The organism is Amycolatopsis sp. NPDC006125, assembly GCF_040614195.1.
Taxonomy (GTDB): Bacteria; Actinomycetota; Actinomycetes; order Mycobacteriales; family Pseudonocardiaceae; genus Amycolatopsis_E; species Amycolatopsis_E tucumanensis.
This window is the reverse complement of the sequence record NZ_JBEXTZ010000046.1, coordinates 1-56,223: the sequence shown is the minus strand read 5'-3', so window position 1 is coordinate 56,223 and position 56,223 is coordinate 1. Positions and strand designations below refer to the sequence as shown.

General features: G+C 71.9%; 51 protein-coding genes and 1 pseudogene (1 of these 52 only partly in view). 27 read left to right on the top strand and 25 right to left on the bottom strand.

The genetic code is table 11. The features are described from left to right. From ABZ193_RS23355 to ABZ193_RS23340, 4 genes and pseudogenes are all read left to right on the top strand, one after another. Positions 1-1,452 carry the 3' portion of a sugar ABC transporter ATP-binding protein gene (locus tag ABZ193_RS23355; protein ID WP_354711449.1) on the top strand. It extends 57 nt beyond the left edge of the window, so 1,452 of the gene's 1,509 nt are visible here — the last part of the coding sequence; the start codon falls outside the window, past its left edge; its stop codon occupies positions 1,450-1,452. Beyond that, positions 1,449-2,480: an ABC transporter permease gene (locus tag ABZ193_RS23350; RefSeq protein ID WP_020420564.1), complete on the top strand. Its 1,032-nt coding sequence runs from the start codon at positions 1,449-1,451 to the stop codon at positions 2,478-2,480. The genes ABZ193_RS23355 and ABZ193_RS23350 overlap by 4 nt, the downstream gene beginning before the upstream one ends. A gap of 46 nt (positions 2,481-2,526) precedes the next feature. Further along, the gene (locus ABZ193_RS23345) at positions 2,527-3,582 is read left to right on the top strand and encodes a substrate-binding domain-containing protein (protein WP_020420563.1); all 1,056 of its coding nucleotides are present in this window, start codon (positions 2,527-2,529) and stop codon (positions 3,580-3,582) included. 28 nt (positions 3,583-3,610) lie between these two features. Continuing rightward, a pseudogene (locus ABZ193_RS23340) lies at positions 3,611-3,838 on the top strand (Gfo/Idh/MocA family oxidoreductase); the annotation flags it as partial. 90 nt (positions 3,839-3,928) lie between these two features. Here ABZ193_RS23340 and ABZ193_RS23335 read toward each other — a convergent pair. Next, complete coding sequence (locus ABZ193_RS23335; RefSeq protein ID WP_354711447.1) at positions 3,929-5,524, bottom strand: ABC-F family ATP-binding cassette domain-containing protein; 1,596 nt, start codon at positions 5,522-5,524, stop codon at positions 3,929-3,931. Then, positions 5,524-7,131 carry a ribosomal protection-like ABC-F family protein gene (gene abc-f, locus ABZ193_RS23330; RefSeq protein ID WP_354711445.1) on the bottom strand — a complete coding sequence of 536 codons (1,608 nt, stop codon included), beginning with the start codon at positions 7,129-7,131 and terminating at the stop codon, positions 5,524-5,526. The genes ABZ193_RS23335 and abc-f overlap by 1 nt, the downstream gene beginning before the upstream one ends. A gap of 278 nt (positions 7,132-7,409) precedes the next feature. Between abc-f and ABZ193_RS23325 the strand changes: the two genes are divergently transcribed. The 3 genes from ABZ193_RS23325 to ABZ193_RS23315 are packed head-to-tail and all read left to right on the top strand — an operon-like array spanning position 7,410 to position 8,560. Next, positions 7,410-7,574 carry a hypothetical protein gene (locus tag ABZ193_RS23325; protein ID WP_237335482.1) on the top strand — a complete coding sequence of 55 codons (165 nt, stop codon included), beginning with the start codon at positions 7,410-7,412 and terminating at the stop codon, positions 7,572-7,574. Positions 7,575-7,584: 10 nt separating this feature from the next. Next, a complete protein-coding gene (locus tag ABZ193_RS23320) occupies positions 7,585-7,812 on the top strand; it encodes a hypothetical protein (protein ID WP_354711444.1) in 228 nt (75 codons plus the stop codon). Beyond that, positions 7,799-8,560 (top strand): alpha/beta hydrolase, encoded by a 762-nt coding sequence (locus ABZ193_RS23315; RefSeq protein WP_237335484.1) that lies wholly within the window; start codon positions 7,799-7,801, stop codon positions 8,558-8,560. Before ABZ193_RS23320 ends, ABZ193_RS23315 begins: the two co-directional genes overlap by 14 nt. A gap of 35 nt (positions 8,561-8,595) precedes the next feature. Here the strand turns inward: ABZ193_RS23315 and ABZ193_RS23310 are convergent, their stop codons facing one another. Further along, a complete protein-coding gene (locus tag ABZ193_RS23310; protein ID WP_354711442.1) occupies positions 8,596-9,336 on the bottom strand; it encodes a LuxR C-terminal-related transcriptional regulator in 741 nt (246 codons plus the stop codon). Between the two features lie 167 nt (positions 9,337-9,503). Here ABZ193_RS23310 and ABZ193_RS23305 point away from each other — a divergent pair, with 167 nt between their 5' ends. Continuing rightward, entirely contained in the window at positions 9,504-10,046 is a 543-nt protein-coding gene (locus ABZ193_RS23305) for a TetR/AcrR family transcriptional regulator (RefSeq protein WP_020419308.1), read from the top strand. 9 nt (positions 10,047-10,055) lie between these two features. On the opposite strand, the gene ABZ193_RS23300 is transcribed toward ABZ193_RS23305, so the two are convergent. The 4 genes from ABZ193_RS23300 to ABZ193_RS23285 form a co-directional block, all read right to left on the bottom strand. After that, on the bottom strand, positions 10,056-10,529 hold the full coding sequence (locus ABZ193_RS23300; protein WP_354711441.1) for a DUF6130 family protein: 474 nt from the start codon (positions 10,527-10,529) through the stop codon (positions 10,056-10,058). Between the two features lie 209 nt (positions 10,530-10,738). Next, complete coding sequence (locus tag ABZ193_RS23295) at positions 10,739-11,650, bottom strand: non-ribosomal peptide synthetase (RefSeq protein WP_354711452.1); 912 nt, start codon at positions 11,648-11,650, stop codon at positions 10,739-10,741. Positions 11,651-11,658: 8 nt separating this feature from the next. Beyond that, positions 11,659-13,632, bottom strand: a complete 1,974-nt coding sequence (locus ABZ193_RS23290; RefSeq protein WP_354711440.1) for an AMP-binding protein — start codon at positions 13,630-13,632, stop codon at positions 11,659-11,661. A 443-nt stretch (positions 13,633-14,075) separates the two neighbouring features. Beyond that, a complete protein-coding gene (locus tag ABZ193_RS23285) occupies positions 14,076-14,726 on the bottom strand; it encodes a TetR family transcriptional regulator (RefSeq protein ID WP_354711439.1) in 651 nt (216 codons plus the stop codon). A 60-nt stretch (positions 14,727-14,786) separates the two neighbouring features. On the opposite strand from ABZ193_RS23285, the gene ABZ193_RS23280 reads away from it, so the two are divergent. Beyond that, the gene (locus ABZ193_RS23280) at positions 14,787-15,644 is read left to right on the top strand and encodes an SDR family NAD(P)-dependent oxidoreductase (protein ID WP_354711438.1); all 858 of its coding nucleotides are present in this window, start codon (positions 14,787-14,789) and stop codon (positions 15,642-15,644) included. Here the strand turns inward: ABZ193_RS23280 and ABZ193_RS23275 are convergent. Next, complete coding sequence (locus ABZ193_RS23275) at positions 15,617-16,849, bottom strand: MFS transporter (RefSeq protein ID WP_354711437.1); 1,233 nt, start codon at positions 16,847-16,849, stop codon at positions 15,617-15,619. The two genes, ABZ193_RS23280 and ABZ193_RS23275, sit on opposite strands and share 28 nt — an antisense overlap. Positions 16,850-17,108: 259 nt before the next feature. On the opposite strand from ABZ193_RS23275, the gene ABZ193_RS23270 reads away from it, so the two are divergent. Next, the gene (locus tag ABZ193_RS23270) at positions 17,109-18,062 is read left to right on the top strand and encodes an alpha/beta hydrolase fold domain-containing protein (RefSeq protein ID WP_354711435.1); all 954 of its coding nucleotides are present in this window, start codon (positions 17,109-17,111) and stop codon (positions 18,060-18,062) included. Here ABZ193_RS23270 and ABZ193_RS23265 read toward each other — a convergent pair whose 3' ends face one another. Both ABZ193_RS23265 and ABZ193_RS23260 read right to left on the bottom strand, forming a co-directional pair. Next, positions 18,063-18,404 (bottom strand): hypothetical protein, encoded by a 342-nt coding sequence (locus ABZ193_RS23265; RefSeq protein ID WP_354711434.1) that lies wholly within the window; start codon positions 18,402-18,404, stop codon positions 18,063-18,065. A gap of 59 nt (positions 18,405-18,463) precedes the next feature. Continuing rightward, positions 18,464-19,318 (bottom strand): helix-turn-helix transcriptional regulator, encoded by an 855-nt coding sequence (locus ABZ193_RS23260; RefSeq protein ID WP_354711432.1) that lies wholly within the window; start codon positions 19,316-19,318, stop codon positions 18,464-18,466. A gap of 101 nt (positions 19,319-19,419) precedes the next feature. On the opposite strand from ABZ193_RS23260, the gene ABZ193_RS23255 reads away from it, so the two are divergent. Beyond that, a complete protein-coding gene (locus ABZ193_RS23255; protein ID WP_354711431.1) occupies positions 19,420-20,331 on the top strand; it encodes an alpha/beta hydrolase in 912 nt (303 codons plus the stop codon). Here ABZ193_RS23255 and ABZ193_RS23250 read toward each other — a convergent pair. Then, the gene (locus ABZ193_RS23250) at positions 20,279-20,782 is read right to left on the bottom strand and encodes a MarR family transcriptional regulator (protein WP_354711430.1); all 504 of its coding nucleotides are present in this window, start codon (positions 20,780-20,782) and stop codon (positions 20,279-20,281) included. The two genes, ABZ193_RS23255 and ABZ193_RS23250, sit on opposite strands and share 53 nt — an antisense overlap. Before the next feature lie 59 nt (positions 20,783-20,841). Between ABZ193_RS23250 and ABZ193_RS23245 the strand changes: the two genes are divergently transcribed. From ABZ193_RS23245 to ABZ193_RS23235, 3 genes are all read left to right on the top strand, one after another. Then, the gene (locus tag ABZ193_RS23245; RefSeq protein WP_237335498.1) at positions 20,842-21,417 is read left to right on the top strand and encodes a YceI family protein; all 576 of its coding nucleotides are present in this window, start codon (positions 20,842-20,844) and stop codon (positions 21,415-21,417) included. Between the two features lie 87 nt (positions 21,418-21,504). Then, entirely contained in the window at positions 21,505-22,032 is a 528-nt protein-coding gene (locus ABZ193_RS23240; RefSeq protein WP_354711429.1) for a hypothetical protein, read from the top strand. Between the two features lie 3 nt (positions 22,033-22,035). Then, positions 22,036-22,302 (top strand): hypothetical protein, encoded by a 267-nt coding sequence (locus ABZ193_RS23235; protein ID WP_354711428.1) that lies wholly within the window; start codon positions 22,036-22,038, stop codon positions 22,300-22,302. Between the two features lie 17 nt (positions 22,303-22,319). On the opposite strand, the gene ABZ193_RS23230 is transcribed toward ABZ193_RS23235, so the two are convergent. The 5 genes from ABZ193_RS23230 to fae are packed head-to-tail and all read right to left on the bottom strand — an operon-like array spanning position 22,320 to position 27,580. Further along, positions 22,320-23,462, bottom strand: coding sequence for an iron-containing alcohol dehydrogenase (locus ABZ193_RS23230; RefSeq protein ID WP_354711426.1), 1,143 nt, complete (start codon positions 23,460-23,462; stop codon positions 22,320-22,322). Then, entirely contained in the window at positions 23,459-24,370 is a 912-nt protein-coding gene (locus ABZ193_RS23225; protein ID WP_020419323.1) for an NAD(P)-dependent oxidoreductase, read from the bottom strand. The genes ABZ193_RS23230 and ABZ193_RS23225 overlap by 4 nt, the downstream gene beginning before the upstream one ends. A gap of 41 nt (positions 24,371-24,411) precedes the next feature. Next, positions 24,412-25,914, bottom strand: coding sequence for an aldehyde dehydrogenase (locus tag ABZ193_RS23220; protein WP_354711425.1), 1,503 nt, complete (start codon positions 25,912-25,914; stop codon positions 24,412-24,414). Further along, the gene (locus ABZ193_RS23215; RefSeq protein ID WP_354711424.1) at positions 25,911-27,023 is read right to left on the bottom strand and encodes a mandelate racemase/muconate lactonizing enzyme family protein; all 1,113 of its coding nucleotides are present in this window, start codon (positions 27,021-27,023) and stop codon (positions 25,911-25,913) included. The genes ABZ193_RS23220 and ABZ193_RS23215 overlap by 4 nt, the downstream gene beginning before the upstream one ends. Next, positions 27,020-27,580 (bottom strand): formaldehyde-activating enzyme, encoded by a 561-nt coding sequence (gene fae, locus ABZ193_RS23210; RefSeq protein WP_354711423.1) that lies wholly within the window; start codon positions 27,578-27,580, stop codon positions 27,020-27,022. Before fae ends, ABZ193_RS23215 begins: the two co-directional genes overlap by 4 nt. Before the next feature lie 155 nt (positions 27,581-27,735). Between fae and ABZ193_RS23205 the strand changes: the two genes are divergently transcribed. From ABZ193_RS23205 to ABZ193_RS23195, 3 genes are all read left to right on the top strand, one after another. After that, positions 27,736-28,572, top strand: coding sequence for an IclR family transcriptional regulator (locus tag ABZ193_RS23205; protein WP_354711422.1), 837 nt, complete (start codon positions 27,736-27,738; stop codon positions 28,570-28,572). A gap of 110 nt (positions 28,573-28,682) precedes the next feature. Continuing rightward, on the top strand, positions 28,683-30,149 hold the full coding sequence (locus tag ABZ193_RS23200) for an NAD-dependent succinate-semialdehyde dehydrogenase (protein WP_354711421.1): 1,467 nt from the start codon (positions 28,683-28,685) through the stop codon (positions 30,147-30,149). Positions 30,150-30,189: 40 nt separating this feature from the next. Beyond that, a complete protein-coding gene (locus tag ABZ193_RS23195; protein ID WP_354711420.1) occupies positions 30,190-31,536 on the top strand; it encodes an MFS transporter in 1,347 nt (448 codons plus the stop codon). A 112-nt stretch (positions 31,537-31,648) separates the two neighbouring features. Here the strand turns inward: ABZ193_RS23195 and ABZ193_RS23190 are convergent, their stop codons facing one another. Both ABZ193_RS23190 and ABZ193_RS23185 read right to left on the bottom strand, forming a co-directional pair. Then, on the bottom strand, positions 31,649-32,053 hold the full coding sequence (locus tag ABZ193_RS23190; RefSeq protein WP_237335508.1) for a GNAT family N-acetyltransferase: 405 nt from the start codon (positions 32,051-32,053) through the stop codon (positions 31,649-31,651). Further along, the gene (locus ABZ193_RS23185; protein ID WP_020419331.1) at positions 32,053-32,379 is read right to left on the bottom strand and encodes a helix-turn-helix transcriptional regulator; all 327 of its coding nucleotides are present in this window, start codon (positions 32,377-32,379) and stop codon (positions 32,053-32,055) included. The genes ABZ193_RS23190 and ABZ193_RS23185 overlap by 1 nt, the downstream gene beginning before the upstream one ends. A 105-nt stretch (positions 32,380-32,484) precedes the next feature. Here ABZ193_RS23185 and ABZ193_RS23180 point away from each other — a divergent pair, with 105 nt between their 5' ends. After that, positions 32,485-33,921, top strand: a complete 1,437-nt coding sequence (locus tag ABZ193_RS23180; RefSeq protein ID WP_237335509.1) for an MFS transporter — start codon at positions 32,485-32,487, stop codon at positions 33,919-33,921. 48 nt (positions 33,922-33,969) lie between these two features. Here ABZ193_RS23180 and ABZ193_RS23175 read toward each other — a convergent pair whose 3' ends face one another. The 6 genes from ABZ193_RS23175 to ABZ193_RS23150 form a co-directional block, all read right to left on the bottom strand. Further along, on the bottom strand, positions 33,970-34,830 hold the full coding sequence (locus tag ABZ193_RS23175; RefSeq protein WP_237335510.1) for a polysaccharide deacetylase family protein: 861 nt from the start codon (positions 34,828-34,830) through the stop codon (positions 33,970-33,972). Between the two features lie 91 nt (positions 34,831-34,921). Further along, a complete protein-coding gene (locus ABZ193_RS23170; protein WP_237335511.1) occupies positions 34,922-35,692 on the bottom strand; it encodes a GntR family transcriptional regulator in 771 nt (256 codons plus the stop codon). A gap of 93 nt (positions 35,693-35,785) precedes the next feature. Continuing rightward, on the bottom strand, positions 35,786-36,913 hold the full coding sequence (locus tag ABZ193_RS23165) for a 3-isopropylmalate dehydrogenase (protein WP_237335512.1): 1,128 nt from the start codon (positions 36,911-36,913) through the stop codon (positions 35,786-35,788). Between the two features lie 29 nt (positions 36,914-36,942). Further along, positions 36,943-39,093 (bottom strand): hydantoinase B/oxoprolinase family protein, encoded by a 2,151-nt coding sequence (locus ABZ193_RS23160; RefSeq protein WP_354711417.1) that lies wholly within the window; start codon positions 39,091-39,093, stop codon positions 36,943-36,945. 19 nt (positions 39,094-39,112) lie between these two features. Continuing rightward, the gene (locus tag ABZ193_RS23155; protein ID WP_237335514.1) at positions 39,113-41,215 is read right to left on the bottom strand and encodes a hydantoinase/oxoprolinase family protein; all 2,103 of its coding nucleotides are present in this window, start codon (positions 41,213-41,215) and stop codon (positions 39,113-39,115) included. A gap of 43 nt (positions 41,216-41,258) precedes the next feature. Continuing rightward, positions 41,259-41,903: a GntR family transcriptional regulator gene (locus ABZ193_RS23150; RefSeq protein ID WP_020419338.1), complete on the bottom strand. Its 645-nt coding sequence runs from the start codon at positions 41,901-41,903 to the stop codon at positions 41,259-41,261. 318 nt (positions 41,904-42,221) lie between these two features. Here ABZ193_RS23150 and ABZ193_RS23145 point away from each other — a divergent pair, with 318 nt between their 5' ends. From ABZ193_RS23145 to ABZ193_RS23125, 5 genes are all read left to right on the top strand, one after another. Next, positions 42,222-43,685 carry an aldehyde dehydrogenase family protein gene (locus ABZ193_RS23145; RefSeq protein WP_237335515.1) on the top strand — a complete coding sequence of 488 codons (1,464 nt, stop codon included), beginning with the start codon at positions 42,222-42,224 and terminating at the stop codon, positions 43,683-43,685. Further along, entirely contained in the window at positions 43,682-44,458 is a 777-nt protein-coding gene (locus tag ABZ193_RS23140; protein WP_354711416.1) for an SDR family NAD(P)-dependent oxidoreductase, read from the top strand. The genes ABZ193_RS23145 and ABZ193_RS23140 overlap by 4 nt, the downstream gene beginning before the upstream one ends. A 23-nt stretch (positions 44,459-44,481) precedes the next feature. Beyond that, positions 44,482-45,849 carry an MFS transporter gene (locus ABZ193_RS23135; protein ID WP_354711414.1) on the top strand — a complete coding sequence of 456 codons (1,368 nt, stop codon included), beginning with the start codon at positions 44,482-44,484 and terminating at the stop codon, positions 45,847-45,849. A 107-nt stretch (positions 45,850-45,956) separates the two neighbouring features. After that, positions 45,957-49,409, top strand: coding sequence for an indolepyruvate ferredoxin oxidoreductase family protein (locus tag ABZ193_RS23130; RefSeq protein ID WP_354711413.1), 3,453 nt, complete (start codon positions 45,957-45,959; stop codon positions 49,407-49,409). Next, entirely contained in the window at positions 49,397-49,954 is a 558-nt protein-coding gene (locus ABZ193_RS23125; RefSeq protein ID WP_235716174.1) for a hypothetical protein, read from the top strand. The genes ABZ193_RS23130 and ABZ193_RS23125 overlap by 13 nt, the downstream gene beginning before the upstream one ends. Here ABZ193_RS23125 and ABZ193_RS23120 read toward each other — a convergent pair. Beyond that, complete coding sequence (locus tag ABZ193_RS23120; protein ID WP_020419344.1) at positions 49,915-51,696, bottom strand: GAF domain-containing protein; 1,782 nt, start codon at positions 51,694-51,696, stop codon at positions 49,915-49,917. The two genes, ABZ193_RS23125 and ABZ193_RS23120, sit on opposite strands and share 40 nt — an antisense overlap. A gap of 185 nt (positions 51,697-51,881) precedes the next feature. On the opposite strand from ABZ193_RS23120, the gene ABZ193_RS23115 reads away from it, so the two are divergent. The 4 genes from ABZ193_RS23115 (at position 51,882) to mimD (ending at position 56,102) form a co-directional block, all read left to right on the top strand. After that, positions 51,882-53,519 carry a methane monooxygenase gene (locus ABZ193_RS23115; RefSeq protein WP_020419345.1) on the top strand — a complete coding sequence of 546 codons (1,638 nt, stop codon included), beginning with the start codon at positions 51,882-51,884 and terminating at the stop codon, positions 53,517-53,519. Between the two features lie 68 nt (positions 53,520-53,587). Further along, positions 53,588-54,634 carry a 2Fe-2S iron-sulfur cluster-binding protein gene (locus ABZ193_RS23110; protein WP_020419346.1) on the top strand — a complete coding sequence of 349 codons (1,047 nt, stop codon included), beginning with the start codon at positions 53,588-53,590 and terminating at the stop codon, positions 54,632-54,634. Between the two features lie 20 nt (positions 54,635-54,654). Beyond that, positions 54,655-55,755 (top strand): aromatic/alkene monooxygenase hydroxylase subunit beta, encoded by a 1,101-nt coding sequence (locus ABZ193_RS23105; RefSeq protein WP_020419347.1) that lies wholly within the window; start codon positions 54,655-54,657, stop codon positions 55,753-55,755. A gap of 8 nt (positions 55,756-55,763) precedes the next feature. After that, the gene (mimD, locus tag ABZ193_RS23100; RefSeq protein WP_037323764.1) at positions 55,764-56,102 is read left to right on the top strand and encodes a propane 2-monooxygenase effector subunit MimD; all 339 of its coding nucleotides are present in this window, start codon (positions 55,764-55,766) and stop codon (positions 56,100-56,102) included. The last annotated feature ends 121 nt before the right edge of the window (positions 56,103-56,223 follow it).

Genomic DNA, 56,223 nt, shown 5'->3' with positions numbered 1-56,223 from the left:
GCGCTGGACGGTGTCGAGCTGTCGGTGCGGGCGGGGGAGGTGCACTGCCTGCTCGGCCAGAACGGCGCCGGCAAATCGACCCTGATCAAGGTCCTCGCCGGCGCCCACCAGCCGGACGCGGGCGAGATCCGCTGGCAGGGCGAGCCCGTCACGCTGTCCTCGCCGGTCGCCGCGCTGCGCCGCGGCATCGCGACCATGTACCAGGAGCTCGACCTCATCCCCGCGCTGTCGGTGTCGGACAACATCTTCCTCGGCCACGAGCCGGCGCAGGCCGGCTTCACCCGCGACCGGCAGGCCCGCGTGCGGGCCGCCGAGCTGCTCGCGCGGCTCGGCCACCCGGAGATCCACCCCGACCGCGAGGTCGGCGATCTGTCCGCGGCCGGCCAGCAGCTGGTGTCGATGGCCCGCGCGCTGGCCCACGACGCCCGCCTGATCGTGATGGACGAGCCGACCGCCGCGCTCGCCTCCGACGAGGTGGACAACCTGTTCCGGATCGTCGCCGAGCTGACCGCCGATGGGGTCGCCGTCGTCTACATCTCGCACCGGCTGGAGGAGATCCGCCGCATCGGCAACCGCGTCACCGTCCTCAAGGACGGCGCCACCGTCGCCGCCGGGCTGGAGGTCGCCGACGTCACCACCGACCACCTGGTGTCGCTGATGTCCGGCCGCCGCGTCGAAACCGTCTACCCGGAACGCCTGGAATCCACAGTGGACAGCTCGACCGAGCTGCTGCGCGTGGAGAACCTGACCCGCCGCGGCGAATTCGAGAACGTCAGCTTCACGTTGCGGCGCGGGGAGATCCTCGGTGTGGCCGGCCTCGTCGGCGCCGGCCGCAGCGAACTGCTGGAGACCATCTTCGGCGGCCGCAAACCGGACGCGGGCAAGGTGTTCGTCGAGGGCAAGCGCCTCAAACCCGGCGACGTGCCCAGCGCGGTCAAGGCCGGGATCGGCCTCGCGCCGGAGGAACGCAAGAGCCAGGCGCTGCTGCTGGAGATGTCGGTCGCGCACAACGTGACCCTGGCCAGCCTGCCCGCCTACAGCCGCTTCGGCTTCACCGACCGCGCCCGCGAGATCGGGGACTCGGCCGAGCGCCTGCGGCAGCTGGACCTGCGCCCGGCCGACCCGCGCCGCCCGGTGGGCACGCTCTCCGGCGGCAACCAGCAGAAGGCGGTCGTGGCGCGCTGGCTCGTGCGCGGCTGCTCGATCCTGCTGCTCGACGAGCCCACCCGCGGCGTCGACGTGGGCGCGCGGGCCGAGCTCTACCGGCTGATCCGCGAGCTGGCCGCGGCCGGGGTCGGGCTCGTGCTGGTCTCCAGCGAGATGCCCGAGGTGCTCGGGCTCGCCGACCGCGTGCTCGTGATGCGGGAGGGCCACGTGGTCCGCGAGGCGCCCGCGAGCGAGCTGACCGAAGCAGACGTGCTGAATCTGGTGATGGAGGGAAGTGCGGCATGACGAAGGACTCCTCGTCGGTGTTGCCCGAGGCCACGCAGGCCCCGCCACCCCGGGCCGCGCCGCCGGCCCCGAAGGCCGCGCGCGGCCGGTTCCCGGTGGACGTCCGGCTGGCCGGGCTGTTCGGGGTGTTCGTCCTGCTGTGCCTGGTGGGCTGGCTGACCAGGCCGGACGCGTTCTTCACCGAGGGCAACCTGTCCACCATCCTGCGGCTCGCGGCCGCGATCGGCGTGGTCAGCGTCGGCATGACGTTCGTGATCATCAGCGGCGGCATCGACCTGTCCGTCGGCTCGATCGTGGCGCTGTCCAGCGTGTGGGCGACGACGCTGGCGACGCAGGCCTACGGCCCGGTGGTGATGGTGATCTGCGCGCTCGCGGTCGGGCTCGGCTGCGGGCTGATCAACGGTGTGCTGGTGTCCTACGGCAGAGTGGTGCCGTTCATCGCGACGCTGGCGATGTACGCCTCGGCACGGGGGCTCGCCGAGCGGATCAGCGGCCGCCAGACCCAGGTCGTGCGGGAGACCGGTTTCCTGAACTTCTTCCGCGGCGACTTCCTCGGCATCCCGGTGCTGATCTGGATGTTCGCCCTGGTGTTCGTGGTCGGGTGGGTCCTGCTCAACCGCACCACGTTCGGCCGCCGCACGTTCGCGGTCGGCGGCAACACCGAGGCCGCGCGCCTGGCAGGCATCAACGTCAAGCGGCACACCGCGCTCGTCTACGGCGTGGCCGGGCTGTGCTGCGGCATCGCGGCGCTCATGGTGGTGGCGCGCACCACCTCGGGCGCCTCCACCAACGGCCTCTACTACGAGCTGGACGCGATCGCCGCGGTCGTCATCGGCGGCACCCTGCTCACCGGCGGCCGCGGCACCCTCATCGGCACGCTCATCGGCGTCCTGATCTTCACGGTGCTGGGCAACATCTTCACGCTCAACAACCTCGACACCGACATCCAGAACATCGCCAAGGGCGCGATCATCGTCCTGGCCGTCCTGCTGCAGTTCCGCACCAACCGCGCCCGCAAGTCCACTTAGGAAAGACGAACCCCGAACACCCCGACGACGATCACTGGAGCTCGCCATGTCCGGACCATCCTCCCTCGCCCGCCGCCGCTTCCTCACCGGTGGCGCGGCCGTCGGCGCCGGCGCCCTGCTGGCCGCCTGCACCTCCAACGAGTCGCCGCAGTCGGCCCCGCAGGCCGTCGCGGGCAACGCGGGCCAGAACTCCCAGCCCGGCAAGCAGGTCACCATCGGCTTCTCCGCGCCCGCCGCCGACCACGGCTGGATGGCGGCGATGACCAAGAACGCCCGCGCGCAGGCCGGTCAGTTCTCCGACGTCACCTTCACCGCCACCGAGGGCACCAACGACGTCAACCAGCAGATCGCCCAGGTCGAGACGCTGATCAACCAGAAGGTCGGCGTCCTGGTGATCCTGCCCTTCGACGGCAAGGCGCTGACCCAGGTCGGTCAGCAGGCCATGGACGCCGGCATCCCGGTGGTCAACGTGGACCGCGTGTTCGACACGCCGCTGGCCTACCGCACCTGGATCGGCGGCGACAACTACCGGATGGGCGTCAACGCGGGCAACTACATCGCGGGCGAGCTGAAGAAGAAGGGCGTGGCCAGCCCGGTGATCGGCGAGGTCGCCGGCATCGACTCGCTGCCGCTCACCCAGGAGCGCAGCCAGGGCTTCCGGGACGCGCTGGCCAAGCACGGCTTCGCCGTCGGCCCGCGGGTGTCGGCGCAGTTCACGCCGGAGAGCGGCGAGCAGATGACGTCGAACCTGCTGCAGTCGGCGAGCAAGCTCGACGCGCTGTGGAACCACGACGACGACCAGGGCATCGGCGTGCTGGCGGCGATCGACAACGCGCGCCGCAACGAGTTCTTCATGGTCGGCGGCGCGGGCTCGCGCAACATGATGGACCTGATCAAGGCCGACAGCAGCGTCATCAAGGCGACCGTGCTCTACAGCCCGTCGATGGCGTCGTCGGCGATCGCCCTGGCCCGGCTGCTCGGCCAGGCCAAGGGCATCGGCGACCTCGCCGAGCACGAGATCCCCGCGAACGTCACGACCTACTCGGCCGTGGTGACCAAGGAGAACGTCGATTCCTATGCCGATGTCGCCTTCGACTCCTGATCCCGTGGGCGCCTCCATCGGGGTGGGCATGGTCGGGCACGCCTTCATGGGCGCCGTCCACGCCCACGCCTGGCGCTCGGTCCACCGGTTCTTCGACGTGCCACTGGTGCCGCGGCTGGCCGTCCTCGGCGGCCGCGACCCGGAGCGCACGAAGGCCGCCGCCGCCAAGCAGGGCTGGCCGGACGTCGAGACCGACTGGGCCACCCTGGTCGCGCGTGACGACGTCGGCATCGTCGACATCTGCACGCCGCCCGAGCCCACGTTGACGACCAGATCGACCTCGCCGACCCGAGTCGTTCTTGACGATCACCTCGTCCGGAATCTTCTGCCAGTCACCGGTCACCGCTCAACCCGGATCGATGCGTCCGTTGTGGACGCGCACCTCGACGCCCTCCCAGTGTTCGCGCAGGCGGCGGTCGTGCGCGGCCACCACGATCGCGCCCGGGCCGGGGCCCAGCGCGTCCTCCAGTTCGTCGCAGAGGGCGGGGGAGAGGTGGTTCGTCGGCTCGTCCAGCAGGAGCAGCTGCGGTGGGTTCGCGACCAGGATCGCCAGCGCCAGCCGTCGTCGCTGGCCCACCGACAGCTCGCCGACCGGCTTGCCGGCGTCCCACTTTCCCAGCAGTCCCAACGACTCCAGCGGCACCGCGTCGACACCGGCGGCCGCCACATAGGTCTCGCGTGCCGTTCGCGAAGGCACGGCGAACTCGGTGTCCTGGCTCAGCATCCCGACCCGCAGCTCCGGCAGCCGCCGCACGCCGGGCACTTCCAGCCGCCCGGCCAGCACGTGCAACAGCGTCGACTTGCCCGCCCCGTTCGGGCCGGTCACCAGGAGCCGTGCGGTGGCACCGATGTCCAGGTGCTCGACCGTGAGCCGTCCGGGCACGTGCACGTCCCGCAGCGACATCAGCACCTCGTCGGGCGCCTGACCGGTGAGCGCGTCCGGGCGGAACCGCAGCGGCGGCGGGGGAGCGGGCACCTGCGTGCGTTCCAGCTCCTCCAGCCGTCGCGCGGCGTTGCGGACCCGGCGCGAGATCGAGTTCTGCACCCGTCCCGCCCGGTGCCCGTACCCCATCTTCTCGCTGTCCCGCGGCGCCCGGTCCGGCGCGACCCGGTGCGTGGTCACGCCCAGCGAATCCCGCAGCGCCGCGATCTCCTCCTGCTCCTCGGCGTGACGCCGCTCCCACCGCTCCCGGTCCGCCCGCTTCTGCGCCAGGTAACCGGTGTAGTTCCCGCCGAACCGCACCGGCCCGCCGACCGCCGGGTCCAGGTCGACGATGTCGGTGCACACGGCGTCCAGGAACGCGCGGTCGTGGCTGGCCACCACGACCGTGCCGGGCAGGCCGCGCACCTGCTCTTCGAGGAACGCGGCGGCGCCGTCGTCGAGGTGGTTCGTCGGCTCGTCCAGCAGCACCGCGGACGGCCGCCGCACCAGCAGCGCGGCCAGCGCGAGCCGCCCCCGCTGCCCGCCGGACAGCTCACCGAGCCGCCTCTCCGGCGCGACTCCGCCCAGCCCCAGCCCGTCGAGGACCATCTTCGCGCGCCGGTCGGCGTCCCACGCGTCGTGCAGCTCGGCGAGCGCCAGCCGCTCGGAGTAGGAGTCGAACAGCCCCTCGTCCTCGGCGAGCAGCGCGCCCAGCCGGTCCAGTTCCGCCAGGTCCTCGCGCGCGCCCGCGAGCGCGTCGTCGACCACGTCCGCCACCGTCGCCGCCGGGTCGAACGGTATTTCCTGGTGCAGGTAGCCAAGATCCGCCGGGCGCTCGACGCTGCCGCGGTCCGGCCGGTCCACCCCGGCCAGCACGCGCAGCAACGTCGACTTGCCCGCGCCGTTCTCCCCGATCAACCCGATCCGGTGCCCGGGCGCCGCGGTGAGCGACACCCCGTCCAGCACCCGGCGGTCACCGAGGACGCGCACGAGGTCGTGCGCGACGAGAGCCGCCGACATCAGCGGGACTCGGCCAGCTTGCCGCCGTCGAGCCGCAGCCGTCGGTCGATGCGGATCTCACCCAGGAACCGCTCGTCGTGGCTCACCACCACGAACGCGCCCTGGTAGGCATTGAGCGCGCTCTCCAGCTGCCCCGCGCTGACCAGGTCCAGGTTGTTCGTCGGCTCGTCCAGCAAGAGCAGTTGTGGCGCGGGTTCGGCGAACAGGATGCACGCCAGCGTCGCGCGCAACCGTTCCCCGCCGGACAGGACGGAAACGGGCAGGTGCGCCCGGTCGCCGCGGAACAGGAAGCGCGCCAGCAGGTTCATCCGCTGCGCGGGCAGCATCGCGGGCGCGAACGCCGCCAGGTTCTCCGCGACCGTGCGCGTGTCGTCGAGCAGGTCCAGGCGCTGGGACAGGTAGGCGATCCGTCCGTCGGCGCGCTTGATCTCGCCGCCGTCCGGGTCGAGATCGCCGGTGATCATACGCAGCAGAGTGGACTTGCCGGACCCGTTCGCGCCGGACAGCGCGATGCGCTCCGGGCCGCGGATCGTCAGGTCCACGCCGTCGCCGAAGAGGTCCCGCTTGCGCAGGCCCTCGCCGAGGAACAGCGTCCGGCCCGCAGGCACCGCGGTCTGGGGGAGTTCCAGGGTGATCTTCTGGTCCTCCCGCAGCGACCGCTCCGCCTCGTCCAGCTTGGCTTTCGCCGCGCTGACGCGGGCCGCGTGTGTGCCGTCGGCCTTGCCTGCGGACTCCTGCGCGTTGCGCTTGCGGGCGCCGGCGAGGATCTTCGGCAGACCGGCGTTGGAGAGGTTGCGCTGCGCGTTGCTGGCTCGCTTCGCCGCCCGCTCCCGCGCCTGCTGCATCTCCCGCTTCTCGCGCTTGACCTCCTGCTCGGCGCTGCGGATGTTCTTCTCCGCCACCTCGCGCTCGGCCTGCACCGCCTGCTCGTACTCGGTGAAGTTGCCGCCGTAGTACCGGATCTCGCCGCCGCCGAGCTCGGCGATGCGGTCCATCCGGTCCAGCAGCGCGCGGTCGTGGCTGACCACCAGCAGGCAGCCGGACCAGTCCTCGAGCACGGCGTAGAGCTGGTGCCGGGCCTGCTGGTCGAGGTTGTTGGTGGGTTCGTCGAGCAGCAGTACGTCGGGCCGCTTGAGCAGCTGGGCGGCCAGGCCGAGTGACACGATCTGGCCGCCGGACAGGGTGCCCAGGGTGCGGTCCAGAGTGATGTCCTCCAGGCCGAGCCGGTCCAGCTGGGCGCGGGTGCGTTCCTCGATGTCCCAGTCCTCGCCGATGGTGGTGAAGTGCTCCTCGGCGACGTCGCCGGACTCGACGGCCGCCAGCGCGCGCAGCACCGGCTCGATGCCCAGCACTTCGGCGACGGTCGGTTCACCGGTCAGCGGGAGGTCCTGGGGCAGGTAGCCGAGCAGGCCGTCGACGGACACGCCGCCGTCGGAGGGCGTGAGCTCGCCCGCGATCAGCTTGAGCAGGGTGGACTTGCCTGCCCCGTTCGGGGCGACGAGACCGGTGCGCCCGTCGGGAACGCTGAACGACAGCTGGTCGAAGACGGGGGTGTCGTCCGGCCAGGAAAAGGACAGACCGGACACGACGATGCGGGATTCGGACATGGGAACGAGACCTCGGAAAGGGAGTGGCGCGGACCAGCGGACCGCGGATACGGGTGGACGACGACATGGCCACCACGGCACTGCTTCGAACTGAAGCGTGGGGGGCCTTGCTCACTCCGGGGGATCACCCGGAGATGTCGTCTTCACCTGCCACGTCGAGTCTCCTCAGAACGGTTCCCTTGCCCATCCACCATACCAGCCTCGGCGATCACCGGTCGGGTGACCGTGCCCGGCGCTAGCCGAAGGTGAAGTCGTAGGCCCGCACCCGGGCCGACGGCATGGCCTACGGCACGACCACCGCCTGCCAGACAGCGGTCTACATCGCACTGACCGCGTTCGTGCTGAACCTCGCAATCGCCGCGGTGCTGACGCCGCTGTTCGAGCGTGGTGACGTACAGGGTCGGCGTCGGATGACGGGCGCGGGGCGGGCCGGCGCGGCCTAGCGTCCGGTGCATGCTTCCTGACACCGAGGTTCGCTGGAACCACCTGACGGCGGCGGACCTGCGTGGCCTGGCCGCGCGGGACGCCGTGCCCTTCGACGAGATCACCACCTCGGGCGTCGCCGGTGACGCGCGCTCGGCGTCCGCGGACAAGGGGACCAAGCTGCTCGACGGCTGCGCCCAGGCGCTGGCGGACCTCCTCGACGAGGGACTGTGGAAGGAAACCCATGCGACTCGGTGAACTGGACGGGGACGTCACCGGCACGGACGACGGCCGCCCGCCCGTCGTCCTGCTGCACGGCCTGACCTTCGACCGCGCCATGTGGGGGCCGCTGGTCCGCGCGCTGCGCGGCCGCCGGGTGGTGGCGCTCGACCTGCCCGGGCACGGCGCGTCGCCCCGGCGGGAGTCCTACGACCCGGCCGAGGTCGCCGACGTCCTGCACGGCGCGGTCACCGCCGCCGGCCTGCGCAGGCCGGTGCTGGTGGGCCATTCCGTCGGGGCCGTCGTCGCCGCGGTGTACGCGGCGAAGTACCCGGCGCGGGCCGTGCTGGACATCGACCAGCCGCTCCTGGCCGGCCCCTTCGGCGAGATGCTGCGCTCGGCCGAGCCCGTGCTGCGCGGGCCGGAGTACCTGAGCGTGTGGAACAAACTGCTCGCCGGGATGGGCGTCGACGAGCTCGCCCCGCAGCGGCGCGACCTGCTGCGGTCCACGCCACTGCAGGACCTGCTCCTCGGTTACTGGCGCGAGATTTTGGAGGTCCCGGCGGACGAGCTGCGGGAGAACCGGATCCGGCAGCTGCTTGCCCTGGGCGCCGGGGAAAGCGCATTCCACCACGTCAGCCGCTCGCCGGTGAACCCCGGTTATGCCACGTGGCTGACGTCCGTCCTACCGGACGCGCGGTTCACCGTTCTGCCGGGAAGCGGGCACTTCCCCCACATCGGACAGCCCGTCGCGGTGGCGAGAATCGTGGCGACACTGTCCGAATAGGACACTGTGTGCCGGCCGCCGGTGCCGGCCGCGGGTCAGATGGCGCCGGCGCGCAACGCGTAGGTCACCGCGTGGGTGCGGTTGCGCAGGCCGAACCGTCCCGTCAGATTCTGGATGATCTTCTTGATCGTGCGCTCCGAGAAGTTCAGCTCAGCGGCCACGTGACCGGTGTCGTGCCCCTCGGCGAGCAGCCGGAGCACGTCGACCTCCCGGTCGGTTAGGCCGCCCGTGTTCAGCCCCTGCCCGGCGAGGATCGTCTGCTGGAAGGCGCGTGCCTCGTCGAGCAACCAGCGCGTCACGGCCTCGGGGACGACCGCCCCGCCGGTGCCGCTCGCGAGCACGGCCCGAAGCATCACTCGCGGGGTGATGCCGGCCCGCGGCAGGATGCTCACCACGCCGCACCCCACGACCCGTGCCAGTTGCGGCCCGCGCAGGGGGCCCGACACCAGCACCATCCGCTGGCGCGGGTTCTCCGCCCGCGCGGAGATCTCCTCCATCGAGTCCAGCAGCGTCCCGGTGACCGAGGCCGCGACCACCACCACGACGTCGGCCTCGGTGTGCCTGCCCGCGGGGAGCACCCGCACGTCGGGCGCGGCGTTGAGCGGCATCAGCATCGACTCGCCGTCCAGCAGGTCGTCGGCGAACACGCAGGCGGTCACCGCCTCCGTGCGCCGCGCGTCACGGGAGGCGTCCCGGCCCGTGGTCGGGTCCTCGCGCGGCAACAGCCCGACAACCAGCTCCGATCCCTCCGGTTCGGTGCGCACGTCGACGCTCACAGGTGCCCCTCCTCGTCCTGGCCCTTCCACTCCAGTCGACCACCGCGACGCCTACAACTCGCCGACAGAACGACGACGACCGGTCGAAGGGCCGGAACCCACGTGGAACGCCTCAGCGCTGTAGCGGTACTCCGTCCCGAGTGCGACACCGAGAGTATGTTGGGGACGTGAGAGCCGACGCCGCGCGCAACCTCGAGCTCGTGCTGACCACGGGTGCCCGCATGCTCGCCGACGACCCCGGCACCAGCATCGCCGCGATCGCGGCGGAGGCCGGCGTCGACCGCCGCACCGTCTACCGGCGTTTCGCCGGCCGGGAAGAACTGCTGACGGCGGTGTACGAGGCCCGCCTCGACGCGATCGAGCAGGCGACCGAGGCCGCCCGGCTGCGGGAGGCGCCGGTGCCGGTGGCCCTGCACCGCTACGTCGAGCTGATCGTCGGCGTGAACCGCAAGTGGCCGACCGAAGTCAGCCGGATGCGCTCGGACCCGGAGATCTGGGCGCGGCGCCAGCGTTCGGTCGACGAGATCGAGCTGTTCCTCCAGAGGGCCACCGACGAAGGCTTCTTGCGGCCCGGCCTGCCCGCCGGGTGGGCGGGCCGCGTGCTCGGGCAGCTGCTGCACCTCGCCACCCGGGAACTGCCCGGACTCAGCGACGCCCAGGCCGCCGACGTCCTCGTGGAGACGTTCCTGCGGGGTTTCGGGGCGAGCTGACGCCGGCGCTCACCGCGCGGGTATGACGAAGTCCAGGGTCTTGCTGTCCAGGATCATGTGCGTCGGGTCGGCCAGGCCGATCCACACACGGTGCGGACCGGGCGGCAGGCCCTGGATGATCAGCGGCTCGCCGCTCGCGTCGGCCCAGTGCCACGGCGCGTCGTCGACCGTGACGTGGATGTGCCCGATCCGCGGCGACACGTCGAGCGCGTTCGGCCCGTACACCGGCACGATCCGCAGGTTCTCCGCGCGGTAGCGGATGACCACCAGCCCCTTCGCGAGCTGGTCCGGCAACGGCTGGTCCACGACGAGCGCGGGCGGCGGCTGCGACGCGAGCGGGACGACGGGCGCGGGCGACCAGCTCGGATCCACGGCCGCCACCGGTGAGGGCTGTTCGGCGGGCGGCGGGGTGCCCGCCGAACAGGCGGTCAGGAGAGCGGCGGCGACGGCGGCGACGGTGGTGACGAGAACTGCACGGATCATGCACCGAACGTAAGCAACCGGCCACCGCCGTCGCGCCCGTCGCGCGACGTCACCGCTGTACGTCACGCGCCGGACCGGCATGGCCTGCATCGGAAGGCAACGGGCCGCCGCCGCGCGAGGTCACCGCTGTGCGTCACGCACCGGGGCAGCGGCATCTGCGCCGCGGGGTGCGCGCACCGGAAGCAGCCGACGGGCCGCCGCCGCAGGGGTCACCTTTGTGGGTCAGGCACCAGATCGGCCACCGTCGCCGGTGTCGGAGCTGCGACGATCGCCGCCAGGTGGTCCGCCAGCGCCACGCCGGGCAGCTCCCGGTCCACCGCCGCGATCATCGCCAGCAGGTCGATCGACGTGCCGCCGAGCCGGTGGAAGTCGCTGTCCGCGGCGATCGTGCGCGCGGGCAGGCCGAGCGTCCGCGCCCAGATGCCCAGCACGGCCGCCAGAACCTCGTCGACGGGATCGCCGACGGCCGCCGCGACGGGGGAGGGCCCGGGCAGCGCACGCAGGTCCACCTTGCCGTTCGCGGTGCGCGGGAACTCCTCCAGCACCACGAACGACACCGGCACGGCGTAAGGCGGCAGCACCTCCGCGGCGTGCGCCGCGAGGTCCTTTTCGGACACCTCGGCCGAAGCGGTCAGGTAGGCGTGCAGAACCTGACCGCGCGCGATCACCACCGCGCGCTCGACCGCCGGATGCCGTGCCAGCGCGTGCTCGATCTCCGCCGGCTCCACGCGGTGACCGAGGATCTTCAGCTGCGCGTCCGCCCGGCCCAGGCATTCCAGCTCACCACTGGGCAGCCGCCGCGCCAGGTCGCCGGTGCGGTAGACACGGGTGCCGTCCGCGAGCCGGGTGAAGGACCAGCCGGGATGGCCCCGGTAGCCGCGGGCCACCTGCTCGCCCGCCAGGTGGATCTCACCCGTCTCACCCGCGGCCACGTGGGCGCCCTGGTCGTCCAGCAGGTGCACCGACGTGGTGCCCGCGGGCCGTCCGATCGGGACGGTCGCGCCGGTGTCGGCCGCCGGATCGTAGGTGTGCACGACACAGCCGACGGTCGCCTCGGTCGGCCCGTACTCGTTGACGATCCGGCAGTCCGGCCCGAACAGCTCCCGCGCGGTCGCCGCCAGCGACCCGGTCAGCGCCTCGCCACCGACGACCGCGAGCCGGATGCCCGACGGGCTGATCCCGAGGCGGTGGAACAGATCGAGGTGCGAAGCGTGATCTTGAGCGCGGTGACCCCGCTCCCGGTCAGCACGCGCTCCAGGTTGACGTGGTTGGGGGCCTCCGGCACCAGCACGACCCGGCCACCCGCGAGCAGCGGCAGCAGCGTGGTCACGGCGAGGTCGAACGCGAGCGAGGTGAACAGCGGGAAACAGGTCGCGCTGTCCACTTCGTACTCCTGGAGCGCGAAACCCAGGTAGGCGGCCAGGTTGCGGTGCGTGACCTCGACGCCCTTCGGCTCGCCGGACGTGCCGGAGGTGTAGATCACGTAGGCGAGGTCCTCGCCGGTGACCGCGGCGGGCGTCGCCGCGGCCGGCGGCACGTCGTCGAGAACCACGGTGGCACAGCCGAGAGGCCGCTGGTCGTGGGGCCGCGGCGCCAGCAGCACCCGCACGCCCGCGTCGCCGAGGATCCCGCGCAGCCGCTCGTCCGGATCGCCGGGGTCGAGCGGCAGGTAGGCCGCCCCGGCCATGAGCACGCCCAGGAGCGCGGCGACGCCCGCGACCGACCGTTCCGCCACCACTCCCACCAGGTCGCCGCGTCCGATGCCGCGATCCGTGAGCTGCCGCGCGACGCCCCCGGCGAGCCCGAACAGCTCGGCATAGGTGACCTCCCGCCCGGGCTCGGTCAGCGCCACGCGGTCCGGCGAGGCCGTGGCCACCTCGGCGAACCGGGGGACCAGGTACACCTCCGGCGAGGTGCCGCGGCCACGCAGGACCGCCTCGGGTGGCGCCAGCGCGTCGCCGATCGCGTCGAGGAAACGCCGGGCCGACGCGGTGTGGGCGTCGTCGCCGCACAGCACGACCTCCGTGCGCGCGCCGGTTTCCACGACCGTGACCATCGGGATCATGCAGACGCCCCAGGTCGGCAGCGAGTAGATCGTGCGCGGGGTGAACCCGGCGCCGCCGAAGTCCGCGAGGTCGAGCCGCCCCAGGTGCGACACCTGGAACGCGGCGTACGCCTTGCCCTGGCCGAACCGGGCGTCGATGCCGCGGTACAGCGCCCGGGTCACCGGCGCGGGCAGCGCGCCGAGCATCCGGATCACCGGCAGCGGCGGGGTTTCCCGCAGCTCGTCGCGCACGGCCAGGCTTTCCAGCATCCGCTGTTGCACGTCGCGCCACGTGTCGTCCGCGCGGACCGGCAGGCTGAGCGCGTAGGACAGGCTCGCGGTGGTCCGGGCCTCCGGCACGTGGCGGCGCAGATCGACGGTGACCGAAACGTCGAGGTCGCCCCCGGCGCACCGGGCGAGCGCGTGCGCGATCTTCGCGGTCACGGCCGACGGGCGCCCGTCGACGGTGCGCCGCAGGAACGCGGGACGGCGTTGTTCCGGCGGTCCGGCCGCACGCAACGGCGGCTGGGAGTTCTGCGGGATCGTCTTGTGTGGCCCGGCTCCGGCGCGGCGCAGCAGCTCGACGGCGTCCAGGTCGTCCGCGGCCGTCTCCGGGGTTTCGCCGCGCAGGGCCTGGAAGACCGCGCGGGCGAACGTCAGCAGGCCCTGCGCGTCCATCACGGCGTGGTGGGCGCGGAAGACCAGGGCCGGCCGCGCTCCGGTCAGCACCACGACCTCGCAGGTGGGGCCGCCGCGGTCGCCGGCGAGCGGCCGGTACAGCGCGGGCAGCCCGGTCAGCGTCTCCCGGTCGAAGGCGTCCCCGTCGAGTTCGCGGACTTCGGGTGTGCGACCGGTGTCGACCCAGCGGTGCCCGCGGCGCGTCAGCCGCGCCCCCGGGCACGCCTCGGCCGCGGTGCCCACCGCCACGGCGAGGGCGGCCCGGTCCGGCAGTCCCGTCCCTTCGACGACGATCTGGACGCAGATCGGCCACGCCGGATCGCTGGCCAGCCGCAACCAGTCATCGGCGACGACCCGGCGGCTGTAGCGCGCTGCACTCATGCGCCGATGCCACCACAGGGCGATATACACGCCATGGACGGCGGACAGGACCACGGCTGCGGTGAGGAACTGGCCGCGGATATGCCGCGGGTGAGCGTGTCCGTGCCGGAGTGGCTGGAGCCGATGACCGCCCGGCGCGGCGGCGGCGGGATCGCGGTCGAGGTGGCCGCCACCGGGACCGGCCTCAGCGCTGAGGAGGCTGGCACTAGCTTGGAACGGCTGCCACCGTGCCGAGGTCCGCACTGTCGAAATCGAGTGGGGAGTGTCCCTTCAGGTTGGTTACGTCGGGTGGAGCGGGCTGCCGGTTCCGCCGCCGAGGAAGTTGCCCGTTGGGCGCGCAGAGGCGACCGAAGTAGGGCGCGTGACAGCAGGCCGCCTCGGGGGATCATGTGTCGAGCCGCGCCGGTCCGCAAGGGGAGATGCGTGCCTTCGCCCCTCGGCGCCTACTCGCCGGACATTCCGGTCAGCAGGGCGGTGAGGATCGCGGTCAGGCGGGGTTCCACGTCGACCAGGGCGTGGGTCAGTTCGGGGTGCGTTTCGTACAGGGTGCGCAGCGTGGTGCCCGGTGCGGCCATCTGCCACAGCGCACCGGCCATGGCTGTCGCGGTCGCGACGGCGTCGGCGGCGGCCGGTTCGGGGAGGGCGAGCAGGCGCCGCAGTTCGCCGGCCACCGAGGCCACGTCGCGCAGGACGCTTCTCTTGAACGCGACGACCGTGTCGAGGGAGACGTTGCGTTCCAGGTTCATCGGGGCGTGCGCGAGCAGGTCGCAGAACAGCGGCCGCGCCACGAGCGACCGCGCGAGAACGGATGCGAGCTCCGCCGGTGACGCGGATTCGAGCGGCCGCAGCTCCGCGCACACGGCGGCCGTCCACTCCTGCCAGCATTCGGCGGTGAGGGTCAGGAAGATCTGCTCCCGCGTCTCGAAGTAACGCAGCATCGCGGACTTGTGCATGCCCACCTCGGCGGCGATGTCGGTGAGCGTGACCGCGCGGACGGTGCGCTCGCTGCCCAGCGCACGGGCCGCGTCGAGGATGTCCCGCTCCCGCTGGTGCTTCGCCTCCGCGCTGCGGGCCCGTTGCGGAGTGTGACCCATGACTCGAAACTTTAGCACAACCGGGTTGCGCAATTAACACAACAGAGTTTTACTAGAGGTATGACTCAAACGTGGTTCATCACCGGCTCGTCCCGCGGCTTCGGGCGAGCCCTCACCGAAGCGTCACTGGAGGCCGGCGATCAGGTCGTCGCGACGGCGCGCAAGCCGGAACAGCTCGACGCCCTCGTGCGGAAGTACGGCGACGCGGTGTTGCCGGTCGCCCTCGACGTCACCGACCGCGCGGCCGCGGCCGCCGCTGTGGAGGCCGCGGTCACGCGGTTCGGGCGGCTCGACGTGGTGGTCAACAACGCCGGGTACGCGAACGTCGCGCCCGTGGAGACCGCGGACGAAGAGGACTTCCGTCGGCAGTTCGAGACGAACTTCTGGGGCGTCTACAACGTGTCGACGGCCGCGCTGCCCGTGCTCAAGGCGCAGGGGGCGGGCACGATGGTGCAGTTCTCCTCGATCGGCGGCCGGGTCGGCGGCACGCCGGGCCTGGGTTCCTACCAGGCGGCGAAGTTCGCGGTCGACGGCTTCACCCGGGTGCTGGAGGCCGAGACGGCGCCGCTGGGAATGCGTTACCTGGTGGTCGAACCGGCCGGTTTCGCCACCGACTGGGCGGGTTCGTCGATGGAGATCGCCGACATCCCGGCGGAGTACAGCGCGACGGTCGGCGAACTGGTGCGCAACTTCGAACAGATGGGTTCCGCCGCGGGCGATCCGCAACGCGCCGCGGAGATCCTGGTCCGCGTCGTCAAGCGCGAAAACCTCCCGTCCCACCTGCTCCTCGGCGCGCTCGCGGTCGAGATGGCGCAGAACTACTCGCGCGCCCAGCTGGAGGAGGCCGCGACCTGGCAGGAAGTCAGCGCCTCCGCCGACTTCGGCCGCGCCTACCCCGTCGAGCTGCCGGTCGACTGACGTGCGGGGAGGTCCCGCAGACGGCGCAGCGGCGCGAGGACCGGGAGCGCGGCGATCAGCAGCCCGGCGGCGGCCCACAGCGCTTCGCGGACGCCGATCGCCTCGCCCAGTGCTCCGCCGAGGAGGGCGGCGAGCGGGATGGTGCCGTAGTTGACCACCATCGCGCTGGAGGCGACCCGCCCGAGCAGCTCCGGTGGGCAGTACGACTGCCGGAACGCCGTGGCCAGCACCTGCGACGCCGCGAGCCCGGCGGCCAGCCCGGACTGCCCGAGCACGAACAGCACCAGGCCCCTCCCCGGCAGGCTGAACGTGCCGAGCAGCATCATCGCCGCCGCGAAGCCTTGGCAGAGCAGGAAAGTGCGCGCTGTGCCGAAGCGGGTGCTCAGCCGTCCGGCCGCGGCGGCGCCGGCCAGGCCACCCGCCGCCGCGAGCGCGAGGACCAGTCCCACCAGGCCCGGCGCGGTGCCCAGCGTGCGGGAGAGGAACACGATCTCCAGCGAGGCGTACACGGTGAGCGCGACGTTCGACGCGGCCCCGAAGAGCATCAGGGTCCGCAGGTAGCGGTCGCGCGCGACGAAGCGCAGCCCTTCGCCGATCTGGGCCCGCAGGGACGGCCGCGCGGCGGGCGCGACCGTTTCCCGCACCCGGATCGCCCGCAGGCACAGCGCGGAGACGGCGAACGTGGCGGCGTCGACGAGGATTCCGCTCACCGGCCCGGAGATCTGGGCGAGCAGGCCGGCCAGCCCCGGGCCGCCGGTGTCGGCCGCGGCGGATCCGGCCTGCAGCTTCGCGTTGGCGCCGATCAGTTCTTCCCGGCTCGCCACGGCAGGCAGGAACGCGCGGTAGGCGACGGAGAAGAACACCTTGGTGAATCCGCCGACCAGCGCGGCGGCGATCAGGTACGGCACGGTCAGCGCACCGAGCGCGGCCAGGAGCGGAACGGCGCCGAACACGGCGAAGGCGACCACGTCGCAGGCCAGCATCACCGGTCGCTTGGGCAGCCGGTCGATCCACGCGCCCGCGGGCAGGCCGATCAGCAGCCAGGGCAGCCACGCGGCCGCCGTCAGCAGGCCGGTCTCGAAGGTCGTCGCACCGAGGGTGACCACCGCGGCCAGCGGCAGCGCGGTCGTGGTGATCGCGCTGCCGACCATGCTGGTGGTCTGGCCGGTCCACAACAGACGGAACTCGCGGTTGGCCAGGGCCATCGGCGTGGCACTCCTCGCTTCGGGAAGAACGCGCCCCGGGCCACGCGGGCCCGGGGCGCCGGCCGATCATCGGGATCAGTAGTCGGGGGGCCAGCTGCCGATCATCGTCCCTCCCTTCGCCGTCGGTGACGAGGAACCCTGTCAGGCTAAGGATTTCCGGGCCCGGCGCGGCGGCGACGGGCATCAAGAGGAGCGACGCCGTGCCTGATCAGGCACCGCCGGCCGCGGATGTCGATCACCTTGTGGTGGAATGCGCCGGATGACGAAGAAACTCCCGTTGGACCCCGAACTCGCCGCGCTGCTGCCCGCTCTGGAGGGCCGGGTGCCGGTCGGCATGACGGCGGATCGTCTGGACCACTTCCGCGCCCTGCCGTTCCCGGCGATCGAGGAGCAGATCGGTGGCCGCCCGGTCACCTGGGCCGACCACACGATCCCCGGGTACCGCGGCGCGGAGATCACGGTCTCGGTCATCGCGCGCGAGGACCACCGCGAGCGGGGGCCGGGGATCTTCCACATCCACGGCGGCGGGATGGTCATGGGGGACCGGTTCGCCTCCGTGCACCCGTTGATCGACTGGGCGATGAAGTACGACGCGGTGTCCGTCACCGTCGAGTACCGGCGCGCGCCGGAGCACCCGCACCCGGTGCCGGTCGAGGACTGCTACGCCGCTCTGCGCTGGATGGCCGGGCACGCGGACGAGCTCGGGTTCGACCCGGCGCGGCTGGTCATTTTCGGCGGCAGCGGCGGGGGTGGGCTGGCCGCGGGGACGACCCTGCTGGCGCGCGACCGGGGCGGCCCGGCGTTGTCCGGTCAGCTGCTGCAGTGCCCCATGATCGACGACCGCGGCGAGACCGTGTCCGCGCGTGAGTACGACGGCGTCGGGGTGTGGGACCGGACCAGCAACCTGACCGCGTGGACGATGGTCCTGGGTGAGCGGCGTGGCACCGCCGACGTGTCGCCCTACGCGGCCCCGGCGCGCGCCACGGACCTCAGCGGGCTGCCGCCGACGTTCGTCGACGCCGGTGCGGTCGAGGTCTTCCGCGACGAGGCGGTGGCGTTCGCGAGCGCCATCTGGGCCGCCGGGGGCGAAGCCGAGCTGCACGTGTGGGGCGGGGCCTTCCACGGCTTCTACGACATCGCCCCCGGCTCGGCGGTGGCCAGGGCGTGCGTGGCCGCGCGGGAGTCGTGGCTGGAGCGGTTGCTCAGCCGCTGATCACAACGCGGCGTCGACGGCGCGCTTGACTTCGTCCAGGTTGTCGGTGGCCGGGATGAGGACGAGGTCGGTGGCGCCCAGGTCGCCGAACGCTGTGATGGCGTCGGTGATCGCGCCGGGTGCAGTGGCCACAGTGGACGATGTGAGCTGCGCGTAGTCCGCGCCCGCGGCGCCCCAGTGGGCCATCCGCTTCATCGGGACCGGGCTGAACCCGCCGAAGAGCAGCATGCCGTAGCCCTCGGCGACGGAGTCATCGGGGCGGCCGCCGACGCCGACGGTGAGCCGCCCGCCGGACGCGTCGACATCGCGGACCTGGTTGGGCAGGGCGATACCGATCCGCATGGCCCGAGCCTGGATCGCGGACCAGTGGCGGGCCGGGAAGGGCACTGAGCACGGCGGTGCTACGAGCCCGCCGTCTCGGCCACGGCCGGGCTCATGGCGAGCAGGAAGTCCAGCGCCTCCTGCGACGGCGAGCCGGGCTCGGCGGTGTAGGCGACGAGTTGCTGGTCCGGCTGGGTGTCGACGGAGAACTGCTGCACGTCGAGCGTGATCGGGCCGGCGACCGGGTGCAGGTAGGTCTTCACCAGCTGCCGCGGCCCGCGCACCTGGTGGCTCGCCCACCAGGTGCGGAAGTCCGGGTCGCGGACGCTGAGCTCGCCGATGAGCGCGGCCAGTGCCTTGTCGCCGGGGTGGCGGCCGGCTTCCATGCGCAGGACGGCGACGCATTCGCGGGCCGCGCGCGGCCAGTCCGCGTACAGGGCGCGGTAGGCGTCGTCGAGGAAGGTGAGCCGGATCAGGTTCCGCTCGGCGGCGGGCAGCGCGCCGAAGTCGGTCAGGAGCGCGGCCGCGCCGCGGTTCCAGGCCAGCACGTCCATGCGCCGGTTGAGGATCATGGCCGGGACGTCGCGCATGCCGTCGAGCAGTTGCCGCAGCTGCCGGTCGACCTTGGGCCTGCCCGGCTGCCGAGCTGGCGCGGCCGGCGCGACCTCGGCGACGGTGAACAGGTAGTCGCGCTCGTCCGGGGCGAGCTGCAGCGCGTCGGCGAGCGCGTCGAGGACCGGGCGGGAGACCCGCCGCGTGCGGCCCTGTTCGAGCCGGACGATGTAGTCGACGCTGATGTGCGCGAGCTGCGCCAGCTCCTCACGGCGCAGGCCCGGCACGCGGCGCAGCCTGCCGTCGTCGGGGAAGCCCGCGCGGGCCGGGTCGAGTGCGGCGCGGCGGGCGCGCAGGAACTCGCCCAGCTCGTTGGTCTCCATGACTCCAGTGTCCACATCGCGGGGACGACGTGCCTGGTACTGGGTTGCATAGGCAGTTCCTTCCCTGGTACGGGCCTTCGGCGCGGACGAATCTGGGATGCATGAGAACGAACGTCACCTTCCCCAGCAACGGACTCCAGCTCGCCGCCGACCTGTACACCCCGGACACCGGAACCGGCCCGTGGCCCGCGCTCGTGGTCGGCCACCCCGGCACCAGCGTCAAGGAGCAGACCTCCGGCCTGTACGCGCGGCGAATGGCCGAGCAGGGCTTCGTCGCCCTCGCCTACGACGCCGCCTACCAGGGCGCGAGCGAGGGCGAGCCGCGTGGCCTGGAGGACCCGGCGCAGCGCGTCGAGGACTTCAAGGCCGCGGTCTCCTACCTCACCACCCGGCCCGAGGTCGACCCCGAGCGGATCGGCACGCTGGGCATCTGCGCCTCCGGCGGCTACTCGATGGCCGCGGCCGCGGGGGACCACCGCGTCAAGGCCGTCGGCACCGTCAGCCCCGTCGACGTCGCCCGCCAGTTCCGCCTCGGCGCCGACGGCACGCAGGACCCGGCCGTGTTCCAGGGCATGCTCGACGCGGCGGCCGCCGCCCGCACCGCCGAGGCGCGCGGCGAGGGTGTGCAGACCTTCCAGCTCTTCCCGGACACCGTCGAGCAGGCCCGCGAGCTGGGCGGCAAGCACGGGGTCGAGGGGTTCGAGTACTACTGCACGGACCGCGCCCAGCACCCGCGCTCGGCGAAGCTGCTGCCGTGGATCAGCGTGGACCGCCTGGCGCTGTTCGACGCCTTCCGCTTCGTGAGCCTCATCGCGCCGCGCCCGCTGCTGCTGATCGCCGGCCGCGAGGCGGTGACGTCGTGGATGGCGGTGGAGGCCTTCCAGGAGGCGCGCGGGCCGAAGGAACTGCACTGGATCGAGGGCGCCACGCACGTCGACCTGTACGACCGGGAGCCGCACGTCACCGCGGCGGTCGAGAAGCTGACCGGCTTTTACCGGACGCACCTGGCCTGACCTCGGGAACCGTGTGGGCGTCGCGGACCTTCGTCAGCGCGGCCGCCATGACCCGCTTCTCCTCGGCCGTCAGGTGCCGGGAGAAGTGCTCCTCGATGCCGCGCAGGTACTGCGGCGCGGTGGTGCGGAAGGCGCGTTCGCCGGACCGGGTCATGGCGGCCCACACCACCCGCCGGTCCTCTTCGTCGCGGATCTTCTCGACCAGCCCGGCGCTCACCATCTCGTCCACCAGGCGGCTGACGCGGGTCCGGCTGAGCACGACCCGTTCGGCCAGGTCGTTCATGCGCAGCCGCCGCCCCGGGCCCGCGTTCAGTTCCAGCAGGACGTCGTACCAGGTGAGGGGAATGGTGCCGGACCTGGTCAGGTCGGAGTCGATGGCCCGCAGCGCGGCGTTGTACGCCAGCAGCATCGCTCGCCAGGCAACCAGGCCCTTGTCGTCGGACGCGCTCATGGGGTAAGGATAGTAGATATGTGCGTGTGCACGCATCTACTATCAGGAAGGAACTCCCGATGACCGGATCAACGACGCCCACCCGCAGGCTGGGCGAGGTGGAGCTGCCTGCCGCCGGCACGTGGCGGATCGACCCGGGGCACGCCGAGGTCGCCTTCGTCGGACGGCACTTCATGCTGACGAAGGTGCGCGGACGGTTCACCGGCGTGGACGGAGTGGTGGAGATCGCCGAGAACCCCGCGGACAGCAAGGTTTCGGTGACCATCGACATGGCCTCGGTGCACAGCGGGGACCAGGCCCGCGACGACCACCTCAGGTCGGCCGACTTCTTCGACGTGGCCGCGCACCCCACGGCCACCTTCACCTCCGCCGAGGTGCGGTGGGCGGGTACCGGTGGCTCGATGACCGGCGAGCTGACGATCAAGGGCGTGACCAGGCCGGTCACCCTGACCGTGGACTACCTCGGCTACGCCCAGGACCCGTGGGACAACCACCGCGCGGTGTTCTCCGCCCGGGGCCGCATCGACCGGGAAGACTGGGGGCTGACCTGGAACATGCCGCTGGCCAAGGGTGGACTGCTGGTGTCGAAGGAGATCGATCTGGAGCTGGAGATCGAACTGATCCACGCCGGCTGACCACGGACCGCCGGGGCGGGCGCGGCGCCCCGGCAGCTTCCGGCCACCCGGGCCGGAGGGCGGTCCGGAGTCCTTAGCGTGGACGGCATGGCAGATCTCGGCCCACTCGTGCAGTCCTACCCCAGCGACAACGCCCGCCGGCTGCGGCAGGCGGTGCTGTGCCTGGTCGCGACCGCCGGCCTCGTCCCGCTCGGCCTGCTCATGGTGAAGCTCGACGAATACCTCTACGGCAACACGCCCGCCGAGACGTCGATGACGGCGCCGGTCTGGATCGGCAGCGCGTGCTTCGGACTCAGCGTGCTGCTCCTGCCCTACGGGCTGCGACGGCTGGTCCAGGGGTTGCGGCACCGCGGCGAACGGATCAACCTGCACGCCGGCGGTTTCGTCCACCACCGCAACGCCGGGGACCGGACGGAGTTCCCGTGGAGCGACGTCGCGGTGGTCGACGCGCGGGGGAACTGGCAGCCCGGCAAGCTCGGCCACCGCATCGGCATCGACTGGCGCTGCGTCGTCAAGCGCGCCGACGGGCGGAAGGTGGTCGTGAACGCCTTTTTCCCCGGAGCGCGAGAACTCGCCGACCGGATCGCCCGCGCGGCGGCGCCACGCCCGCGCTGAGCGATGCACCGGCGGGACAAGGCGGTGCTCGCGGCCGCGGCGGTCGTGGGGGTGGGCGCCGTCGCCACGGGGGTGGCGATCATCTGGCTGACCCTCGCCGGGGTCGATCTCCTGGCCGCGCTGCACGGCGAAGACGCGCAGCGCGTGCGACGCGGGAACACCGTCGTGGAGTCGGTGTTCCTGATCGCTCTCGGCGCGGGTGCCATCCTGTCGGTCCTGGTGCCCCTGAGGAAGATCGTGACCCGCCGGCGGTCCGGGCCGGACGGCTGACCGCCCGGCCCGGATCCTCAGTACACCTCGGCGAGCAGCTCGCGCACTTCGGTTTCGGACGGGGTGCGCGGGTTGTTCCGGGTGACCGGGTCCGCCACCGCGGCGCGGGCCAGCTCCGGCAGCAGGTTCCGCTCGACGCCGAGCTGCCGCAAGGGCTTCTTCACGTCGAGCGGGCCGGAGAGCTCACGCACCGCGGCGATGGTCGCGGCCGTCCCGTCGCCCTCGGACGCGCCCAGCGCCCGCGCCGCCTGTTCGTGCGCCGCGGCCGCGGCCGGGGCGTTGAACGCGATCACCTCCTCCAGCACGGCGGCCAGCGCGACCCCGTGCGGGGTGCCGGTGCGGGCGGTGATCGCGTGCCCGATCCCGTGCACCAGGCCCAGCCCGGACAACGTCAGCGCCTGCCCGGCCAGGTGGGCGCCGAACATCAGCTGGGCCCTGGCCTCCAGATTTGAGCCGTCCCGGTGGGCCACCGGCAGCCACTGCCCGATCAACGTCACCGCGTGCCGGGCGAACGCGGCCGACATCGGGTTCGCTCCGCGGGAGGCCAGCGACTCGATCCCGTGGACGAGTGCGTCGACGCCGGTCGCCGCGGTGACCCGGGACGGCAGCCCGAGGGTCAGCTCCGGGTCCAGGACCGCGATCCGCGGCCGCACCGACGGGTGTCCGATGTAGACCTTGCGTTTGGCGCAGGTGTCTTCGATGACGCCGAACCCGTTGGTCTCCGCACCGGTGCCCGAGGTGGTGGGCACCGCGATCACCGGCAGCCCGTCCGCGGCGTCCCACAGCCGGTCGGCGTCGGCCGCGGCGGCGTCCGGGTTGCCGGCCAGCAGCGCGATGCCCTTGGCCGCGTCGAGCGGCGAACCGCCGCCGAGCGCGATCACCACCGCCCGGCCGAACGCCCGGGCACGGGCGGCCCCGCGATCGATCTCCGCCGTCGACGGGTTGGCGCTGATGTCGTCGTGGATCTCGTGCTCGATCCCGGCGGCGTGCAGGATCTTGCCGACCCGCGGCGCGATGCCCGCGGCCTGCAGCCCGCGGTCGGTGACCACCAAGGCGCGCTGGTGCCCCAGCTCGGTCACGAACCGCGGCAGGTCGTCCACGGCGCCGGCGCCGAACTCGACGCGGCAGGTGGGTTCGATCGTCAGGCGCCCCGCGGTCACCGCGCACCCGCCGGAGTCAGGCGGAACGGACGGCCGGCCAGCCCCTCGTACAGCCGCACCGGGCTCATCTCGCCTGCCAGGTCGCCGAACTGCGCCTTGGCCCGCCGGTAGATCTGCTCGACGAGCGCGGACACCTCGGTGGACACGCCCAGCTCGCGGCCGAGGTCGACGGCCAGGCCGAGGTCCTTGCAGGCCAGCGCCATCGCGAACGAGTCGTCGTAGTCGCCGTCGGCCAGCACCGACTCGATGTCGCGTTCCAGGAAGTTCGACGCGGCCGGGCTGGCCAGCAGCGACGCACGCAGCACGCCGAGGTCCACACCGGCCTTCACGCCCATCGCCAGCACCTCCGAGGTGGCCACGACGTGGCAGAACCACAGCAGGTTGATCATGAGCTTGGCGGTGTAGCCGGATCCGGCGGCGCCGATGTGCAGGATCCGGGCGGGGTCGCCCATCGCGGTGAACAGCGGCATGGCGCGCTGGAACTGGGTGGCGTCCCCGCCGGCGAAGATCTGCAGCGTGCCCGCTTCCGCGCCGCGCGCCATCCCGCTGACCGGCGCGTCCAGCCGGTGCACGCCGCGGGAGTCGAGCACCTCCTGGGCGACGCGCTCGGCGGCCGCCGGGGTGGAGGTGGACATGTCGACCCACAGCGCGCCCGGGTCGAGCGCGGCGGCCGCGCCGCCCCGCAACAGGACGTCCTCGACGATGCGCGGGGTGGGCAGCATGGTGATCAGGACCTCGGCGCCCGCCGCGCACTCGGCGGGGCTGCCGGCCCAGGTCGCGCCCAGTGCCAGGTGCTCGGCCGCCGCTTCGGGGCGGGCGTCGTGCACGGTGACCTGGTGACCGGCGTTGATCAGGTGGCGGGCCATGTGCCTGCCCATGTTGCCCAGTCCGATGAAACCGACTCGCATGGTTGTTCTCGCAATCCGGAAGCTGTCCGAAGAGCCGACCGTCAGGACAGGTCGACCCAGGTGGTCTTGAGCGCGGAGTAGGCGTCGAGCGCGTGCAGGGACTTGTCCCGGCCCGCCCCGGTCGCCTTGAAACCGCCGAAGGGGGTGATCACGTCGCTGGCGTCGAAGGTGTTGATCCAGACCGTGCCTGCCCGCAGGCGCCGCGCCACGCGGTGCGCGGTGGTCACGTCCCGGGTCCACACCGAGGCGACCAGGCCGAAGTCGGTGTCGTTCGCCAGCCGGGCACCCTCTTCGGCGTCGCCGTCGAAGGTGATCACCGACAGCACCGGGCCGAACACCTCCTCGCGGGCGATGGTCATGTCGTTCGACACACCGTCCACAATGGTCGGTTCGAGGAAGGTGCCGCCGGTCCCGTCGAGGATCCGCTGCCCGCCGAGCACCGTCGCGGCACCTTCGGCCCTGGCGGTGTCCAGGTGACCGAGGACGCGCCGCAGCTGCGTCTCGTCCACGATCGGTCCCATCACGGTGGCCGGGTCCAGCGGGTCGCCCACCCGGAAGGTCTCCCGTGTGATCTTGACGATCTCCGCCAGCAGCCGGTCCTTCACCGCGCTGTGCACGATGAGGCGGGAGCCGGCGTTGCAGGTCTGGCCCGCGTTGTAGAAGATGCCCCACGCCACGGCGGACGCGGCGGCCGGGATGTCGGCGTCCGGCAGCACCAGCTGCGGTGACTTGCCACCCGCTTCGACGGCGACCTGCTTGCCGTTGGACTCCCCGGCGTACACCTGGAAGCGCCGCGCGACCTCGGCCGAACCGGTGAAGGCGATCTTGTCCACGTCCGGGTGCCTGCCGAGCGCCTGTCCGGCGACCTCACCCCGTCCCGGCACGACGTTGAGCACCCCGGCGGGCAGGCCGGCCTCGTGCCCGAGCCGCGCCAGCAGCAGGGCGGCCAGCGACGTCTGCTCGGCCGGTTTGAGCACCACCGAGTTCCCGGTCGCCAGCGCCGGCCCGAGCTTCCAGGAGGCGATCAGCAGGGCGTAGTTCCACGGCACGACCGCGCCGATCACGCCCAGCGGCTCGCGGGTGATGAACGCCAGCGCGTCGCCGGGCGCGGGCGCGACCTCGCCGTAGGTCTTGTCGATCGTCTCGGCGTACCAGGCGATGGTCTCCGCGGCCTTGGCCACGTCGACCCGCAGGGCCTCGGTCACTGGTTTGCCCATTTCGAGCGTGTCGAGCAGGGCGAGCTCCTCGGCGTGCGCGGTGATGGACTCCGCCCACCGCAGCATGATCCGCTTGCGGTCCTTGGGCGGCAGGTCGCGCCATCGGCCGTCGTCGAAGGCGGCCCGCGCCGCGCGCACCGCACGGTCGACGTCCTCCGCGCCGCCGGCCTGGACCTCGGTGAGGACCCTGCCGTCGCGCGGCGAGGTCGAGGTGAACACCTCACCGGACAGGGCGTCGGTGAAGGCGCCGTCGATGAACGGCCGGGTTTCGAAGGTGATCCGTTCGGCGGCGGCCAGCCACGCCGCGTGGTCCCGCTGCACGGTCATCGGATCCTCCACCGCCGCACGGCGTCCTCGTCGAGGTCGGCGCCGAGCCCCGGCGCCTGCGGGACTTCCAGCTCACCCGCCGCGTTGATCATCACCGGTTCGGCGAGCATGAAGTCGCGCCGCTCCGGCGTCCAGCCCGGCGGGTCGAACGGGAACTCGAAGTACGGGCCGCCCCCGACCCCGGCGGCGACGTGCAGGTTCGCCAGCACGCCGATGCCGTTGGTCCAGCTGTGCGGCGTGAACTGCCGGTGCTTGAGCCGCGCCAGCTCGGCGAGGGTGCGGGCGCGGTGCATGCCGACCGCCAGCACGACGTCCATCTGGTAGACGTCGAGCACGTCGTGTTCCAGGTACCGCAACAACTCCGGCACCGAATGGTGCATCTCACCCGCGGCGATCCGCACCCCCGGGTTGTCCGCCCGCAGCACCCGGAAGCCCTCCAGATCGGCGTAGGGCAGCGGTTCCTCGACCCAGAACACGTCCAGCTCGGCCAGCCTGCGCACGATCCGCCGCGTCTTGACCAGGTCCGAGGCGTCCGCGGTGTCCCCGGCCATGCGCCAGGACTGGTTGAGGTCGACCATGATCTCGAAGTCCGGGCCGAGCTCGGTGCGCACCGCCTCCACCGCGGCGATGCCCTCGGCCACCCGGTCGCGGTCGATGCGGATCTTGAGCGCCCGGAACCCGGCCGCGCGAGCCCGCAGCGCGGTCTCCACCCGCTCGTCCGGCGATTTGAGTTCGGCACTGGAGGCGTAGGCGGGCAGGGACCGGGCCGCGTTGCCGAACAGCGCGGCCACCGGCAGGCCCGCGGTCTTGCCGATGATGTCCCAGAGCGCGACCTCCAGCGGCCAGTAGTGGCCGCCGTGGAAGTTGGCGGTCTCGATGGCCTTCACGTGCCGCACGATGTCGAGCGGGTCGGCGCCCAGGAACAGGTCCTGGAACGCCTCGAACCCGTCCATGGTGTCGCCCGAGCCGATGCCGGTGATCCCCTCGTCGGTGTGGACCCGGACGATCGTGGCGTCGAAGTGCCGCCGCGGCTCGGGATCCCACGCGGCGTGCAGCGGCGGGTCGAGCTCGAGCCGCAGCCGGTCGAGCGTGATGTCGGTGATCTTCATCGGGCGGCCTCCGGGGCGGGCGCGGACTCGGCGAGCAGGGCGGCACCCGGCTCGTAGAACGGGTTGGCCGCGCCGGCCCGCGCCGCCGCCCGGACGTCGTCGGCGGTCGGCGTGCCTGCCACCGCGGCGCGGATCGCGCCGAACGCGGCCGCCCGCTGGTTGCGGAAGGACTCGTCGAGGTCGGCCACGCCGGGGTTGACCCAGATCGCGGCGATGATCAGCAGGTCGTCCGCCTCGGCGGCGGGGATCAGCCCGTGCTCGACCGCGTCCGCGACGCCCTGCGCCAGCCCGGCCTGGGCCGAGCCCCAGGTGGCCCGTTCGTGCAGGTCGCCGGACGCGGCCGCCTTGGTGACGAACAACGTCAGCGGCTTGACCGGCACACCGGGCCGCACGACGGTCACGAACGGCACGTGCCCGGCGCTCGGGGTGGCCAGCGCGGTCGCCCAGGCGGTCTCCACGGGGCCGCCCTTGCGCCCCACCACGATGTTGGTGTGCGCGGCGTTGACCCCCGTGCCGACGAACGACTCGCCGACCAGCGCTGCAGGCGCGAAAGTCATGGAATCTCCAGAAGTGGCGGATGGTGTTGACGCAGCCGAACGGTAAGGAGCCGGGGGAGGGCGCGGCAAGGAGTTCCGGCCGATCGCAACGTCGGTTGCGATGGCGGCAACCGCGGTCCTGACCAGCGCCGTTACCCCTGGTTTACGCTACGGCCGTGAGTTCGGACGGTCGGCGCGCCACCGCGGGTGCGCGCAACCAGGGCCACGGCCTGCGCCGGGACATCGATCTGCTGGAGGCGCTGGCGTCGGAGGAGGCCCAGCACGCCGGCGGTCTGGGCGTGGTCCGCCTGGCGCACCTGGTCGGCCGCGAGAAGAGCCAGGTGTCCCGTGCGCTGAAGGCGCTCGCCGAGGAGGGCATCGTCGAGCGCGACCCGGACACCCTGGAGTACCGGCTGGGCTGGCGGCTGTTCTCCCTGGTCGCACGCACGGTCGAAGACCGGCTGCTGCGTGCCGCGGAACCGGCCATGCGCTCGCTGTCCGGCGAGCTGGAGGAGACCGTCCACCTGTGCGTGCTCCGCGACAACCAGGTGCTCACCCTGCTGTCGGTGTCCGGGCACTCCTTCCGCGTGCAGGGCTGGGAAGGCCGGGGCGTGCCCGCGCCGTGCACGTCCGCGGGCCGGGTCCTGTTGCAGGACGCCACACCGGACGATCTGTATGTCCGGTTCGGACTGCGGGCCGACCTCGGCGACGGGTGCCCGCGCTCGGAGGTGCGCACGCTGCCCGACCTGTGGTCGCGAATCCAGCGGGGCAAGCGCGACGGCTACGCCGCCGTCCGCGAGGAGTTCGAAGAGGACCTCGTCGGGGTTTCCGCGCCGGTGCGGGACTTCCGCGGCCGTGTGGTCGCGGCGTTGAACGTTTCCGCGCCCAAGGACCGGTTCGGCGCGCGGCTGGACGAGGCCGGCCGGATCACGGCACGGGCGGCCGGGGCGGTCTCGGAGCAACTGGGCTGGCGGACGCGCCCCGTCCCGCCCGCGTCCCGGCGCTTCACCTGAGGCGGTTGTCCTCACCGCAACTCAGGTTGCGAAACACCGGGATCTCTTGCCCCGCAACACGTCCGGCTCATACGTTGCCTCGCGCCAGGTCAGGGTGTGAGGAGAACAGAATGGACATCGACGCGATCGCCAAGACCGCGGCGGGGGAGGGCGACCTGTTCGTCGGCGGGCACTGGCGGTCCGCGGCCGGCGGCCGCACCTTCCCGGTCTTCGACCCGGCCACCACCGAGCCGGTCCGCGAGGTGTCGGCGGCCTCCGCCGAGGACGCCCGGGCCGCGCTGGGCGTGGCGCAGGACGGGTTCGAGCGGTGGCGGGAGGTGGCGCCGCGGCGGCGGTCCGAGGTGCTGCACGCCGCCTTCGCCGCGATGCACGAGCACGCCCCGGCGCTCGCCCGGTTGATCACCCTGGAGAACGGCAAGGCCTACCGGGACGCGCTCGCCGAGGTCTCCTACGCCGCGGAGTTCTTCCGCTGGTTCGCCGAGGAGGCGGTCCGGATCGGGTCCGGGTTCGCCGACGCGCCCGGCGGCGGATTCCGGCACGTGGTGCGCAAGCAGGCGGCCGGGGTCGCGGCGTTCGTGACCCCGTGGAACTTCCCGGCCGCGATGGCCACGCGCAAGATCGCGCCCGCGCTGGCCGCCGGCTGCTCGGTCGTGCTCAAACCCGCGCCGGAAACGCCGCTCACCGCGCTGGCGATCGCCGGGTTGCTCGCCGAAGCCGGACTGCCCGCCGGGGTGTGCAACGTGCTGCCCACCGACCGGGCCGCCGACGTCGCCGGCGTCTGGCTGCGCGACGAGCGGGTGCGGAAGTTCTCGTTCACCGGATCCACCGCCACCGGCCGGATCCTGCTCCGGCAGGCCGCCGACAACATCGTCAACGTCACCATGGAGCTCGGCGGGAACGCCCCGTTCATCGTGTGCGCCGACGCCGACGTGGACGCCGCTGTGCGCGGCGCGATGGACGCCAAGATGCGTGGCGGTGGCGAGGTGTGCATCGCCGCCAACCGGTTCTACGTGCACGCCGATGTCGCCAAGGAGTTCACCGCCAAGCTCGGCGAGGCGATGGCCGCGGTCCCGATCGGACCCGGGCTCGACGACGGGGTCGGCCTCGGGCCGATGATCAACCAGGACGCGGTGGACAAGATCGCCGGTCTGGTCGCCGACGCCGTCGCCCGTGGCGCCACGATCGCGGCGCAGGGCCCGCGGCCGGACGGGCCCGGGTGGTACCACCCCGCGACCGTGCTGGCCGGCGTGCCGGACGACGCGGAGATCATGCGCACCGAGGTGTTCGGCCCGGTCGCGCCGATCACCACCTTCACCGGCGAGGCCGGCCTGCTCGCCCGCGCCAACGACACCGTGCACGGTCTCGCCGCCTACGTCTACTCGGCCGACCTGGGCCGTGCCCTGCGGATCGCCGACCGCCTGGAGACCGGGATGGTCGGCGTCAACCGGGGCCTGATCTCCGACCCGGCCGCGCCGTTCGGTGGCGTGAAGCAGTCCGGACTCGGCCGCGAGGGCGGCCGCGAGGGGATCGACGCCTTCCTGGAGACCAGGTACCTGGCCGTGGACTGGTCGGCCTAGCCCCGCATTTCCCCCATCCCCCACGAGAACAGGACGGATCATGGCAGCGTTGCCCGATACCGACACCGGCGGCTCCGTCACCGACGAGCGCGGCCGGCGGCGACTGCGCACCAAACTGATGCTCGCCACGCAGGTGGGCCAGGGCATCGACGGCTACATCCTCGGCGGGATCGGGGCCGCGATGCCCGCGATCGTCGCCGACATGCACATGTCGGACTGGACCGCCGGGCTGATCGGCGCGTCCGCGCTGGTCGGCATCTTCGTCGGCGGGCCGCTGTTCGGCTGGTTCGCCGACCGCTTCGGCAGGCGGATCGTGTTCCTCACCGACATGATGATCTTCCTGATCGGCTCGATCGCGCAGTTCTTCGTGGACAACGCGTGGCAGCTGTTCGTCATCCGGCTGGTGATGGGCATCGCGATCGGCGGCGAGTACGCGATCGGCGCGCCCCTGCTGTCGGAGTACGCGCCGCGGCACAACCGCGGGCGGCTGCTGGCCAGTCTCGAGGTCAGCTGGTACGTCGGGTTCATGCTGGCCTTCGCGGTCGGCTACGCCCTGTCCGATGTGGACGACGGCTGGCGCTGGACGCTGGGCAGCAGCACGCTGATCGCGCTGGTGTGCGTAGCGCTGCGCGGCGGCATCCCGGAATCCGCGCGGTGGCTGCTGAGCAAGGGCAGGCGCGCCGAGGCCGAGGAGCTGATCCGCCGTTACGGCATGGACGTCGACGTGGACACCGAACTGGCCGACGGTGAGCGGCGCAACAGCCTGCGCCTGCTGTTCACCCGGCGGCACCTGCGCAGCACCGTGTTCGCGAGCACGTTCTGGGCGGCGCTGGTGCTGCCGTACTTCGCCATCGGCACGTTCTCCCCGCAGGTGCTCCAGGCACTCGGCCTCGGCGACGCGCTCGCCGGTTCGCTGGCCAGCAACGCGCTCGCGGTCCTGGGTGTGACCGCGGGGTGCCTGCTGGTCGAGCGCATCGGCCGCCGCAAGCTGCTGATCCCGCCGTTCTGGATCACGGCGGCGGCGCTGGCGCTGATCGGGTTCTGGCCCACCGCGCCGATCGCCGTGGTCGTCGTGTGCTTCCTCGTGTTCGCGTTCCTGAACGCGGCGTCCAGCGCGCTGACGGCGGTGTACCCGCTGGAGGTGTTCCCGACCGCGATCCGCACGACCGGGGTCGGGTTCGCGACCGCGATGAGCCGGGTCGGAGCCGCGATCGGCACCTTCCTGCTCCCGGTGACGCTCACCCACCTCGGCGTGGGCCCCACGATGCTGATCGGCGCGGGAGTGCTCGCCGCGGGCGGCCTGCTGTCGCACTTCCTCGCCCCGGAGACCGCCGGGCTCGAACTGAGCCACGCCGCACGCGCGGCGACCGAGGCGAGCAACCGGTAGGCGCGCTCACGCCTCTCGGGTTGCAGTGCCCGGCGCGGGGCGCCGCCGATCACCTCGGCGGCGCCCCTGCCGCGCGAGAACATGCCGCTCGCCAGGGGCGGCGCCGGCGCGGTCAGAGCCGCAGCGCCATCCCGACCGATGCCGGCGCCGTCTCCTCGAAGCCGTACTTGGCGTAGAGGTGCCGAGCGTCGCCGTCGGCGATGAGCGAGACGTAGGCCGTGCGCGGCGCCCGCTCGCGCAGGTGGTCCACCAGCGCCGCCATGATCTTCTTGCCGACGCCCCGCCCCTGGTGCTCGGGCAGTACGCACATGTCGACGATCTGGAATGCGGTGCCACCGTCGCCGATGACGCGGCCCATCCCGATCGGACGGTCACCGTGGTAGGCGACGACCGCGAACCACGATCCGGCCAGGCCCGCCGTCGCCGCCACCGTCGACTTCGGACTCAGCCCGGCGCCGACGCGCAGGCGCTGGTACAGCTCGACCGCGGGCGTCTCGGCCCGCACCGCGTAGTCCATCAGGACCCCGCCTCGTCGGTGCGGGCTCCGGCGAGGACGGCGTCCAGCAGGCCCGGGTAGCGCGCGTCCAGGTCGTCGCGGCGCAGGGTCAGCAGGTTCTCCCGCCCGGACGGCTCCTGGATGATCACGCCGCTGTCCCGCAGCACCCGCCAGTGGTGGGTCATCGTCGACTTGGCCGGGACGCCGATTTCGGTCAGGACACTGGTGCAGTTGTGCTCGCCGCCGCCGGCCAGCACGCGCACGGCTGCCAGCCGCACCGGGTGGCCCAGCGCGGACAGCACCTCGTCGACGCGGATCTGGTCGCGCTCCGGATGACGGTACTTCACCGTACTACCGTACCGCAAAAGTCGAACAATCCTCTTGCTCGCGGGCCCGACTGTACGTAATTATGCGTACGATCGTACTTTCGAATCTGGAAGGTGTGCTTCCGCATGTCCGCTCTTCCGAGACCGGCCGCCGGGCCGCGGCTGGGCTGGGTGCTGGCCCTGCTCGCGCTCGCGCAGCTGATCTACTCGCTGGACCTCAACATCGTGTTCGTCGCCCTGCCCGAAATCGGCGCCGAGCTGGGCTTTCCCGGTCAGACCCAGCAGCTGGTGGTGAGCGCCTACGTCGTGTTCGCCGGCGGGTTCCTGCTGTTCGGCGGCCGGGCCGCCGACCTGCTCGGGCGCCGCCGCGTCTTCGTGCTGGCACTGGCCCTCTACGCGGTCTCGTCGCTGGCCGGCGGGCTGGCGCCGACCCCAGCCACGATCATCGTCGCCCGCGCGGTGCAGGGGATCGGCGGCGCGCTGCTGCTGCCGTCCACCCTGTCGCTGATCAACACGTTGTTCCGCGAGGGGTCGCAACGCAACCGCGCACTGGCCGTGTGGGGTGGCGCGGGTGCCAGCGGGCTGACCATCGGCGCGCTGCTCGGGGGCGTGCTGACCGAGAACTTCGGCTGGCCCGCCGTCTTCTACGTCAACGTGCCGCTGGCCGGTCTCGTGGCGCTGGCCGCGCTCGCGGTGATCCCGCGCGACCCGGCCGGCGGGCCGAGCGGGCGCTTCGACCTGCCCGGTTCGCTGACCGTCACCGGGGGCGCGACGCTGCTCGTGTTCGCGCTGGTGCAGGGCCCCGAGCAGGGCTGGGGCAGCGGGCTGGTGCTCGGCGCGTTCGCGCTGTCCGCGGTGCTGCTGGTGGCGTTCGCGGTGATCGAACGGCGCAGCGCGGACCCGCTCATGCCGTTCCGGTTGTTCGGCAACCGCAGCCTGACCATCGGCATGAGCGTCACGTTCATCTACATGGCCACGTTCGGGGTGCTGCCGTACTTCCTGACCGTCCTGATGCAGAGCGTGCACGGCTACAGCGCGCTGCAGACCGGGCTCGCGTTCCTGGTCCCGTCGCTGGCGATCGCGACCGGCACCCAGCTCGGCGAGCGGCTGACCACGCGGATCGGCCTGCGCACCACGCTCGTCGGTGGCTTCGCGGTCGGCGTGGTGGGCACGGCGGTGATGGCGATCGGGTTCGACGCCGGCGCCGGGTACGGGCTGCTGGTGCCCGGGCTGGTGGTGTCCGGCGTCGGCCAGGGCGTCGTGTGGACGGCGATGTGGATCGCCGCCGCCACCGGCACCGCGGCGGCCGAACAGGGCGTCGCGAACGGCATCGCGTCCACGGCGCTGAACATCGGCAACGCGATCGGCCTCGCGGTGTTCACCGCGCTCGCGGACATCGGCACCGACGGCAAGACCGGCGAGGCCCTGCGTGCCGCCACCGCGGACGGCGAGTTCCTGGTCGTGCTGCTGACCGCCGCGGGGATGGTGCTCGGGCTGCTGGTCAGCCTCGCGCTGGCGCGCAAACCCGCCGCGCCCCTGGCCGAACCGGTCGCCGCGCCGTGAGCGACCTGGGCAGGGCGGGGCCGCCGCCCTGCCCGGGTTCCCGGCGACTCAGGCGGTCGTGCGGGCGTAGTGCTCGGCGATCTCGTCGCTGGTGGTGAGCCAGACGTCGTCGTGGCTCGCGATGTAGGCCAGCGCCTCGTCGAGGTAGCGGGCGCGGAACGGTTGGCCGATGACGAACGGGTGCAGCGGGAGCGCCATGACGCGGCCGCCGCTCGCGGAGTCGGCGTAGAGCTGGTCGAACTGGTCCTTGACGATCTGCAGCACCTCGGGGCCGGTGAACCCCCGGGTGATGAACATCAGCAGGTCGTTGACCTCGACGGTGTAGGGCACGCTCAGCATGCCGGGCACGTTCAGCCGGTACGGCTGGTCGTCGTTGGTCCAGTCGAGCACGTAGCTCAGGCCGAGTTCGGCGAGCAGCCGTGGCGTGTCGAAGGTTTCGGTGAGGCCGGGGCCCATCCAGCCCTTCGGCCGCTGCCCGGTCGCCTTTTCGATGGTGGTGACCGCGTCGGTGAGGATCTCGCGTTCCTCGTCCGCGCCGAGGTTCGCGTGCAGGCGCGAGTTGGTCTGACCGTGCACGAGCCACGCCCAGTCGCGGGCCCGGCCTGCCTCGATCACCTGGGGGTAGTGCTGCGCGACCTCGGAGTTGAGCAGCGCCGACGCGCGGATCCCGTGCCGGTCCAGGATGTCGATGACCCGCCAGATGCCGACGCGCAGGCCGTAGTCGCGCCACCCGTAGTTGAGCGCGTCGGGCACCAGCGTGTTCGTGGACGCCCAGATGCTGGTGGACGGCTTGTCGACGTGGAAGTGCTCGATGTTGAGACCGACGTAGATCGCGAGGCGGGCCCCGTCCGGCCAGGCGATCGGCTCCCGCTCGGTGATCGGCTGGTAGTCGAAGAGTTCCAGGCTCATGCGGCCAGGGTGCAACGTTGCCACTAGTGGAAGGGTCAAGCCGCGGGATGTGATCGTGCTCGCTTCCGGCATCGGGCGCTGCCGGCCGGGATCAGGAGGGCAGACGGCCGCCGCATTCGCGGACCAGCGTCGCCATGATCTCGCGGTCCGCGGGGGAGACGTGGTCGGCGTAGTAGGCGTACAGGGTCTCGCGCGCCAGCCGGGACGCCAGCAGTCCGTCGCGGTCGGAGATGGCCGCGAACACCGCCCGGTGGTGGCGGATGGACTGCAGCATGAGCGCCGTCTGGTCGTCGGCGTCGAGGATCGTCTGCTGGATCAGCTTGAGGATCGCCTCGCGGGTCACGTCGCCGTAGACCTGCACCAGCCGGTTGCCGCCGGCCTCGGCGATGAGCTCGTGGAACTCCAGGTCGGCCTGGCTGAACTCGGCGTAGCCGCGGCTCATGCACGCCCGCATCCGCGCCATGTTCCGCTCCAGCGCGAGCAGTTGCTCGTCGGTGCGGCGGGCGGCCGCGAGCAGGTTCGCGGAGGCGTCGGCGATCATCCGGAACTGGACGAGCTCGGCGAGCCCCAGCGCGCCGCCCGAGGTGAGCATCGCGATCGAACGCCGCACCGGTTCGACCGACAACGGCAGGATCAACGGCCCGCGCGGGTCCCGCGGCTGGGACTTGACCAGGTCCATGTTCTCCAGCACCCGCAGCGCCTCCCGCACCGAGGCGCGGCCGATCCCGAACTGCTCGACCAGTTCCCGCTCGCTCGGCAGGCGATCACCCGGCTTGAGCTCCCCGGAGGCGATCGCGTTCTGCACGTAGTCGACGACGCGCTGGAAGAGCCGCCCGTTGGTCGCGCTGGTCTGGCTGGCCACCCTCACCCCTCCCGGCCGGTGCGCTGCGGATTCCCCGAGGATACCGGCCGGGAGGTGGGAGCGTGCCCGGTCAGCGGGGCAGCACGCCGGCCGTCACCGGGGAGCGAGCCGGGCCAGGCCGGTCATCAGGGAGCGCTCCGGGTCGCCGATCTTCGCCGGGTCCACGTCGGTGACCCGGTCGGCGATGCGGCGCCCGATCTCGGCGGTGTCCCCGCCCATGCCGGGCCCGGCCAGCGCGGGCAACTCCGCCAGCACGGACGCCGCGGCGGCCTCCAGCGCCAGCGCGCCGTCCCGCTCGCCGAGACCGGCCAGGCACAGCGCCGCCGACAACGCCGCCGCGGCCGGGTTGGCCCAGCCCTTGCCCGCGATGTCCGGCGCCGAGCCGTGCACCGGCTCGTACATGCTCGGCGCGGTGCCACGCGGGTTGTGGTTGGCGCTGGCGGCGAGCCCGAGCCCGCCCTGGATGGTGGCGCCGAGGTCGCTGAGGATGTCGCCGAACAGGTTGTCGGTGACCACCACGTCGAACCGGCCCGGATCCATCGGCAGGTGCAGGCACATCGCGTCGGCATGGACGTAGTCGTGCTCGACGTCCGGGTACCGGGTGGCGACCTCGTCCACCACGTCCTGCCACAGCTGCCCGGCGTGCACCAGGATGTTCTTCTTGTGGCACAACGTCAGCCGCTTGCGCCGCGCGGAGGCGAGCCGGAACGCGAACTCCACCGTCTCGGTCGTGGCCGGGACCGTGGTGATCGAGTTCTGGATCGCCACCGCGTTCGGCGTGCCCGCGTGCGAGATCGAGCCGCCGCCGGTGTAGAGGCCCTCGGTGTTCTCCCGGATGATCACCAGGTCGCAGTTGTCCGGCGAGACACCGGCGACCGGGCTGTCGACACCCGGGTAGAGGCGCACCGGCCGGATGTTGACCGACTGGGCGAACGCGACCCGCAACCCGACGATCAGTCCGCGTTCGAGGACGCCCGGTGTGACGCGGGGGTCGCCGACCGCGCCGAGCAGGACGGCGTCGTGCCCGCGGAGCGCCTCGATCGACTCCTCGCCAAGCGCGACGCCGGAGCGCAGGTAGGCCTCGGCGCCGAGGTCGAACTCGGTGGTCTCGATCGCGAAGCCGTACCGGTCGGCGGCGGCCCGGACACCGGCGAGCGCGGCCGCGGTGACGTCGGGCCCGATGCCGTCGCCGCCGATGACGGCCAGGTGGTGGGTGCGCATGTGCAGCGGTTTCTCCTTGACGTGGGGGATCAGTCGTGCAGGGCGAAGTCGCGCCAGGTCTTGCCGCCGGCCGGCTCGACGTCCACCCACAGCGCCGTGACGCAGTGCGGGCAGACGTAGGCGACGGCCGCGAGGTCGTCGTGGACCTCGACGCGGGCGCCGAGGTCGTCGGCGCCGAGCACGACCCGGCCCGCGATCGACTCCCACCCGCCGGTCAGGTCGCCGAGCACCTGTCCGCAGTGGCGGCACGACCCGATCAGCCCGTCGGCGGTCCGGTGCGTCACGAGCGCCGCGCCCCAGATGCCGGTGGGCTCGCCCGGCGCGGCCACCGGTTCGGTGCGCGGTGCGGCCATCCGGCTGCGACGGGACTCCCGGATTTCGGCCCGCCGCGCGTCGGTGGCCGCCTGGTCGACCTCGCCGTCCCGCAGTTCCACCCCGTAGAGGCGGGCGGCGGATTCGACGGTCACCGCGCCGGATTCCACGTCGGCGGCGACCTTCGCCGGGTCACGCAGCAGCGGATCGCCGTAGCCGCCGCCGTTCTGCACAGTGCACTCGAAGACGTCGCCGAACGCGATCCGGGCGGCCGGCGCGACACCGGGCAGCACCTGGTGGTCGCCGTCGAGGTCGGTCAGCGCGACGACGGGGGCGCCGCTGCCGAGGCGGTCCAGCGCGCCCGCGCCGGTCACCCGCTCGAAGCGCGCGCAGGACCCGGGCAGCCCGCCGAACAGGCCGGTCCGGTTCGGCAGCGCGACACCGTGCGTGCCGAGCACCCCGGTGACCTCGTGCGTGTCGATCGGGGTCAGCGCGAACTGGATCCCGTTGCCACCGCGGAAAGTCCCGGCGCCACCCGAGTCCGGCACCATGCGACGCCACAGGTACAGCAGCGGGTGGCGCATCTCCTGCTGCTCCACGTCGGTCGCGCCGCCGGAGAGGATGACCATCGCGCCACCGGCGTCCACGCCGTCGCGGAAGGAGAACGCCGGGCCGCCCCACAGCAGCGAGTCCATGTACATCGAGGCGAACGGCTCGCCGTGCTGGTCGACGCCGCCGAACTGGTTGAGCTGCCAGGACCCGTCGGACGGGCCGAACGCGTAACCCTCGTACTTCTCCGAGAACGACAGCATCTTCGCGATCGCGCCACCGGCGGAGCAGGTCGCGGTCCAGTTCGCGCCCGCCGCGCCGCCGGAGACCGGCATCGGTTCGACCGCCGTGACGCACAACCCGTCCGGCGCGGTCACCTCGACCGGCCGCATCAGGCCGTGGTTCCACGGGATGTCGGACCCGAAGGTGATCAGCATCAGGGTCGCGACCGCGCCGAGCAGGCCGCCGCGCGTGGTCATACCGTAGGCCGGCGACTGCGGGCTCGCGGCGGAGAAGTCGAACACCAGCCGGTCACCGGTCTTCTCCAGGCGGCACGGCACCTGCAGCAGCTCGATGCCCTCGCCGTCCGGACGGTCCAAATAGGACGTGTGCTCGTACACGCCGTCCGGCAGCTCCCGGAGCGGGGCCCGCAGGTCGGCCTCGGAGTTGTCGAGCGTCTTCTCCATCGTGGCGCGCACGGCGTCGGCTCCGTAGCGGTCACACAGCTCGTGGAACCGCTGCTCGGCCACGCGCAACCCGGCCAGGAACGCGCGGAAGTCGTTGGCGACGGTGTCGTGCATGCGGGAGTTGAGGACGATGGTGTCCCACAGCTCCTGGTTCAGCACGTCCTTGCGCACGATCCGGCCCGGCGGGATGCGGATGCCCTCCTGGAACACGTCGGTGGCGGTGGTGCACCAGCTGCCCGGGTCCATGCCGCCGAGGTCGACCTGGTGGGCCATGCAGCCCAGCCACGCCACGATCTCGCCGTCGCGGAACACCGGCTTGCAGAACTGCACGTCGTTCTGGTGCATCGCGGCCAGGTACGGGTCGTTGATGATGAAGACGTCCCCGGGCTCGATGTCGTCGTAGCGGTCCAGGAACACCTCGATCGCCATCGCCCCGGTGTAGATGGGGGTGAGCAGGTAGGTGCCGATGATCGCCATCTCACCGGCGGCGGTGTAGATGCCGAAGTTGTAGTCGGTGGCGTGCACGACGGGGGAGCCCGACACGTGCTCGACGGTGGTGCCGCCCTCGGAGTTGATGGACCAGAGCTTGTGCCGGATGACCTCGTAGGTGACCGGGTCGACGGTGGTGGTCATGCGTTGTTCTCCTTCCCGGTCAGCGGTTCTGGATGATGATGTCGCCGAAGCGGTCGACCTCGGCGTCCTGCCCTGGCCCGATCACCACGGTGGTGTCGCGGAGTTCGACGATGGCGAGGCCCTCGATGCGCAGCCCGTCGTGCAGGTGCTCGGCGCGGTAGACCGCGGCGTCGCGCCACTGGCCGCCGGAGAACACGCGGCGCGTGCCTGGTTCGGCGCCGCCCGCCTTGCCGAGTGCGCCGGTGTCGAACTCGGCGCGCGGGACGGGACTGGTGGCGACCACCCGGAACGTGGTGATCTCCACCCCGCCTTCGAGGAACGCAGCACCTTTGCCGAAGCGGCCCTCGTAGATCTCGACGAACCGCTCCACCATGGCGTTCACGTCGGCCGGGGTGATCCGGTCCGCCTCGACCGGCACGGTGAGCACGTGGATCTGGGCGCGGAACCGGATCTCCACGAACTTCGCGAACGTGATCGAGTCCTCGGCCGCGCCCGCGGCGATCAGGTCGCGCCGGGCGCGGGCGGCCAGCTCGTCGAACGTGGCGTTGAGCTCGTCCGGCGCCAGCGCGGTGGCGTGGTCGGTGGTGCCCGGCGGTGTCTGCAGCGGCTTGGACAGCTCCTCGACCATGGTCAGGTCGGAGCAGCCGATGCCGAAGGCGGAGTGCACCGACGCGGTGAGCGGCACGACGATCTGCGGGCAGCCGAGCTCGGCGCCGTAGGAGAAGGCGTGCAGGGGACCGGCGCCGCCGTAGGCGAACACGGCGAAGTCGGCCGGGTCGTAGCCCTGCTCGACGGTGACCTGGCGGACCAGGTCGGCCATCCGGGCGTCCACAATGGTCTTGATGCCCTCCGCGGCCTGCTCGATCGTCAGACCCGCGGGCTTGGCCACGTGCTCGTCGATCGCGGCGCGGGCCTTGTCCACGTCCAGGGTGAGCCTGCCGCCGAGGAAGTTGTCCGGGTTCAGGTAGCCCAGCACCAGGTCGGCGTCGGCCACCGTGGGACGGGTGCCGCCCCGGCCGTAGCACGCCGGGCCTGGGCGCGCGCCTGCCGACTCCGGGCCGACCTGCAGGACGCCGTTGCGGACCGAGGCGATCGAGCCCGCCCCCGCGCCGATCGCGCGCACCGCCACCGACGGCAGGGCGAGTTCGTCGCGGCCGATGAGCGTCGTGTTCGACATGACCGGCCGCCCGTCGAGGACCAGCCCGACGTCGAAGCTCGTGCCGCCCATGTCGGTGGTGACGATGTTGCGGTACCCGTTGCGCGCGCCCGCGAACTGCGAGGCGACCACCCCGCCGACCGGGCCCGACATGACGGTGGCCGCGGCCCGCTTCTCGACTTCGGCGAAGGTCGCCAGCCCGCCGTTGGACTGCATGAGCAGCGGACCCGTCTTCAGGCCCGCCTTGGCCAGGGTGTTCTCGAACGAGTCCAGCGAGGTCTTCAGCACCGGGCGCAGGCTCGCGTTGACGGCGGTGGTCAGCGTGCGCTCGTACTCGCCGATGCGGGGCAGGAACTCCGAGGACAGGGTGACCGACGCGCCGGGCGCCTCCTCGGCGATGATCTCCGCGACGCGCTTCTCGTGCACGTCGTTGGCGAACGACCACAGCAGGGACACCGCGAACACCTCGGCGCCCGCCTCCTGGAGGCGGCGCGCCGCGCGGCGCACGTCGTCCTCGTCGAGCGGGCAGACGACGCGGCCGGCGTAGTCGATGCGCTCGGTGACCTCGGCGATGAGGCGGCGCGGCACCGCGGCAGGCTGCTTGACCAGCGTGCGGAAGCGCTTGATGTCGTCTTCCTCCAGGCCGGTGGCCTTGAAGCCGCGCATGATCGTGAGCGTGTCGCCGAACCCGCGGGTCTGGATGAGCCCGACCCTGCGGCTGCGGCCCTCCAGCATCGCGTTGGTGGCGACGGTGGTGCCGTGGGCGAACACCTCGACGTCGGCCAGCAGCTGTTCCAGCGGGACACCGCGTTCGTCGGCCGCGAGCACGAGGGTGTCGAGCACGCCCTGCGCCGGGTTGTCGGGCACCGTCGAGGACTTGTAGCGGCCGACGGCGCCGTCCGAGTCGATCACGACGGTGTCGGTGAAGGTGCCTCCGATGTCGGAGGCCACGTAGTAGCTGGGCATCCCGGCGTTTCACTCCTTTGTGCGCTGACGGGGACCGTCGGGGTCAGGACGCGTCCTCGGCCGCCGATGTCTTCTTCTGCTCGAGTTCGGTGATCGTGGCTTCGATGTGGGCACGCGCGAGCCGCTCGGCCGCCTGGCCGTCGCCGGCCTCGATGGCGTCGGCGATGGCGGTGTGCTCGGCGATCGCGCGGATCGCGCTCTCCGGCCGCACCAGCGCGACCGGCGCGAACACCTGCGCGGTCATCCGCAGGATCGGCAGCTGGCCGATCACGAAGTCGTTGCCGGACAGGTGGATGACGTGCTCGTGGAAGTCCACATTGGAGTCGGTGTAGTCGCGCGGCGCCCACGGGTCCACCGCCGCGCGCTGCACCTCGATGGCCCGGCGGAGCTGGCGGATCAGGCCACCGCCCCGGTTGTTCTCCGCGGCCAGCCGGGCGGCGAGACCGTCCACCACCGCGCGCAGCTGGTAGGCGTCCAGCAGCGTGTCCAGGTCACCGGTGATGACCTGGGCGCCCTGCCCGGCGGTGACCTTGACCAGGCCCTCCTGCTCCAGGACGCGCAGCGCCTCGCGCAGCGGGGTGCGGCTGACACCCAGTTCGGCGGACAGGTGTTCCTGCCTCAGCCACGACCCGGTCGGGTAGCGGTGGGTGTAGATCCGCTCCCGGATGATCGCGGCCGTTTCGTCCACGAGCGGGATGCGCGATGGCGCTCCCGCCCGGTCCTCTCGTCTGGCCAACGCTCGCCGACCTTCCTTGCTCGACGGCTGGATACAGCGCCGTCAGACTGGCCCACGCACGCAGCCTCGTCAACCCCGGGGCATCGACATTCACCCGGTTCGTGTGAGTAACCGCAGCTCAGAGCGCCTTTTTTCGTGACAACTTGACTCGCCGACCGGCGCTGGTTCATGCTCGTGGCATCACGAGCTGGTCCGACCAGCAGTCGATCGCCGGTGTTGCCGACCTGGCTGGCAAGACCTGGGACGACGACGTCCAGAGGAGAATTTCCGATGAGTTCGCATGCGGGCTTCGCGCTGCCCGAGTTCCCGTCCGGACTGCCGGTCGGCCCCGGGTGGGTCACCGGCGCCGGAACCGCGCCGGTGGTGTTCCCCTACGACGGATCGGTGGTCGCGCACGCGCCGGTCGGATCGGTCGGCGACGCCCGCGCCGCCCTCGACGCGGGTGCGGCCGCCGTGAAACCGGCCGGCAAGCTCACCTCGGCGGTCCGCCGCGCGATCCTGCTCGACGTGGAGGCCGCGCTCCGGGCGCACGAGGCGGAGCTGGTCGACCTGCTCATCGCCGAGACCGGCAAGACCCGCGGCGACTGCGAGGTGGAGTTCGCCCGCACGGTCTTCACCTGGTCGGCCGCCGCCGAGGAGGTCGCCCGCATCCACGGCGAAACCGTGCCGCTGGACCTGCAGCCCTCCGGCGCGGGGATGATCGGGTTCTGGACCCGCCGCCCGATCGGCCTGGTCGTCGGCATCGCCGGGTTCAACGGCCCGCTCCTGCTCGCCAGCCACAAGATCGCGCCGTCCATCGCCGCGGGCTGCCCGGTGATCTGCAAGCCCGCCCCCGCCACGCCGCTGACCGCGCTGTGGCTGGCGGACCAGGTCCGGCAGGCGGCCGCCCGGCACGGGGCGCCGCCGGAGATCGTGCAGGTCATCACCGGCGACGCCGAGGTCGGGCACACGCTGGTGACCGATCCGCGCGTGGCGGCGGTGTCGTTCACCGGTTCCGCCGCCGTCGGGCACCGGATCGCACGCGACGCCGCGCCGCGGAAGGTCCTGCTGGAACTGGGCTCCAACGCGGCGCTGGTGGTCGACACCGACGCCGACCTCGACAAGGCCGCCGACGCCGTGCTGCGCGGCGGCTACTACTTCAACGGCCAGGCCTGCATCGCCGTGCAACGCGTGATCGTGTGCGAGCCGGTGCGCGAGGAGTTCGTCGGCAAGCTCACCCCCCGCATGGGCGAGCTGACGGTCGGCGATCCGCGCGACCCGCGGACCCGGGTGGCGCCGCTGATCAACGAGGCGGCGACGCGGCGCACCCTCGACTGGATCGAGCAGGCCGAGCAGGCCGGGGCGAAGGTCCTGCACGGCGGCCGGGTGATCGACCGCACCGTCGAGCCGACCCTCCTGCTCGACGTGCCGGAAACCGCCGACGCGTGGTGCGAGGAGATCTTCGCCCCCGTCGTGGCGATCCGGTCCGTGCCCGGCCTCCCGGCGGCGCTGGACCTGGTCAACCGGTCGCGCTACGGCCTGCACGCCAGCGTGTTCACCCGCTCGCTCGCCACCGCGTTCGCCGCCATCGAGGAACTCGAGGTCGGGGGAGTGGTGATCAACGAGGTGCCCGGCTTCCGGTCCGACATCATGCCCTACGGCGGCGTGAAGGACTCCGGCATCGGCCGGGAGGGACCGCGCTTCGCGATCGAAGAACTGACCGTCACCCGCATGGCCGTGATCAGGCCGGAATGAGCGAGACCATGACCGACTACACCACGCTGTTCCGGCTCGACGGCAAGCGCGCGCTGCTGGTCGGGGCCGGCGGGATCGGCCGCGAGGCCGCGCTCGCGCTCGCGGCCCACGGCGCCGAGGTGATCTGCGCCGACAAGGACCCGCTCACCGCGAAGGCGACCGCGGCCGACACCGGCGGCGAAGCGCTCGAACTCGACATCACCGACGCGGCGGCCGTGCACCGGGCCGCCGCCGAACTCGGGGACCTCGACGTCGTGGTCCTCACCGCGGCGACCAACGTGCGCAAGCGCATTCTCGACTACGCGCCCGAGGAGTTCGACCGCGTCGTCGCGCTCAACCTGAAAGCGACCTTCACCGTGCTGCAGGCGTTCGGCCGGGGGATGGTGGAGCGCGGCCGCGGCAGCATCGTGGTCTTCTCCTCGGTGCGCGGGTTCGTCGTCGAACCCGGCCAGTCGGTGTACGCGGCCACCAAGGCCGGCGCGATCCAGCTGGTCAAGACCGCGGCCGCCGAGTTCGGCGAAGCCGGCGTCCGCGTCAACGCGATCGCCCCCGGCGTGGTGGAAACCCCGCTGACCGACCAGATCAAGAACGACCCCGGCTGGTACCGGGCCTACGCCACCAAAAGTGCGCTGGGCCGCTGGTCGAAGCCCGGCGAACTGGCCGGAGCCGTCGTGTTCCTGGCCTCCGACGCGGCCGCCTACGTCACCGGATCGACCGTCATGGTCGACGGTGGCTGGACGGCCGTGGACGGACGTTTCACCCCACCGGCCTGACCCCTGACCCCCCGGGAGAACCCATGTCCGGCAACACCGGCGTTGCCGACCACGACGAGCTCGCGCGGACCACCCTGCGCAAGGTCACGTGGCGGCTCGGCGTTCTGCTGTTCTTCGTCTACGTCCTCAACTACCTCGACCGCACCAACATCTCCATCGCGAAGCTGAAGATGCAGCCGGACATCGCCTTGAGCGAAACGGCTTTCGGCCTCGGCGCTGGCTTGTTCTTCGTCGGCTACGTGCTCTTCGAAGTGCCCAGCAACATGATCCTCTACCGCGTCGGCGCCCGGTACTGGATCGCCCGCATCATGTTCACCTGGGGCCTGGTGTCGATGGCGATGTTCCTGGTCCGCGACGAGTGGAGCTTCTACGCGCTGCGGTTCCTCCTCGGCGTCGCCGAAGCCGGCCTGGTGCCCGGCGTGATCCTCTACCTCAGCCAGTGGGTGCCCGCGGTGCGGCGGGCACGGCTGATCAGCGTCTTCTACATCGCCGTGCCGGTGTCGACGGTCATCGGCGCGCCGCTGTCGACCTGGCTCATGGGGTTCACGCCGTGGGGCCTGACCGGCTGGCAGTTCATGTTCCTGGCCGAGGGTTTCCCGTGCCTGGTCATGGCGTTCGTCGTGGTGCGGTACCTGACGGACAAGCCCGCGCAGGCGACGTGGCTCAGCGAGCGGCAGCGCGCGTGGCTGGTCGCGGAGCTGGAGCGGGAGGACAAGGCCAACTCCGCGGGCGGGCACCGCGCCGTCTCGCTGCGTGCGGCGGTGCGCGACCGGGGTGTGCTCGGCATGTCGTTCGCGTTCTTCGCGATGATCATCCCGCTCTACGCGATGGCGTTCTTCCTGCCGACCATCGTCCGGCAGATGGGGTCGTTCAGCACCGCCCAGATCGGGTGGCTCACCGCCATCCCGTACGCGTTCGCCGCGCTCGCGATGTGGTTGCTGGCGCGCAATTCCGACCGCACCGGCGAACGCACCCGCCACTACGTGGTGCCCGCGCTGGCCGGCGTCGCCGGGCTCGTGCTCGGCGCGCTGAGCCTCACCGGATCCCCGCTGCTGGCGCTGACCGGGTTCACGCTCGCCGCGATCGGCTGCATCTCCACGCTGCCAGTGTTCTGGGCGCATGCGCCGTACCTGCTCAGCGGCCCGGCGACGGCCACCGGCATCGCGTTCATCACCGCGGTCGGCAACCTCGCCGGGTTCGTCTCGCCCTACATGGTGGCGCTGATCAAGGGCGACGGCCCGGGACAGGGCAACAGCAGCGCGGCGGTGCTGGTGACGGCGGTCTTCCTGACCGGTGCCGCGGTCACGATGGCCGGCGTCGGCCGCCGGATCCGCAGGCGTTCCGGTGCGGCCGCGGGCGCCCCCGCCACGCAACCGTCCGCGAACACCTGACCAACCCCTACCACCGGTCAGCGCGGCCCCGCGACTGCCACGAGCGGTCGCGGGCCGCGCCGACCGGCCTGACCCCTCGCCACCCCGACCGGTTGACGGAGAGCCCAGTGACCACCCAGACCACCACCGTGTCCCTCGACGACAAGTACACCGCCGAGCGCGGGCGGGTCCTGCTGTCCGGGATCCAGGCCCTGGTGCGCCTGACGCTCGAACAGCGCCGCCTGGACGCCGCCCGCGGGCTGTCCACGCGCGTGTTCGTCTCCGGCTACCAGGGTTCGCCGCTGGGCGGGGTGGACCTGGAGATGGGCCGGGCCGCGCGGTTCCTCGACCCGGCTGGCGTGGTGTTCCGGCCGGGCGTCAACGAAGAGCTCGCCGCGACCGCCGTCGCCGGCACGCAGCTGCTCGACCAGCTGCCCGGGCGGCAGCACGAGGGGGTCACCGGGTTCTGGTACGGCAAGAACCCCGGCCTGGACCGGGCCGCCGACGCGATCCGGCACGGCAACATCTCGGGCACCGCGCCGCTCGGCGGGGCGGTCGCCTGGATCGGCGACGACCCGGCGAGCAAGTCCTCGACGGTGCCGAGTTCGTGCGAGCCGATGATGCAGAGCCTGTCCATGCCGCTGCTCGCACCCGGCTCGGTGGCCGAGATCGTCGAGTTCGGGCTGCACGCGGTCGCGCTGTCCCGCGCGAGCGGGTTGTGGACCGGGCTGAAGATCGTGGCCGACATCGCCGACGCCTCCGCGACCGTGGACGTGGCCGACCTGCGGGCCGGCATCCCCGAGCCGGCCCGCCACGAGCGCGGCCCGTTGCCGACCCTCCTCGGCCCGGCGGCGCTGGACGCCGAATTCGACATGCTCACCCGACGCCTGGACCTCGCCCGCGCCTACGCCCGCGACGCCCAGCTCAACCGGGTGGTGTTCACCGCCGCTTCCGCCCGCCTGGGGATTCTCGCCTCCGGCACCGGGTTCGCCGTCCTGCAGCGCGCGCTCGACGACCTCGGGCTGGACGAAGCGGCGCTGGACGCGCTCGGGCTCCGGCTGATCCGGCTCGCCATGCCCTTCCCCCTCGACGACCAGGAACTGGTCCGGCTGACCGAAGGCCTGGACGAGGTGCTCGTCGTGGAGGACAAGGTGCCCTTCCTGGAAGGCCACCTGAAGGAGGCGCTGTACCGGCGGCCGGGCGCGCCGAACGTCGTGGGGCGGCGGGACGAGACCGGGCGGCCGTTGCTGACCGCGCGGGGACAGCTCGGCGCGGAAGAGGTCGCCCAGGCCGTGGCCGCCCGCATCACGGCGGTGATCGGCCCGGACCGGCTGCCGCGCGCCGCGGTCACCCACCTGGCCGCGATCCGGCCCCGGCGACCCGCGCGCATCGGCGTGCCCCTGGCCACCGGAAAGCGCACGCCGTACTTCTGCTCGGGCTGCCCGCACAACACCTCCACCCGCGCCGCCGACGACACGCTCGTCGGAGCGGGCATCGGGTGCCACGTCATGATCACCCTCGACGGCGCGGGCCGCGGCAGGCAGATCGGCCTGACCCAGATGGGCGGGGAGGGCGCCCAGTGGATCGGGCTGGCGCCGTTCACCGGCGACCGGCACTTCGTGCAGAACCTCGGCGACGGCACCTTCCACCACTCGGGCTCGCTGGCGATCCGCGCCGCGGTCGCCGGTGGTGTCACCATGACCTACAAGCTGCTCTACAACGACGCCGTCGCGATGACCGGCGGCCAGCAGGTCATCGGGCGGCTGTCCGTTCCCGAGCTCACCCGGCTGCTGGCCACCGAGGGCGTGCGGCGCATCGTGGTCACCACCGACGACCCCGGCAAGTACCGGGGCGTGGCGCTGGACCCGATCGCGTCCGTCCGCCACCGCGACGACTTCGCCGAAGCCGAAGCCGAACTGGCCGCCGTCGACGGCGTGACCGTGCTCATCCACGACGACCAGTGCGCGGCGGAGGAACGACGGCTGCGCAAGCGCGGCAAGCTGCCCACACCCGCGGAAAAGGTCGTGATCAACGAGCGGGTGTGCGAGGGCTGCGGCGACTGCGGCGACGTCTCCACCTGCCTGTCGGTGCAACCCGTGGACACCGAGTTCGGCCGCAAGACCCGCATCCACCAGGCCTCCTGCAACTCCGACTTCTCCTGCCTGAAGGGCGACTGCCCGTCCTTCCTGCTCGTCGAGCCGAGCGCGCAACGCCGCGCGCTGCCCGGGGAACCGCCCGTGGCGCTCGTCGAGCCGGAGCCGAAGGTCACCGGCACCGAGACGCTGCTGCGGATGCCCGGAATCGGCGGCACCGGCGTGGTGACCGTGTCGCAGATCCTGCAGATGGCCGCGCACCTGGACGGCAAGTTCGCCGCCGGGCTGGAGCAGACCGGTCTCGCGCAGAAGGGCGGGCCGGTCACCTCGGACGTCCGGATAGGCAAGCAACCGGTGCGCGGCTCACTGCGCGCGTCACGCTCCACAGTGGACGTCCTGATCGGCTTCGACCTGCTCGGTACGGCAGAGGAGTCCACGTTGGCCACGGCGCGCGGCGGCCGCACCATCGCGGTCCTGAACACCTCCGTGGTGCCGACCGCGGCGATGGTGACCAACCGCGTCGCCGTGCCGGGCAGCGTCGACGACCTGCTCGCGCGCGTCGCCGAGGCCACCACACCGCAGGCGAACCTGCACCTGGACGCGCAACGCCTGTCCGAATCGCTGTTCGCCGACCACATGCCCGCCAACATGCTGCTCGTCGGCGCCGCCTACCAGCACGGCTGCATCCCCGTCGCGGCGGCCGCGATCGAGCAGGCCATCCGGCTCAACGGCGCGGCCGTGGACAAGACCCTCGCCGCGTTCCGCTGGGGACGCGCGGCCGTCGTCGACCCGGAGGCGGTGTTCGCCGCGGCGGGCGCCAGTCCGGAGCCGGCGGATGCCGGGTTCGAAGCGGCGCTCGCCACCCGGATCGCCGATCTCACCGGCTACCAGAACGAGGCTTTCGCCCGTGCGTACGCCGAGGAGGTGCACCGCGTCGTGGACATCGCGCAGGCCCGCGCCGGCGACGCCGCCGCTGAGCGAGTCGGGCTCGCCTACGCCCGTGGCCTGCACAAGCTCCTGGCGTACAAGGACGAGTACGAGGTCGCCCGCCTCCACCTCGACCCGGCGGAGAAGGCGCGGCGGGAGGCCGAGTTCGGCCCGGACGCCAAGGTGTCGGTGATGCTGCACCCGCCGGTGCTGCGCGCGCTGGGGATGAAGCGGAAGATCCGCCTGCGCGGGCGCACCGCCGAGGTGGCCTTCCGCGGCCTCCGGGCGGCGCGGAAGCTGCGGCACACGCCGTTCGACGTGTTCGGCTACGCCGCGGTGCGCAGGACCGAGCGGCAGCTCGTCGGCGAGTACCAGGCCCTGGTGCGGGACGCGCTGACCCACCTGACCCCGGCGACGCTGGACGCGGTGTGCGAGATCGTCGCGCTGCCCGACCTGGTGCGCGGCTACGAGGACATCAAGCTCGCCAACGTGGCGAAGTTCCGGGCCCGCGCGCGTGACCTCCTGGCCCACCTGCCGGAGGGAGCGGTGTGCGACCAGTAGCCCCGTGCTCGGCGGTGCTGCGGCTGGACGTCATCGAGACGCCCTACGCGATCGCCCGGGTCACCACGATCCTGACCGCCCGGCGGTTCGACGTGCTCACCCTGGACGTCGGCGCCCCGGCGGGCGGCCGCCGCCGCATGACGGTCGAGCTGGCGGCCGGGGACGATGCGGAGGTGCGCCGGGCGGTGAAGTACCTGCACCGCTCGCCGGACGTGCTCAAGGTCGTCCACCTGCCCGACGAGGAGTCGCACGCCCGGCGCGCCGCGTTCGTGGTGATCGACGCGCCTGCCCACCGGCTGCCGGAGGTCGTCACCGTCGCGCAGGCGATGTCGGCCGAGATCGTCGAGGCAGGCCACGGCCGCTGCACGCTGTTCCTGGCCGCCGAGCCGGACCGGGTGGCCGAACTCGTGACCGCCCTCGGCGACTTCCCCGTCCGCGACGTCGTGCTCTCCGCGCCCGTGCGCACCCGGACGCTGCGGCGCCCCGGGGAGCACGGGCGCGCCGGTCAGCCGGGCACGATGCTGAACGCCCGGATCTTGCGGTAGATCGTCGCCCGGGACATGCCCAGGTCGGCGGCCGCGCGTTCCTTGTTCCCGTTGTTCGCCGCGAGGCTGCGCACGATCGCGTCGCGCTCCAAGACCTCCAGGCGGGTCAGCTGGCGCCGGGTGACGGTCCGGCACTCCGCGGGCAGGTCGTCCACCTCGATCACGCCGGCGCGGCGCCGCCGGGAGACCTGGGCCAGGACGTCGTCGAGTTGCCGGACGTTGCCGGTCCACGGCAGCCGCATCAGCTGCCGCAGGCACGCGTCCGACACCTCCAGATCGCGGTTGCCCGCGTGGCGGGCCAGCAGGGCGGGCACGAGGTGGCGCACGTCCTCGATCCGGTGCCGCAGCGGCGGCACCTCGACGGTGTGCGCGAAGAACGGCATCAGCCAGTTGTGGATCTCCGTTCCGCGCGGGTCCTCACCCACCGTGACCGCCACCCAGGCCGGCGCCTCGTCCGGCGGAGCGGCCTGCCAGGTGGTGAACAACTCGGTGAGCCGCCGCATCCCCTCCTCGGTCAGCGTGTCGGCGTGGCGCAGGATCACCGCCGGTGAGTTGCCGCAGCCGGCCTCGTCGGCGAGGGCGTGCGCCCACGCCTCGTAGTTGCCCACCGGAGCGCAGTCCAGCACGACCTGGCGGCCCGGCGCGTGACGGCGGGCCACGGCCTGCGCGAGGGCCGTCTTGCCCGTCCCGCCCTCGCCGGTCAGCACCAGCCAGTTCCCGCCGGTGATGCTCGCCTCCGCCGCGGAACACGCCTGCCGCCACACCGGGCTGCACCCGGCCAGCCCGGGCAGCCGCACGTCGGCGGGACCGGAGGCGCGCCGCGGCACGGCCTGGTTCTTCACCCGGAACAACCCGCCGACCAGCGTCGAACCGTGGTGCACCGGGCGGTACTCCAGACGGGCGACCACACCGGAGGGCAGGTCGGCCAGGACCGTGGCCGGGGTGGGCGATCCGGCGACATCGGCCGTGTGGGTGATCAGCGCCGCCCGGTCCGCCGCGTCGTACAGGTCCTGGGCGTGGTTGTTCACCATCACCACGTCCTCGTTGACGGCCAGGATGGCGCCCGAGCCGCGCCGGCAGGAAGCCAGGTACTCGCGGAACAGCGCCAGCTCACGGGCCCCCGCACCGGCGAGCATCGCTTCCTCGATCCGCTTCGCGGTCGTGCGGGCGAGGGTCAGCAGCAGCGGGCCGGGCGTGCCGGTCCACGACGTGAGATCGAGTACTCCGACCAGGTGACCGCGGATCGGGTGGTGGATCGGCGCGCCGGCGCATTCGAAGGTCGCCAGGCGGCTGTTGAAGTGTTCGAAGCCGGACACGAGCACGGGTTGCTGGCATTCGAGTGTCGTGCCGATCCCGTTCGTCCCGATCGACTCCTCCGCGTAACTGAAACCGGGGGCGAGGCAGATCCGGTCCAAACCGGAGTGCAGCGCGCGGTCCGGGCTGGAGCGGCTCACCACGAGACCGTCGGCGTCGGTGAGCAGGATGGCGACCGGGTGATCGGACAGTTCGGACGTCAGGTTGTCCAGGATCGGTTTGGCGCTGCGCAGCAGGAGGCTGTCCTCGTCACGGTCGGCGACGAAGATCGGATCGGGCTCGTCGGCGTCGATCCGGTGCTCCAGCGCGCGCCGCCACGACGCCGAAATGATCTCCCGCACGCCCGCCAGTTCGGGCACCGGCCGGGACAGGAACTTCTCCCGGGCCGCGCTGACCTGCGATTCCGACTGGTGTCCTGGCCTCGTCACCACCGTCTCCTTTGACGTCGAATGCTGTGGTCACCGGGCTGACTCCACCCACGACAACCCATCGTGGCGGAGATCGTGCAGTGTCTCGGTCTCACATTGAGACAGAACTCACCTGCGAAGCGCAACACACTCTCCCCCGTCAGTGACGACTGCCGGGCGGCGAGACCCGGCCCGAGGAGGCTGAATTGAGCAGGCAGAGTCTCACCAAGGCGCACAACAAGATCACCGAGCTGTCCTGGGAGCCCACCTTCGCCACACCGGCGACCCGGTTCGGCACGGACTACACGTTCGAGAAGGCCCCCAAGAAGGACCCGCTCAAGCAGATCATGCGGTCCTACTTCCCGATGGAGGAGGAGAAGGACAACCGCGTCTTCGGCGCGATGGACGGCGCGATCCGCGGCAACATGTTCCGGCAGGTGCAGCAGCGCTGGCTGGAGTGGCAGAAGCTGTTCCTGTCCATCATCCCGTTCCCGGAGATCTCCGCGGCGCGGGCGATGCCGATGGCCATCGACGCGGTGCCGAACCCGGAGATCCACAACGGACTCGCGGTGCAGATGATCGACGAGGTTCGCCACTCCACGATCCAGATGAACCTCAAGAAGCTGTACATGAACAACTACATCGACCCGGCGGGGTTCGACATCACCGAAAAGGCGTTCGCGAACAACTACGCGGGCACCATCGGCCGCCAGTTCGGCGAGGGGTTCATCACCGGTGACGCGATCACCGCGGCCAACATCTACCTGACCGTGGTGGCCGAGACCGCGTTCACCAACACGCTGTTCGTCGCGATGCCCGACGAGGCCGCCGCCAACGGCGACTACCTGCTGCCGACCGTCTTCCACTCGGTGCAGTCCGACGAGTCCCGGCACATCAGCAACGGCTACTCCATCCTGCTGATGGCCCTGGCCGACGAGCGCAACCGGCCGCTGCTGGAGCGCGACCTGCGCTACGCCTGGTGGAACAACCACTGCGTGGTGGACGCCGCGATCGGCACGTTCATCGAGTACGGCACCAAGGACCGCCGCAAGGACCGCGAGTCCTACGCCGAGATGTGGCGCCGCTGGATCTACGACGACTACTACCGCAGCTACCTGCTCCCGCTGGAGAAGTACGGCCTGGTAATCCCGCACGACCTGGTCGAGGAGGCGTGGAACCGGATCACCAACAAGTTCTACGTGCACCGGGTCGCGCAGTTCTTCGCCACCGGCTGGCCGGTCAACTACTGGCGCATCGACGGCATGACCGACGCCGACTTCGAGTGGTTCGAGGACAAGTACCCGGGCTGGTACAACCAGTTCGGCAAGTGGTGGGAGGCCTACAACCGGCTGCGCTACCCGGGCCGCAACAAGCCGATCGCGTTCGAAGAGGTCGGCTACGAGTACCCGCACCGCTGCTGGACCTGCATGGTGCCCTGCCTCGTCCGCGAGGACCTGGTGGTCGACAAGGTCGACGACCAGTGGCGCACCTACTGCTCGGAAACCTGCGCCTGGACCGACAAGGTCGCCTTCCGCCCCGAGTACGAGGGCCGGGAGACCCCGAACATGGGCCGGCTCACCGGCAAGCGCGAGTGGGAGACGCTGCACCACGACCGGGATCTCGCCGACATCGTCAAGGACCTGGGCTACGTCCGCGACGACGGCAAGACGCTCATCCCGCAGCCGCACCTGGACCTGGACGACCCGAAGAAGCTGTGGACGCTCGACGACCTCCGCGGCATCCGGTTCGCCAGCCCGAACGTCACGCTCAACCAGATGACCGATCAGGAGCGCGAGGAGTGGGCCGCGGCCTACCGCGCCAACCCGAACGTCACGGTCGCCTGACGGCCTGAGGACCCGCGGACGGCGGTGTGCCCCCACCGCCGTCCGCTCCCCGGAGAATCGAGAGACCAATGGCCGACAAGCACCGCATCTCCTTCGAACCGGTCGACATCGAGATGGAGGTCGGCGAGGACGAGAAGATCCTCGACGCCGCGTTCCGCCAGGGCATCCACCTCATGCACGGGTGCCGCGAGGGCCAGTGCTCGGCGTGCAAGTCGTACGTGCTGGACGGCGAGATCCAGATGGAGCGCTACTCGACGTTCGCCTGCAACGACGCCGAGGTCGAAGAGGGCTATGTGCTGCTGTGCCGGGCGCACGCCTTCAGCGACTGCACCATCGAGCTGCTCAACTTCGACGAGGAGGAGCTGCTCAACTCCGCCCCGCTGCAGCGGATCCGGACCGAGGTCGTCGAGATCGTGGAGCACACGCACGACATCGTCGGGCTCAAGCTCAAGCCGGTCGACCCGCCGGCGTACGAGTTCAAACCCGGCCAGTACGCCGACCTGACCATCCCGGGCACCGACGAGCACCGGTCGTTCTCGATGGCGACGATCCCATCCACCGCCGACCACATCGAGTTCGTCATCAAGAAGTACCCGGGCGGCCGGTTCTCCGCGCTGCTGGACGACGGGATCGCGGCCGGCGACACGATCGAGCTGACCGGGCCGTACGGCAACTTCACGCTCAAGAACGGGCACGTGCTGCCCCTGGTGCTGATGGCGGGCGGCGCCGGTATGGCTCCGGTGCTCAGCCTGCTGCGCCACCTCAGCGAAACCGGGGACACCCGGCGGATCCGCTTCTACTACGGCGCCCGCACCGCCGCGGACCTGTTCTACCTGGACGAGATCCGCGCCCTGGGCGAACGGCTGCCCGACTTCGGGTTCGTCGTCGCGCTCTCGGAGTCCACCGAGGGCGCCGGTGAGCTCGGGGTCACGGCCGAACCGGGGATGGTCACCGACGTGGTGGCGGCCAGGGAGCCCGAGCTGCACCGCAGCGAGGTGTACCTGTGCGGCCCGCCGCCCATGGTGGACGCCGCGCTGGCGCTGGCGGCGAGCCAGGGCGTGCCGGACGACCAGGTGTTCTACGACAAATTCACCACGTCGGTTCGCGACGAGTAGACATCGCAAGGAGACATCACATGACGAGCAGTGCGAAGACGCGCAGCTTCCCGAAGGTGGAGTTCACCGACTCCGAGGCGGGTGCCCTGGAGTTCCCGAGCTCGAAGAGCCGCAGCTACAACTACTTCAAGCCGGCGAAGCTGCGCGCCACGGTGTACGAGGACGTCACCGTCGACGTGCAGCCGGACCCCGAGCGGCACCTGTCCCAGGGCTGGATCTACGGCTTCGGCGACGGGCCCGGCGGTTATCCGAAGGAGTGGACCGCCGCGAAGTCGTCGAACTGGCACGCCTTCCTCGACCCGAACGAGGAGTGGGAGCAGACGATCTACCGCAACAACTCCGCGGTGGTCCGTCAGGTCTCCCTGTGCCTGGAGAACGCCAAGCGCGCGGGCGCCTACGGCAACTGGAACACCGCCTGGCAGAAGTTCATCGCCCGCAACCTCGGAGCGTGGATGCACGCCGAGAACGGGATGGCGCTGCACGTGTTCACCTCGATCCAGCGCTCCGGCCCGACCAACATGATCAACACCGCGGTGGCCGTCAACGCGGCGCACAAGATGCGCTTCGCGCAGGACCTCGCGCTGTTCAACCTGGACCTGTCGGAGTCGCTGGACACCTTCGACGGGTCGGTGCACAAGGAGGTGTGGGCCTCGGCCGAGGAGTGGCAGCCCACCCGCAAGGCCGTCGAAGAGCTCACCGCGGTCGGCGACTGGGCGGAACTGCTGTTCGGCGCCAACGTCGTGTTCGAGCAGCTCGTCGGCCAGCTCTTCCGGTCGGAACTGGTCATGCAGATCTCCGCCACCAACGGCGACTACATCACCCCGACGATCGTGGGCACCGGCGAGCACGACTACAGCCGCGACCTCGGCTACACGCGGGCGCTGTTCCGCATGCTCACCCGCGACGAGCAGCACGGCGAGGCCAACAAGGAGCTGTTCGGCCGGTGGCTCGCGAAGTGGGTGCCGCCGTGCCTGGACGCCGCCTACGCGCTGCAGCCGATCTGGTCGCAGCCGGCCGAGAAGGCCCGCACCTTCGCCGACTCGCTCGGCGCGACCAAGGAGAAGTTCACCCAGCTGCTCGAGGAGATCGGGCTGGACATCCCGAAGGAGTTGGACAAGTGAGCAGCACCATGCAGTTCGGTTCGCAGGCCGGGTCTTCGAACATGTGCGGCGTCACGCTGATGAACACCCCCGTCGGGCGCGTGGTAGCCGACGTGATGGGAGCCAAGGACGGCGTCTCGCTCGTGGAGTACCCGTCGATGATCCGCGTGGACGGCACCCGGCTCCTGGAGTTCGACTACGACGAGCTGACCGAGGCCCTCGGCGAGCCGTTCGACGGGTCGATCTTCGAGGAGATCAGCTCCACCCACTACGGCCGCATGGTGCACCTGGACGACCGCACCCTGCTGTTCGCCAACCCCGAGGACGCCGCCGAGTACATCGGTTTCGACCTTTCCGCGCACGGCTGACGACACCACACCCCGCACTCGTGGTGGCGGGGGGGGGGGGGGGGCCCCCCACGGTGGACCACCACACCCCCACACAAAGGGCGCGGCGGGTGCTAAAATAGAGGGGAGAGTAATAAGAGTG

Bases quoted from the DNA above. Each gene is read 5' to 3' on its own strand.
- ABZ193_RS23350 (WP_020420564.1), top strand. From the start codon at position 1,449: ATGACGAAGGACTCCTCGTCGGTGTTGCCCGAGGCCACGCAGGCCCCG.
- ABZ193_RS23345 (WP_020420563.1), top strand. From the start codon at position 2,527: ATGTCCGGACCATCCTCCCTCGCCCGCCGCCGCTTCCTCACCGGTGGC.
- ABZ193_RS23335 (WP_354711447.1), bottom strand. From the start codon at position 5,524: ATGTCGGCGGCTCTCGTCGCGCACGACCTCGTGCGCGTCCTCGGTGAC.
- abc-f (WP_354711445.1), bottom strand. From the start codon at position 7,131: ATGTCCGAATCCCGCATCGTCGTGTCCGGTCTGTCCTTTTCCTGGCCG.
- ABZ193_RS23325 (WP_237335482.1), top strand. From the start codon at position 7,410: ATGGCCTACGGCACGACCACCGCCTGCCAGACAGCGGTCTACATCGCA.
- ABZ193_RS23320 (WP_354711444.1), top strand. From the start codon at position 7,585: ATGCTTCCTGACACCGAGGTTCGCTGGAACCACCTGACGGCGGCGGAC.
- ABZ193_RS23315 (WP_237335484.1), top strand. From the start codon at position 7,799: ATGCGACTCGGTGAACTGGACGGGGACGTCACCGGCACGGACGACGGC.
- ABZ193_RS23300 (WP_354711441.1), bottom strand. From the start codon at position 10,529: ATGATCCGTGCAGTTCTCGTCACCACCGTCGCCGCCGTCGCCGCCGCT.
- ABZ193_RS23290 (WP_354711440.1), bottom strand. From the start codon at position 13,632: ATGAGTGCAGCGCGCTACAGCCGCCGGGTCGTCGCCGATGACTGGTTG.
- ABZ193_RS23285 (WP_354711439.1), bottom strand. From the start codon at position 14,726: ATGGGTCACACTCCGCAACGGGCCCGCAGCGCGGAGGCGAAGCACCAG.
- ABZ193_RS23280 (WP_354711438.1), top strand. From the start codon at position 14,787: ATGACTCAAACGTGGTTCATCACCGGCTCGTCCCGCGGCTTCGGGCGA.
- ABZ193_RS23275 (WP_354711437.1), bottom strand. From the start codon at position 16,849: ATGGCCCTGGCCAACCGCGAGTTCCGTCTGTTGTGGACCGGCCAGACC.
- ABZ193_RS23270 (WP_354711435.1), top strand. From the start codon at position 17,109: ATGACGAAGAAACTCCCGTTGGACCCCGAACTCGCCGCGCTGCTGCCC.
- ABZ193_RS23265 (WP_354711434.1), bottom strand. From the start codon at position 18,404: ATGCGGATCGGTATCGCCCTGCCCAACCAGGTCCGCGATGTCGACGCG.
- ABZ193_RS23260 (WP_354711432.1), bottom strand. From the start codon at position 19,318: ATGGAGACCAACGAGCTGGGCGAGTTCCTGCGCGCCCGCCGCGCCGCA.
- ABZ193_RS23255 (WP_354711431.1), top strand. From the start codon at position 19,420: ATGAGAACGAACGTCACCTTCCCCAGCAACGGACTCCAGCTCGCCGCC.
- ABZ193_RS23250 (WP_354711430.1), bottom strand. From the start codon at position 20,782: ATGAGCGCGTCCGACGACAAGGGCCTGGTTGCCTGGCGAGCGATGCTG.
- ABZ193_RS23245 (WP_237335498.1), top strand. From the start codon at position 20,842: ATGACCGGATCAACGACGCCCACCCGCAGGCTGGGCGAGGTGGAGCTG.
- ABZ193_RS23240 (WP_354711429.1), top strand. From the start codon at position 21,505: ATGGCAGATCTCGGCCCACTCGTGCAGTCCTACCCCAGCGACAACGCC.
- ABZ193_RS23235 (WP_354711428.1), top strand. From the start codon at position 22,036: ATGCACCGGCGGGACAAGGCGGTGCTCGCGGCCGCGGCGGTCGTGGGG.
- ABZ193_RS23225 (WP_020419323.1), bottom strand. From the start codon at position 24,370: ATGCGAGTCGGTTTCATCGGACTGGGCAACATGGGCAGGCACATGGCC.
- ABZ193_RS23220 (WP_354711425.1), bottom strand. From the start codon at position 25,914: ATGACCGTGCAGCGGGACCACGCGGCGTGGCTGGCCGCCGCCGAACGG.
- ABZ193_RS23215 (WP_354711424.1), bottom strand. From the start codon at position 27,023: ATGAAGATCACCGACATCACGCTCGACCGGCTGCGGCTCGAGCTCGAC.
- fae (WP_354711423.1), bottom strand. From the start codon at position 27,580: ATGACTTTCGCGCCTGCAGCGCTGGTCGGCGAGTCGTTCGTCGGCACG.
- ABZ193_RS23200 (WP_354711421.1), top strand. From the start codon at position 28,683: ATGGACATCGACGCGATCGCCAAGACCGCGGCGGGGGAGGGCGACCTG.
- ABZ193_RS23195 (WP_354711420.1), top strand. From the start codon at position 30,190: ATGGCAGCGTTGCCCGATACCGACACCGGCGGCTCCGTCACCGACGAG.
- ABZ193_RS23190 (WP_237335508.1), bottom strand. From the start codon at position 32,053: ATGGACTACGCGGTGCGGGCCGAGACGCCCGCGGTCGAGCTGTACCAG.
- ABZ193_RS23180 (WP_237335509.1), top strand. From the start codon at position 32,485: ATGTCCGCTCTTCCGAGACCGGCCGCCGGGCCGCGGCTGGGCTGGGTG.
- ABZ193_RS23175 (WP_237335510.1), bottom strand. From the start codon at position 34,830: ATGAGCCTGGAACTCTTCGACTACCAGCCGATCACCGAGCGGGAGCCG.
- ABZ193_RS23165 (WP_237335512.1), bottom strand. From the start codon at position 36,913: ATGCGCACCCACCACCTGGCCGTCATCGGCGGCGACGGCATCGGGCCC.
- ABZ193_RS23160 (WP_354711417.1), bottom strand. From the start codon at position 39,093: ATGACCACCACCGTCGACCCGGTCACCTACGAGGTCATCCGGCACAAG.
- ABZ193_RS23155 (WP_237335514.1), bottom strand. From the start codon at position 41,215: ATGCCCAGCTACTACGTGGCCTCCGACATCGGAGGCACCTTCACCGAC.
- ABZ193_RS23145 (WP_237335515.1), top strand. From the start codon at position 42,222: ATGAGTTCGCATGCGGGCTTCGCGCTGCCCGAGTTCCCGTCCGGACTG.
- ABZ193_RS23140 (WP_354711416.1), top strand. From the start codon at position 43,682: ATGAGCGAGACCATGACCGACTACACCACGCTGTTCCGGCTCGACGGC.
- ABZ193_RS23135 (WP_354711414.1), top strand. From the start codon at position 44,482: ATGTCCGGCAACACCGGCGTTGCCGACCACGACGAGCTCGCGCGGACC.
- ABZ193_RS23110 (WP_020419346.1), top strand. From the start codon at position 53,588: ATGGCCGACAAGCACCGCATCTCCTTCGAACCGGTCGACATCGAGATG.
- ABZ193_RS23105 (WP_020419347.1), top strand. From the start codon at position 54,655: ATGACGAGCAGTGCGAAGACGCGCAGCTTCCCGAAGGTGGAGTTCACC.
- mimD (WP_037323764.1), top strand. From the start codon at position 55,764: ATGCAGTTCGGTTCGCAGGCCGGGTCTTCGAACATGTGCGGCGTCACG.